Raw genomic sequence first — 57,420 nt, 5'->3', positions numbered from 1 at the left:
GGGCCCCGCGCAGCGAGCGCACGAGGTCCAGCCCGTGGCCGTCGGGCAGGTCCAGGTCGAGCAGCACGAGGTCGACGGGCGCGCCCGCCGCCGCCGCGGCCCTCAGCTGGGCCACCGCCTCGCGCACCGCGCCGGCGGTGCCGGCCAGCGCGAAGCCGGGCAGGGACTGCACGTACTGGGCGTGGGCGGCGCACACCAGCGGCTCGTCCTCCACGACCAGCACCCGGACGTCGCGGCCGGGGGCTGCCGGGCCGGGGCCCGCGCGCCCGGGTGGGGCGGTCACCGCAGCCCGGCCAGGGGCAGGCGCACCTCGAAGCGGGTGCCGGTGCGGCGGCGGACCGCCGCGCCGGCGCTCCCGCCCGGGCCGTCGGGGGAGCCGCCGGCCGGGCCGTCGTCGTCCCCGCGGGGCAGCACCTCCACGGTGCCGCCGCGCCGGCGCACCACCTGGTCGACCAGGGACAGCCCCAGGCCGCGCCCGGCCACCGAGGTGGAGACCTTGGTGGACCAGCCGCGGGTGAAGGCGGTGGCCACGAGCTCGGCCGGCAGGCCCGGACCGGTGTCGTCCACGCGCAGCAGCAGGTCCTCGCCGTCCGGGCGCAGCAGGACGTCGACCCGTCGCGGGCCGTCGGCCGGCTCCGGGCCGGCGCTGGCGTCCACGGCGTTGTCGAGCAGGTTGCCGAGCACCGTGACGAGGTCGCGCGCGGACCCCGGGGCGCCGGCCAGGTCGGCGGGCAGGTGGCTGGCCTCGTCCACGCGCACCTCCACCGCGCGCTCGGCGGCCTGCGCGGTCTTGCCCAGCAGCAGCGCGGCGACCACGGGCTCCTCCACGGCCTCCAGCACCCTGTCGGTGAGCCGCTGGGACAGCTCCAGCTGCTCCACCGCGTACTCGACGGCGCGCTCGGGGTGCCCGGTCTCGACCAGGACCACCACCGTGTGGAGGCGGTTGGCGGCCTCGTGGGCCTGCGAGCGCAGCGCCTCGGACAGGGCGCGGGTGGAGTCGAGCTCCCCGGTGAGCGCCTCGAGCTCGGTCCTGTCGCGCAGGGTCACCACGGCGCCGTGGCGGCGGCCCGTCCACTCGACCTGCGACTGGCTGACCACGAGCACCCGGTCGTCGGTGAGGTGGGTCTCGTCGGTGGCGGGGCGGCCCTCGACCAGCACGTCGCGCACCGAGGTGGCCACGGGCAGCTCGGCGACCGGCACGCCCACCGGGTCGTGGTCGAGCCCGAGCAGCCGGCGCGCCTCGTCGTTGGCCACGCCCACGCGCCCGTCGGGGTCCACCACGAGCAGCCCCTCGCGCACCGAGTGCAGCACCGCCTCGTGGGAGGAGCGCAGCCTCTCGATGTCGTCGCTGGCCATGCCGTGCGTCTGGCGGCGCAGGCGCCGCGAGACCAGGGCGCTGCCGGCCAGGGACACCCCCAGCAGCGCCGCGAGCAGCGCCACCGGCAGCGGGAGGCTGCGCAGGAACTCCTCGTTCAGCTGCGCCGTGGTCACGCCCACGGCCACGAGCCCCACGACCTCGCCGCCGCTCGCGCCGTCGCCGTCGCCGGAGCCGTCGCCGTCGCCGGAGAGCACCGGGACCACCGCGCGCACGGACGGGCCCAGGGTGCCGGTGTAGGTCTCGGTGAAGGGCCGCCCCTGCAGCGCCGGCTCGCGCGAGCCGAGGAAGGTCCCGCCGACCTGGGAGGGGTCGGGGTGGGTCCAGCGGGTGCCGTCCGGCGCCATGATCGTGATGAAGGACAGCCGCGTCTCGGCGCGCACGGCCTCGGCGAACGGCTGCAGCACCGCCGAGCGGGTCTGCACGGTGCCCGGCTGGGCGGCCACCTGCTGCACCGTGGGGCTCAGGGCGAGGGACTCCGCCACCCCCAGGACGCGCTGGGCGGCCGCCGCCTCGTCGCGCCGCACGTCCAGCACGGCGTCGACGACGGCGACGCCGAGCATCACCACGACCAGCAGCCCCACCTGCAGGACCAGCAGCTGCCGGGCGAGGGACGTCGAGCGGCCGAACGGCCCCGTCACGCGCACGCCGCCCAGCATGCAGGTCGGACGCGCCCGTGAACACAACGACCACAAGCGCGACACCCGGGCGGCACCGGCGCACCCTCTTCCACCAGGCGGGCTGTGACCCGCAGCACAGACACCCGGGGCGGAGCGGCCCCGATCACGACGACGTGGAGGTGCGCAGACCATGAGCTCTTCGGCAGCAGCGGTCGCCGGCGGCAAGGCGCCCGGCAAGCACAGGGACAGGTCCCACTGGCTGTACATCGCGGTCATCGTCGCGGTCGGCGCCGGCATCGCGCTCGGTCTGGCGGCCCCGGAGACCGCCAAGGAGATGAAGCCGATCGGCGACGCCTTCATCTCGCTGGTGAAGATGATGATCGGCCCGGTCATCTTCTGCACCATCGTGCTGGGCATCGGCTCCATCCGGAAGGCCGCGACCGTCGGCAAGGTCGGCGGCATCGCCCTCGGCTACTTCCTGGCGATGTCGACCTTCGCCCTGGTCATCGGCCTGGTCGTGGGCAACGTCATCCACCCCGGTGACGGCCTGACCATCTCCGCCTCCAGCGCCGAGGCGGCCCAGGCGGCCGCCGACAAGGCCGCCGCGGCCTCCGCCGAGCACCCCGGCGTCATCGGCTTCATCACCGGCCTCATCCCCACCACGCTGTTCTCCGCCCTCGTGCAGGAGCAGGTGCTGCAGGTCCTCGCGGTCGCGCTCGTCGTCGGGTTCGCCCTGCAGACCATGGGCGACGCCGGCAAGCCGCTGCTCGACCTCGTCGGCCACCTGCAGAAGCTCGTCTTCAAGGTCCTGGCCTGGGTGATGTGGCTGGCCCCGATCGGCGCCTTCGGCGCCATCGCCGCGGTGGTCGGAGCGACCGGCGTCGACGCCCTCAAGGCCCTCGCCGTCCTCATGGGCGCCTTCTACCTGACCTGCGCCGTCTTCGTCTTCGTCATCCTCGGGACGATCCTGCGGGTGGTCACCGGGCTGAACATCTTCAGCCTGCTGAAGTACCTGGGCCGCGAGTTCCTCCTCATCGTCTCCACCTCCTCCTCCGAGACCGCGCTGCCCCGCCTCATCGCCAAGATGGAGCACCTGGGCGTCTCCAAGCCGGTGGTCGGGATCGTCGTGCCGACCGGGTACTCCTTCAACCTCGACGGCACCGCGATCTACCTGACGATGGCCTCGATCTTCATCGCCGACGCCATGGGCACCCCGCTGTCGGTCCCGGCGCAGGTCGGCCTGCTGGCCTTCATGATCCTGGCCTCCAAGGGCGCCGCCGGCGTCACCGGCGCCGGTCTGGCCACCCTGGCCGGCGGCCTGTCGGCCCACGCCCCCGCGCTGGTCCCCGGCGTCGGCTTCATCGTGGGCATCGACAGGTTCATGTCCGAGGCCCGCGCGGTCACCAACTTCGCCGGCAACGCGGTGGCGACGGTGCTCGTGGGCACCTGGACCAAGCAGGTCGACCGCGACCGCGTCCGCTCGGTCCTCTCGGGCGAGCTGCCCTTCGACGAGGGCTCCCTGGCCGCGGACGGCGGCCACGGCGCCCCCACCGCCGGTCCGGACGCCCCCTTCGAGGCCGAGGTGCCGGCCCAGGCCGGTGAGCGCGAGCTGGTGACCAGCAAGCGCTGACGCACCACCCCTCCGACGCCCGGGCGCCGGTCTCCCCCGCGGAGGCCGGCGCCCGGTGCGTCCGCGCCCCGCTGCCCCTCCTGGGTGCAGGGTGGCCCTGGTCCCGTAGGAGTGGAGCAGGGCCACCCTGTGCTCACCCCGGAGTGGAGCAGATCCCCCCACTCAGCCTCGCCGGCCAGCTCTGGCGCGCCCCTGGCGACCGCGGCCTCCGTGAGGCGCGCTGAGACGGCTGCCGCTGGCCGCCCGCCCACAGGCTGGCCCGCCGAGCCGGCGTCCACAGGGCGGCGACGACGGCGCGACGACCGGCCACCTCGCGGCCAGGCTGCGCCCGTGCCACGCCGCGCCCCCGTCGACCAGACCGCACTCGCTGCCCTGCTGCGTCGCGGCGCCTCCGTGGCGACGCACGCAGAGCTGCGCCGTGTCGGCGTCCCCAGTTCGACCATCATGCGGCGCATCCAGCGCACGGGGCCGTGGCAGCGGGTGCTGCCCGGGGTGGTCGCCGGCCACCGCGGCGTGCTGACCACCTACGAGCGTCGCCTCGGAGCGCTCAAGTACGCGGGACCCGGCAGCGCTCTCACGGGTCTGGACGCCCTCGAGCTGCACGGGGTGCGCTTCCGGGTGGCCAGGAGCGACCGCGTTCATGTCCTGGTGCAGCACGCCAGCCAGAAGACCTCGCACGGCTTCGCGCTGGTCACGCGGAGTCGCCGCCCCGTCGGTGAGCTCGCCCGACAGGGCCTGCGGGTGGTTCCGGTCGCCCGTGCCGCCGTCGACGCCTGCCGCTGGCTCGGCGAGCGTGATGACGTCCGTGAACTGGTGGCCGCCGTCGTCCAGCAGCGCTTCTGCACCGTCGCTCAGGTCGCTGAGGAGGTGCAGCTCGCGCAGCGCCAGCGCACCGCGCTGTCACGCGAGGTCCTCGCCGAAGTGGCCGCGGGCATCCGGTCGGTGGCGGAGGCGCGGCTGCGGGAGGGCTTCGACAGGTACGGGGTCCCGCAGCCCCGGTGGAACGTGGAGGTGCGCGACGAACTCGGGACGCTGGTCGTGGTCCTGGACGCCTACTGGGAGGACCTCGATGCCGAACTCGAGATCAACTCCACGGCCTGGCACCTCAGCCCGGGGCGCTTCCGGAAGACCACGCAGCGGCAGAGGGTGGTCGTGCTGTCGGGGCGGAGCACCATCTCGGTGCTCCCGAGCGAGATCGACGACGACCTCGAGGGCATCTGCCGGGAGGTGCTGCAGTTCCTGCGCATGTGCGCCGCCAAGCAGGGACGCACCGCGTCCTGAGGCGACCTGCCCATGGCAACGACGGACTGGGGGGCTGTGGCCTGATCCACCGGTGGTGCAGGGTGGCCCCGCTCCACTCCCACGAGACCGGGGCCACCCTGCGCCCGCAGGGGGGCGGTCAGGTCGCGGACGCGCCGGCCTGCTCACGCTCGCTGGAGATCTTCCCCAGCACGGCGCGCTCGATGCGGGTGGCGTCGGCGTCCGAGAGGTCGACGAAGGTCAGGGCCACCTCCGAGCGCTCGGCGTCGACGCGCACCACGCGGGCGGCGGCCGTGACGGTCTCCTCGGCGCCGACCTCGACCACCAGCTCGAGGGTGTCGTCGGCGGAGGCGCCGAGGTTGGCCAGGGCGGCGTCGGTGGCCAGCACCACGCGGGCGCCGGTGCGGGATAGGTCGATGGTGCGGGCGGCGGCGGCCACCCTGCCGCGCAGCTGGGCGCGGCGGGCGATGTCCGCGCGCGGCTCGGCGCGCTGCTGCTCGGTCGCCAGGGCCAGCACGCCGGTCAGCAGCAGCTCCCCGCCCACGGCGGTGCCCTCGGCGACCGCCTCCAGCACCACGGCGGCACCGCCGGCGCTGTGCAGGTGGGCCCACACCGGCTGGTCAGCCAGCGCCGCGGCCGACGCGGGGTCGTCGAGGGTGACGACGGCGGTGGCGACGAGCCCGGCGGGGCTGGTGCTCCAGTCGGACAGCGTCCCGCGCTGCTCGGGCCCCCCCGTGATCGGCAGGAGGCGCACGGGACCGCCGACCGGCGGCACCTGGGAGGGGGTCAGCAACACGCCGGTCAGCCTAGGGGCGGCGGCGTGTCGCGGTCAGCGTTTCCGCAGGAGCCGTCACGGGCGCGCGCCCGTGACGGCTCCCCTGACGGCTCCCGCGACGGCTCGAGCGGCGCCGGTCAGCAGCCGACGAGGCGGCTCGCCAGGTAGCCCTGCACCTGGTCCAGGGACACCCGCTCCTGCGTCATCGTGTCGCGCGAGCGCACGGTGACGGCCTGGTCCTCGAGCGTGTCGAAGTCGACGGTGAGGCAGAACGGCGTGCCGATCTCGTCCTGGCGGCGGTAGCGGCGGCCGATGGCGCCGGCGTCGTCGAAGTCGACGTTCCAGGCCGTGCGCAGCTGGGCCGCGAGGTCGCGGGCCTTGGGCGAGAGGGCCTCCGAGCGCGACAGCGGCAGCACCGCGGCCTTGACCGGCGCGAGCCGGTGGTCCAGGCGCAGCACGGTGCGCTTGTCGACGCCGCCCTTGGCGTTGGGCGCCTCGTCCTCGGCGTAAGCCTCCACGAGGAACGCCATCAGCGAGCGGGTCAAGCCCGCGGCGGGCTCGATGACGTAGGGCACCCAGCGCTCGCCCTTGCCCTGGTCGAAGTAGCTCAGGTCCGTCCCGGAGTGCTCCGAGTGGGTCTTGAGGTCGAAGTCGGTGCGGTTGGCGATGCCCTCGAGCTCGCCCCACTCGCTGCCGGTGAATCCGAAGCGGTACTCGATGTCGACGGTGCGCGTCGAGTAGTGGCTCAGCTTCTCCTTCGGGTGCTCGTAGTGGCGCAGGTTCTCCCGCGCGATGCCCAGGTCGACGTACCAGTCGGTGCGGTTGTCGATCCAGTACTGGTGCCAGGTCTCGTCGGTGCCGGGCTCGACGAAGAACTCCATCTCCATCTGCTCGAACTCGCGGGTGCGGAAGATGAAGTTGCCCGGCGTGATCTCGTTGCGGAAGGACTTGCCGATCTGGCCGATGCCGAACGGCGGCTTCTTGCGCGCCGAGCCCATGACGTTGGCGAAGTTCACGAAGATGCCCTGGGCGGTCTCCGGGCGCAGGTAGTGCAGCCCGGACTCGTCCTCGACCGGGCCGAGGTGCGTCTTCAGCATCATGTTGAAGTCACGAGGCTCGGTCCAGCGGCCGCGGGTGCCGCAGTTCGGGCAGGTGATCTCCTCGAGGCCGCCGTTGGCGCCCTGCGGCGCGCGGCCCTTCTTCTCCTCGAACTCCTCGGCGAGGTGGTCGGCCCGGTAGCGCTTGTGGCACTGCTGGCACTCGGTGAGGGGGTCGGTGAAGACGCCGACGTGGCCGGAGGCCACCCAGGTCTGGCGCGGCAGGATGACGGAGGAGTCCAGGCCGACGACGTCGTCGCGGCTGGTGACCACCGAGCGCCACCACTGGCGCTTGATGTTCTCCTTCAGCTCCACGCCCAGGGGCCCGTAGTCCCACGCCGACCGCGTGCCTCCGTAGATCTCCCCGGAGGGGAAGACGAAGCCGCGCCGCTTGGCGAGGCTGACGACGTCGTCGAGGCTGGACTTCTTCTTGCTGGTGGGAGCGCTCACGGCGGGGACCCTCTCCGGCTGGCGTGTCGGTGGACCCCCGATCGTAGGCCGCCCGCCTCCGTCCCCCCGCGGCTCCCGCAGCCCCCGCGGCTCCCGGGAGCGCGTCCCGGCCGACCAGGTGCTGGCCCCCTGGTGCCCGTGGTCGCCCTCCCGCGAGGTTGTGGGCGCCGCGCCGCCGCCCGAGGAGCCCGCATGAGCCAGCCTGCGCCACCGCTCCCCCACCCCCTGACCAGCCAGCCCGCAGACCCCCTGGTGGGCCGCCTCACGGGCCAGCTCACGGGCCAGCTCACGGGCCGCCTGACGAGCCGCCTGACGGGCAGGCTTGCCGGACTGGGCTTCTGGGTGCGCCGCTACCTGCCCAGCGAGCTGGCGGGGACGGCCCTGCTGCTCCTGGCCGGCACCGGCGTCCTCGCGGCGACCGGGTCGCCGCTGCGCGCGGCGCTGGCCGCGACCCTGGCCGAGAACGTCGGCTTCTACAGCGTCGCGGTGGGCCAGGTGGTGCGCGAGCAGCGCCGCGCCGGCACCCGCGGCCGGTCGCTGGTGCTCCGGTCGCTGCGGCTGGCGGCCGCCGAGTACGGGCCCGCCGAGGCCGCCGACGCCCTCGTGAGACCGTCGCTGATCTGGCTGGCCGCGGCCCTCGTGCCCCAGCCCGTGGCCGCGCTGCTCCTGGGCAAGGTCGTCGCCGACGTCACCTTCTACGGCACCGCCGCGCTGGGGCACCGGGCCACCGAGGTGCTCGGGTGGCGCTCCCGGAGGCCGCAGCCCGACCCACCGGCGCCCGCGGCCACCGCGCAGGCCACCGCGCAGGCCACCGCGCAGGCCACCGCTGCGGTGGTGGCACCCGCCCGGCCGGCGCAGCCCTCGCAGCCCGCAGAGGACGACGGCGCTGGCGACGGCGGCCTGCGCGAGGCGCGCCGTCGCGAGCTGGCGGCCCGCTGGGGTGCGGACGGCCTCCAGGAGCTGGCGGCCCGCCACGGCAGCCCGCTGCTCGTCCTCGACCCGGCCGCGGCTGTGGCCGGCTACCGCGAGCTCGCCGCCCAGCTGCCGGGCGTGCGCCTCCACTACGCCGTCAAGGCCCTCGACCACCCGCGGGTGCTGGCCGCCCTCGCCGGCGCCGGCGCCTGGTTCGACGTCGCGAGCACCACGGAGACCGACCTGCTGGCCGACCTCGGGGTCGCGGGCGCCCGGATGGTGTGGACCAACCCGGTCGCCACGCCCGCCGAGCGGGCCGCCGCAGCCGCGTGGGGGGTGCAGCTGTTCGTCGTCGACAACGAGACCGAGCTGCTCAAGCTGCGGGAGCTGCCGGCGGGGTGCCGGGCGCTGGTCCGCCTGGCGCACAGCGACGCCCGTGCGGCCGTCGACCTGTCCGGCAAGTTCGGCGCCGACCGGGCGACGGCGGTGCACCTGGCGGCCCTGGCCGTCGAGCACGGCGTGCCGCTGGCCGGCTTCAGCTACCACGTGGGCAGCCAGATGGACGCCGTCGAGCCGTTCCTCGCCGCGCTGGCCTCAGCCCTGTCCCTGGTCGAGGAGGTCGAGGCCCGGCACGGCGTCCGGCTCGACGTCCTGGACATCGGCGGGGGCTTCCCGGCCTCCTACGCCTCTCGGGCCACCCCCCTCGCGGCGATCACCGCCGCGCTGCGGCCGGCCCTCGCCCCGCTCGCCGGGAGGATGACGGTGATCGCCGAGCCGGGGCGCGCCGTCGCCGCCGAGGCCGGGCTGGCGCTCACGCGGGTGGTCAGCACCGCCGAGCGCGCCGACGGCGCGTGGGCCTACCTCGACGACGGCCTCTACGGCAGCTGGTCGAACGTGCTCACCGAGCACGTGCAGCCCCTGCTGCTGGCGGCGTCGGAGCTGGGAGGGGCCCCGCTGACAGGGACCGTGACCCTCGCCGGGCCCACGTGCTGCGGCCTGGACGTCATCGCCCGCGCCTGGCCGATGCCGCGGCTGCGGGTCGGTGACGTCGTCGTGAGCCCCACCATGGGCGCCTACACCGCGGTGACGGCGAGCTGCTTCAACGGCCGGCCGCTCGCGCGGGTGGTGGTCCTGGAGGGCGCGGCAGCCGGTCAGCGGCCGAGCACGAAGTCGATGGCGGTCTCGCGGAACTGACGGGAGACGGGGGCGTTGAAGTGGTGGCGCCCGGGGATCTCGTAGAAGCGGCCGCCCGGTGTGGCCTCGGCCAGGCGCCGGGAGCCCTCGATGATGCCGTCCTCGCTGCCGGTGCAGAACAGCACCGGCACGTGCGGCGGGTCGTGCGGGTCGGGGTCGTCGTCGGGGCCGCCGCGGCGCAGGCCCTCGACCAGCGCCACGAGCGCCGTGACGTCGTTGCCCGGCACCGCGCTGGCCATGGTGAGGTAGCCGGCGGTCACGCGGTCCGAGGGCGCCTGCCCGGTGGCCAGGGACTGCCGCGCCTCCTCCGTGCGGAAGCGCGTCAGCGGCGCACCGTCGGGGATGCCGCCGAGGACGGCGCGGGTGATGCGCTCGGGCATGTCGATCGCCGCGCGCCACCCCACGCGCGCGCCCAGGGAGTACCCGACGTAGGCGACCTCGGACACGCCGTAGGTGTCCAGGACCACGCGCAGGTCCTCGACCAGGTGGTCCAGGGAGTAGGCGTCGCGGGTGTGCGGCTTCTCCGAGGCGCCGTGCCCGCGCTGGTCCACCCCCAGCACGCGCACGCCGGCGCGCTGCAGGTCGCGGGCCCAGCCGGTGCGCACGTAGTTCGCCGTGAAGCTCGAGGCGAAGCCGTGCACGGCGAGCACGACGGGCGCGTCGGCGGGGCCGTCGGAGGCGCCCAGGTCGTAGGTGGCGATGCGGCGCCGGTCCTCGGTCATCACCATGAGCGGTGCTGGCTGGTCCGGCAGGGCGTCGGTCGGCATCGGATGACCTTCCCAGGTGTGGGTCGTGGGCGGGGCTCGGGTGACCGCTCGGGCGGTGGCCGGTCGGGCGGTGGCCGGTCGGGCGGTAGCGGCTGGGGCGGCGCTCAGGAGGAGTGGCGCTCCAGGAAGGCGTAGACCTCGGCGTCGTCGACGCCGGGGAAGGAGCCCGAGGGCAGCGGCGCCAGCACGTGGGCGTGCATGGTGGCCGAGGGCCAGCTGCGCCCGGCCCAGCGCTGCGCCAGCTCGGCCGGCGGGCGGCGGCAGCAGGCCTCCTCGGGGCAGGTGGAGCGGGCGCGCACGGGGGTGTCGCGGCCGCGGAACCACTTGGCGTGCACGTAGGGCACGCCCACGGTGATGGAGAAGCGCCGGCCCGAGGCGTCCCGCCCGGTCTGGGCGCTGCACCAGAAGGTGCCGGCGGGGGTGTCGGTGTACTGGTGGAACTCCGTGGTGCGGTCGCGCTGGCCGAACACCGCGCGGGCGGCCCAGCGCCGGCAGACGTACTGGCCCTCCACGGCGCCCGCGGCGTCGGCGGGGAAGCCCACGCCGTCGTCCTCGTAGCCCTTGGTCAGCGAGCCGTCCTCGGTGACGCGCAGGAAGTGCAGCGGGATGCCCAGGTCGTGCATGCCCAGGTTGGTCAGGCGCCAGGCGGCGGTCTCGTGGGTGATGCCGAAGGCGTCGCGCAGGTCCTCCACCGCCAGGTCCTTGGCGGCCTTGGCCGCCGACAGCAGCTCCAGCGCCGGGGTGCGGGGCACGAGGCAGGCCGAGGCGTAGTAGTTGATCTGCATCCGCTGGCGCAGGAAGTCGGCGTAGTCGGCCGGGGCGGAGTGCCTGAGCAGCTGGTGGGCCATGGCCTGCAGGGCCAGCGAGCGCAGCCCGTGCCCCCCGGGGATGGAGACCGGTGGCAGGTAGATGCGCCCGTTCTCCAGGTCGGTGACCGTGCGGGTGGAGTGCGGCAGGTCGTCGACGTGGATGATCGTCAGGCCGAGGTCGGCGGCCATGCGGGCGACGGTGCGGTGGGTCAGCGGGCCGCCGGTGTGCCGGGCGGCGCGCAGCTGGCGCTCGGCCAGCTCCTCGATCTCGGGCAGGTGGTTGTGCACCGCCCGCATGGTCTGCCGCAGCTCGGTGTTGGCGCGCCGCGCCTCCTCCGGCGTCGCCGAGGCCGTCTCGTCGCGGCGGCGCAGCTCGGAGTGCAGCCCCACCAGGGCCTCCAGCGCCTCGGTGGGCACGGCCTTGGAGGGGCGCACGGCCGGCAGGCCGAGGCGGGCGTAGGCGGGGCTGGACTGCGCCCGCTCCAGGGCGATCTCCAGGGCGGCGCGGCGGGTGGGCGGCTCGGGGTCGAGCAGCGAGCCGGCCGGCACGCCCAGCGCCTCCGCGAGCGCGGACAGCAGCCCCAGCCGGGGCTCGCGGTGGCCGTTCTCCACCAGGGAGAGCTGGCTGGCCGAGACCCCGGTGCTGGCGGCCAGCTGGTCCAGCGTCAGGCCGCGCTGGGTGCGCAGGTGGCGGACCCGCCGTCCCAGGGTCAGCGGGTCGGCGGCGGCGCCGGGGCTGGACATGGCTTGACCGTAGCGCAAGAAATGCACTTCTTGATGAGTAAACCCCCTTCAAACGGTTGCGGCGGCGGGGAACTGTGGAGGCAGACGCCAGCAGGGCCCCGGCCCGCTCCCCCACCAGGAGGCACGCCATGACGCTGATCGACGACGTCCCCACCACCACCGGCTCGCAGGTCCCCGACGTCCACGCCTGGGTGGCGCGCATCGCCGACCTGACCCAGCCGGCGCGCGTCGTGTGGTGCGACGGGTCCGGCGCAGAGCGCCATCGCCTCATCGCGATGGGGGTGCGCAAGGGCACGCTGCAGCCGCTGCCCGAGCCGCACTACGGCAGCTACCTCGTGCGCTCCACCCCCGACGACGTCGCCCGCGTCGAGGACCGCACCGTCATCGCCACCACTGACCCCGAGGACGCCGGCCCGACCAACAACTGGCGCGACCCGGTGGACCTGGAGGCCGAGCTCATGGGCCTGTTCGAGGGCAGCATGCGCGGCCGCACGATGTGGGTGGTGCCGTTCTCGATGGGCCCGGTCGGCGGTCCGCTCTCCCAGCTGGGCGTGCAGGTCACCGACTCCCTGTACGCGGTGCTGTCGATGGGCACCATGACCCGCGTCGGCACGGCCGCCCGCGAGCTCGTCGAGGCCGGGGCGCCGTGGGTGCCCGCGGTGCACTCGGTGGGCCACCCCCTGGCCGACGAGTTCGGCCAGCAGGTGCGCGAGGACGTGCCGTGGCCGTCGAACCCCACCAAGCTCATCGCCCACTTCCCCGAGAGCCGGCAGATCTGGAGCTACGGCTCCGGCTACGGCGGCAACGCCCTGCTGGGCAAGAAGTGCTTCGCCCTGCGGATCGCCTCGGCGATGGGCCGGGAGGAGGGCTGGCTGGCCGAGCACATGCTCCTCGTGCGCGTCACCACGCCCGAGGGCAGGCGCTACCACGTCGCCGGGGCCTTCCCCTCGGCGTGCGGCAAGACCAACTTCGCGATGATGACGCCGAGCCTGCCCGGCTGGAAGGTCGAGACCCTCGGGGACGACATCGTGTGGATGCGCCGCGACGAGCAGGGCCGCCTGCGCGCCATCAACCCCGAGGCCGGGTTCTTCGGCGTCGCGCCGGGCACCTCCGAGGCCACCAACCCCGCCGCCCACCAGATGCTGTGGGGCGGGACGATCTTCACCAACTGCGCGCAGACCGCCGACGGCGACGTGTGGTGGGAGGGCCTGACCCCCACCCCGCCCCAGGGCCTGCTCGACTGGACCGGGCAGCCGTGGTCGCCGGAGTCCGGCAGGCCCGCCGCCCACCCCAACGCCAGGTTCACCGTGGCCGCGCAGCAGTGCCCGACGCTGGCCGACGACTGGGACGACCCGCAGGGCGTCGTGGTGGACGCGGTCCTCTTCGGGGGCCGCCGGGCCACGACGGTCCCGCTGGTGGCGCAGGCCCGCGACTGGGCGCACGGCGTCTTCCTCGGGGCCACGATGGCCTCGGAGAAGACCGCCGCCGCCGAGGGCGTGGTCGGCGAGGTGCGCCGCGACCCCTTCGCGATGCTGCCCTTCACCGGCTACAACGCCGCGGACCACTGGAGCCACTGGCTGGAGCAGGGCGAGCTGCTCGGTGACCGGGCCCCGGCCCTGTTCTCGGTCAACTGGTTCCGCAAGGGCGCCGACGGCGGCTTCCTGTGGCCGGGCTTCGGGGAGAACAGCCGCGTGCTGGAGTGGGTGGTGGGCCGCCTCGAGGGGCGCCTGGAGGCCGTCGACACCCCGGCCGGCCTGGTACCGAGGGCGGAGGACCTCGACACCGACGGGCTCGACCTGCCCGACGACGTCGTGCGCGAGCTGCTCACCGCCGACCCCGAGGACTACGCCCGGGAGGCTGACGGCGTCGAGGAGCTGTTCGCCCTCTTCGGCGACCGCCTGCCGCAGCCGATGGTCGAGCAGCTGGCCGAGCTGCGGCAGCGCACCCGCACCGCGGGTGCCGCCCGGGGGACCGCGTGAACCGCTGGTCCCTGCGAGGGGGTCGCCGGCCCGGCTCCGCGCCGGCCGGCGGCTCCCCCGCCCCCGCGGCTGGGGCCTCAGCCGGCCTGACCGCCAGCCGGGCCCGCACCCGCGGGCTCGGCGTCGGCGGGCCGGTCCAGGGCCCCGCCGTAGCGGCGGTCGCGGCGGGCGTAGTCCTCCACGGCGCGCCACAGCACCCGGCGGTCCACGTCCGGCCAGGGCGTGTCGACGAACATGAGCTCGGCGTAGGCGGACTGCCAGAGCATGAAGTTGGAGGTCCGCTGCTCCCCGCTGGTGCGCAGGAACAGGTCGACGTCCGGTAGGTCCGGCTCGTCCAGGTGGCGGGCCAGGGCGCGCTCGTCGACCTTCTCGGGGTCGAGCCGCCCGGCCGCCACCTCGCGGGCCAGCGCCCTGGCGGCGTCGGCGATCTCCGCCCGGCCCCCGTAGTTGACGCACATCGTCAGGGTGCAGGTGGAGTTGCCGGCGGTGAGCCGCTCGGCCTCCTCCAGCTCCTTGATGACGCTGCGCCACAGCCGCGGGCGGCGCCCGGCCCACCGGACCCGCACGCCCCACTCGTGCATGGTGTCGCGGCGCCGCCGGATGACGTCGCGGTTGAACCCCATGAGGAAGCGCACCTCGTCCGGGGAGCGCTTCCAGTTCTCGGTGGAGAAGGCGTACGCCGACACGTGGGTGACGCCGATCTCGATGGCCCCGGCGACCACGTCCAGCAGGGACGCCTCGCCCATCTTGTGGCCCTCCACGCGCGGCAGGCCGCGGGCGTTGGCCCACCGCCCGTTGCCGTCCATGACGATGGCCACGTGCCGCGGCACCAGCTCCGCCGGGACGGCGGGGGGCCGGGCCCCGGAGGGGTGCGGGGGCGGCGCAACGACGGGCGCGGTGCGCCGCGGCGCGGCCGGCTGCCGGCCCCTCACCGCCCGGCCGTCCGGTGGGTGCTGGGGGTCACGCGCTCACGCCCTCTCGACCAGGGGCAGCGACCGCACCGCCCGCTCCAGGTGCCACTGCAGGTAGGCGGCCACCAGCCCGCTGCCCTCGCGGCGCTGGCGCGCCTCGGAGGCGTCGGCGCGGTCCCAGTCCCCCGAGAGGAGCTGCTGCAGGAGCGCCAGGGTCCGCACGTCCGGCGCCGCGGCCCCCGGCGGGCGGCACTCGCGGCACACCACGCCCCCCGAGGCGACGGCGAAGGCCGGGTGGTCGACGGTGGCCGCGCTGGGGTCCCCGCACACCGCGCACGCGGCCAGGCTGGCGCCCCACCCGGCCACCGCCATCGCCCGCAGCAGGTAGGCGTCCAGCACGAGGGAGGCCTCGTGCTGCCCGCCGGCCAGGGTGCGCAGCGCCCCGACCACCAGCAGGAACTGCTGGGTGGCGGGCTCGCGCTCCTCGCTGGTCATCCGCTCGGCGGTCTCGGCGATCGCGGCGGCGGCCGTCCAGCGGGCGTAGTCGTCCGCGAGGAAGCGGCCGTAGGGCGCCAGCGTCTCCACCTGGGTGACGACGTCGAGGGAGCGGCCGACGTGCAGCTGGACGTCGAGCAGCATGTAGGGCTCGAGCCGAGCCCCGAACCGGCTGGAGGTGCGGCGCACGCCCTTGCCGACCGCGCGGACCCGCCCGTGGTGGCGCGTCAGCAGGGTGACGATGCGGTCGGCCTCGCCGAGCTTGTGGGTGCGCAGGACGACGGCCTCGTCCCGGTAGGTGCGCACGGTCCCATCGTGCCCCACGCCGCCGACAGCCCTACCGTGATCAGCATGTCCACCCACGCCGGTGCGCAGGGCGCGAGCCGCTCGGCGCGCTCCTCCGACACCGCCCGGGCCACCGCGGTGGCCGTCAGCGCCGTCGTCGCCCTCGTCGGCGGCTTCCTCGGCTCCGGCGCCGTGGTCGGCACCCCCATCGACCAGGCCGCCGGCGGGGCCCTGTCGGCCAGCGCCACGCTCGTGGCCCCGGCCGGCCCGGCCTTCGGCATCTGGTCGGTCATCTACGCCGGGCTGCTGGCCCTGGCGGTCTTCCAGCTGCTGCCCTCCCAGCGCCACGACGCGCGCCAGCGCGCCACGGGGTGGTGGGTGGTGGCCTCCCTGCTGCTGAACGCCGCCTGGATCCTCGTCGCCCAGGCCGGCTCGGTGACCGGGGCGCTGGTCGTCATCACCGCGCTGCTCGCCGTGCTCGTCGTCGCCTTCGCGCGGCTGCGCACCACCACCGCCACCGCCGCCGCCGGGCGCGGCCCGGGGCGCCCGGCCTCCGGGCTGCAGCTGCTGCTGCTCGACGGCACCCTCGGGCTCTACCTCGGCTGGGTCAGCATCGCCACCGTCGCCAACGCCGCGGCCGCGCTCGTCGCCGTGGGCGGGCTGCCCGTCACGGGCGCCCTGGCCACGGCGCTCGCCGTCGTCGTCCTCGTGGTGGCCGCCGGGATCGGCTGGCTGCTCGCCGTCGGCGGCCGGGGGCGCCTCGCGCCGGCGCTGTCACTGGCCTGGGGGCTGGCCTGGATCGCCGTCGGCCGCTGGTCCGGCCAGCCCGAGGCGCCGGTGGTCTCGGTGGTGGCCGTCGTGGCGGCGGTGGCGGTGCTGGCCGCCCCGCTGGTGGTCCGCGCCCGCGGCGCGGCCCCCCGCCGCCTCACCACCGCCTGAGCAGCAGCCGGCGGGGCGCGCGGCCCGAGGCGGTGGTCAGGGGGCGCTGACGACGGCGCGCCCGCGCCCGGAGCGCTTGGCGCCGAGCATGGCCGCGTCGGCCGCCGCCAGCACGGAGGCGGCCGGCTGCGGGCGGGTGACGCCGACGGACACGGTGATGGCGAGCCCGGGAGCGACCGCGTCCCACGGGTGGGCGCCCACCGCCTCCACGACGCGGCGTCCCACCGCGGCCAGGTCGCCGCCGCGCCGGCCGAGGACCACGAACTCGTCACCGCCGTAGCGGGCCACGAGGTCGCTGGCGCCGGCGCCCGGGGGCTGGGAGCGGGTGACCTCCACGAGGAGCGCCGCCACCCGCCGCAGCACCTCGTCGCCCACCTCGTGGGAGAAGCCGTCGTTGACGGCCTTGAACCTGTCGACGTCCACGAAGCAGGCGCTCACGCCGGTGCCCTCGCGGGCCGCCTCGGCCAGCGCGTCGTCCAGGCCGCGGCGGTTGGCCACCCCGGTCAGCGGGTCGGTGCGCACCGCCCGCGCGGCCGCGTCGTGCGCCCGCGCGACGCGGTGCGCCTGGCGGGTGGCCTCGACCTCGGAGACCAGGGAGCGGCTGCTCGCAGCGGTGCGGGCGAGCAGCGTGCGCGCGAGGTCGCGCCACCGGTCGGGCCGCTCGCCCGGGCGTCGGGCGGGGTCGGCGCCCTCGTCGGCGTCGCGCACCCGGGCGTCCAGCTCGGCGCGGGCAGCGAGGGCGGTGAAGGCCCACACGCCCGGCTCGGTCCGGTGGGTCTGCACCAGGGCGTCGTCGAGGTGGTCGCCGGCGCGCTGGAGGTCACCACCGCGCTCCGCCTCCTGCGCGAGGTGAAGGCGCGCCATCACCGCCTCCACCCGGCCGGTGAGGACCCCGGTGGTCGCGGCGTCCTCCAGCCGCACGCCGCGGGCGACCGCGACGGCGGTGACGGGGTCGCCCAGGCGCTGCCAGGCCAGGGCCTCGGCGGCGGCCGAGCGCAGCACGTGGAGCGGGTCGCCCGCGGCGAGACCGCTGCGCCGCCAGCGCAGCGCGAGCGCCAGCACGCGCTGCCAGTGCCGGTCCGCCCGCGCGCCGTCGCCCGACAGGTCGGCCGAGGCGGCGCGCTCGGCCACGAGGAGCACCAGCTCGGGGAGCACGTTCAGCTCGTGCACGCCGGGGGTGGCGGGCACCTCGGCCAGCACCGCGCGCAGCAGGGCCTCGCCCTCGGGGTGGGCACCGGCGGCCTGCAGCGCCAGGCCGGCGGCCATGGTGGCCGAGAGCCGGTTGAGGTGGCGCGAGGGGGTCCGGTCGAGCAGGTCGAGCGCCTCGGCGAGGTGCTCGACGGCGCGGGCGTGGCGCCCGGCGGTGAAGGCGACGCGCGCTGACAGGGCCAGCGCCTTGGCCCGCCACAGCGGGTCCTGGGCCGAGGGCACGCCCAGGAGGTCCTCGAGCAGGTCGGCGGCGCGCTCCAGCTCAGCGACCTCGACCCAGGCCATGGCGCCGACGTAGCGCACGTACCGCGCCGACGCGGTGTCCCCCAGCGCCTCCAGCCAGGGCAGCACCTCCTGGCACCGCGCCGCGCAGCCGCTGTAGTCGCAGGCGTCGAACTGGTCGGCGACCTCGTCGACGAGGTCGTGGAAGACGCCGGGCAGCCCGTGGGCCACCAGCGCGCCTGCTGCCACGTCGACCTCCCCGGGCGTGCGCCCCCGCACCCGCCCTGTGGCGCCATCGGCAGGTGGCCACCTCGCCTTGAGGTGCGGTGGCCACCTGCCGGGAGCAGCGGCTCCGCTCAGCCGCGCGCGGCCCTGTTGACCGCCGAGACGACGGCCTTGAGCGAGGCGACCGTGGTGTTCGCGTCGATGCCGACGCCCCACAGGACTCGGCCGCCGACCTCGCACTCGACGTAGGCGGCGGCGGTCGCGTCGCCGCCGGCGCCGAGGGCGTGCTCGACGTAGTCGCGCACGGCCACCGCGGTGCCCTGCTGGGCCAGCGCGGCCACGAAGGCGGAGATGGGGCCGTTGCCGGCGCCGGTGGCGGTGCGCGGCTCGCCGTCGACGAGGAGGTCCACCTCGATGCTGTCCACGCCCCCCGCACCGCCGGCACCGGTGGTCGAGGAGTCGGTGCGCAGCCCGCGCAGGGCGTAGCGGCCCCAGGCGGGGGTGCTCGCGCCGCGGGCGGAGTGGTCGGCCGCGGGCAGGTACTCGTCGGCGAAGACCTCCCACAGCTGGGCGGCGGTCACCTCACCGCCCTGGGCGTCGGTGCGGGCCTGCACCACCTGGGAGAACTCCACCTGCAGGCGGCGAGGCAGGTCCAGGGAGTGCTCGGTGCGCATGAGGTAGGCCACGCCGCCCTTGCCCGACTGGCTGTTGACGCGGATCACGGCCTCGTAGGAGCGGCCCACGTCGCGCGGGTCGATGGGCAGGTACGGGACCGCCCACTCGGCGTCGCCGACGGCGACGCCGGCGGCCGCCGACCGCTCGGCCATCTTGTCGAAGCCCTTCTTGATGGCGTCCTGGTGGGAGCCGGAGAAGGCGGTGTAGACGAGGTCGCCGGCGTAGGGGTGGCGCTCGTGCACGGCGATCTGGTTGCAGTGCTCGGCGGCGCGGCGCACCGCGTCGACGTCGCGGTAGTCGACCTGGGGGTCCACGCCCTGGACCACCAGGTTGAGGGCGAGGGTCACCAGGTCGACGTTGCCCGTGCGCTCGCCGTTGCCGAACAGGCAGCCCTCGACGCGGTCGGCGCCGGCCTTCAGCCCCAGCTCGGCGGCGGCCACGGCGGTGCCGCGGTCGTTGTGGGGGTGCAGCGAGACGATGACCTCGTCGCGGCGGCGCAGGTTGCGGATCATCCACTCGATGGAGTCGGCGTACAGGTCCGGGGTGCTCATCTCCACCGTGGAGGGCAGGTTGACGATGACCTTGCGCTCCGGTGTGGGGTCGAAGACGTCGATGACCTCGTTGCAGATGCGCGCGGCGAAGTCGAGCTCGGTGCCGGTGTAGCTCTCCGGGGAGTACTCGTAGAACACCTCGGTCTCGGCCCCCGTGCTGTGGAGGACCTCCTCGTACTTCTTGCACAGCCGCGCCCCCTGCAGGGCCAGGTCGACGATGCCGTCGCGGTCCATGCCGAACACCACGTCGCGCTGCAGCGCCGAGGTGGAGTTGTACAGGTGCACGATGGCGGTCTTCGCGCCCCGGACCGCCTCGTAGGTGCGCTCGATGAGGTGCTCGCGCGCCTGGGTGAGGACCTGGATGGTGACGTCGTCGGGGATGCGGCCGGTCTCGACGAGGAAGCGCACGAAGTCGAAGTCCGTCTGGGAGGCCGAGGGGAAGCCGACCTCGATCTCCTTGTACCCCAGGGAGACCAGCAGGTCCCACATCCGCAGCTTGCGGTCGTGGCCCATGGGGTCGATGAGGGCCTGGTTGCCGTCGCGCAGGTCGACGGCGCACCAGCGCGGGGCGGCCTCGATGCGCCGCCCGGGCCAGGTCCGGTCGGGCAGGTCGACGCCGAAGGCGAAGGGCGGGTAGCGGTGGACGGCCATCGGGGACGGCTGCTGGGTGCTGCGCATGGCTGGATCTCCTGGGGTCCGGGCTGCGACGAGCAGCCCCGTGGGGCGGCCGGCAGGACGGGACTCCGCGACGAGGGAGCCGACCTAGGGCTGCGAGACCTCGTCGCGGCAGCCGAGGAGGAGGCTCACCGCGAACATCACCGCCAACCTACCCCTCGGCGACCCCGGCGGGCCACCCGCTGCGCCGGGCGCCCGGCCCTCGGGCCCCGGGGTCCGGCTCAGAAGCCCAGGCGCGCCAGCTGCCGGGGGTCGCGCTGCCAGTCCTTGGCCACCTTGACCCGCAGGTCGAGGTGCACCCGGGTGCCCAGCAGCGCCTCGATGCCCGCGCGGGCCGTGGTGCCGACCTCCTTGAGGCGCGCCCCGCCGCGGCCGATGACGATGCCCTTCTGGCTGTCGCGCTCGACGTAGAGCAGCACGTGCACCTCGAGCAGGCCCGTGGGCTCGCCGTCCTCGCCCAGGCGCGGGGCCATCTCGTCGACGACGACGGCCAGGCTGTGGGGCAGCTCGTCGCGCACGCCCTCCAGGGCCGCCTCGCGCACCAGCTCGGCGACCATGACGGCCTCCGGCTCGTCGGTGAGCTCGCCCTCGGGGTACAGCGGCGGCCCGGGGGGCAGGTGGGAGGCGAGGACCTCGGTGACGGCGCCGACCTGGAAGTCGCCGGTCGCCGAGACCGGCACGACGTCGGCGAAGGGCCGGTGGCCCTCCTCCTCGCCGAGGGCGGCGACCTCCACGAGCCGCTCCGCCAGGCGCGCCCGGTCGACCTTGTCGGTCTTGGTGACGACGGCGACGACGGGCGTGCGGCGCACCTCGGCCAGCTGCGCGGCGATCCAGCGGTCGCCCGGGCCGGTGCGCTCGTCGGCGGGCAGGCAGAAGGCGATGACGTCGACCTCGGCGAGCGTGGCGAGCACGAGGTCGTTGAGCCGCTGGCCCAGCAGCGTGCGGGGACGGTGCAGCCCGGGGGTGTCGACCAGCACGAGCTGGGCACCCGGCCGGTGCACCACGCCGCGCACCGTGTGCCGCGTGGTCTGCGGCCGCGAGGAGGTGATCGCGACCTTCTCCCCGACCAGGGCGTTGGTCAGCGTGGACTTGCCGGCGTTCGGCCGCCCCACCAGGCACGCGAAGCCCGAGCGGTGGTCCTGCCCCGCACCCGCCGCACCGGCGCCTGCGCCGCTCTCAGGACTCACCGCTGACCAGCTCCTGCTCCTGCTGCTGCTCCGGGGCGCGCTCGCGCCCCTCCTCCTGCTGCCGGCGCTCGCGCTCCTCGCGCTCCTCGCGCTCGCGCTCCTTGCGCTCGCGCTTCTCCCGCTTGCGCTCGGCCTTGTCCTGCTGCTCCCGGGCGCGCTCGTCGCGCTCGGCGTCCTCCTCGTGGTCGGCCTCGGGCTCCTCGGCGCGGTGGACCACGACGGTGACGATGCGGTGCCCGTCGACCTCCTCGGCGAGCAGGTGCAGCCCGGCGACCTCCACCTCGTCGCCGGCCACCGGCACGGTGCCCAGGGCCTTGGCCAGCAGGCCGCCGGTGGAGTCGACCTCGTCCTCCTCGACCTCCAGGCCGAAGAGGTCTCCGAGGTCCTCCACGTGCAGGCGCGCGCTCACCAGGAAGCCGCCGTCCTCCAGGGGCACCACGTCGGGGGTCTCGGTGTCGGTCTCGTCGGTGATCTCCCCGACGATCTCCTCCAGCAGGTCCTCCAGCGTCACCAGCCCCGCCACCCCGCCGTACTCGTCGATGACGAGGGCCAGGTGCAGGGAGGCGCCCTGCATCTCGCGCAGCAGGGCGTCGACCTGCTTGGTCTCGGGCACGAAGACGGGCCGCCGGGCCAGGTCGCGGGCCCGGGCGGTCGCCCCCCGGCGCCGGACCGGCCCGGCGTGCAGCACCCTGACGACGTCCTTGAGGTGCAGCACCCCCAGCACGTCGTCGACGGTGGAGCCGACCACCGGCAGGCGCGAGTGCCCGGAGGCCAGGAAGAGGTCGAGCGCCTCCCCCGGGGCGGTGTCCTCGGCGATGGTGACCATGTCGGTGCGCGGGCTCATGACCTCGCGCACGATGGTGTCGCCCAGCTCGAAGACCGAGTGGATCATCTCGCGCTCGCCGGCCTCGATGATCGCGGACTCGCTCGCCCGGTCGACCAGCTCGCGCAGCTCGCCCTCGGTGGAGAACGGGCCGTCGCGGTAGCCGCGCCCGGGCGTCACGGCGTTGGCCAGCGCCACCAGGCCGCGGGCCAGCGGGCCGAGCACCCGGGTCAGCGCGCGCAGCTGGCCCGCGGAGCGCAGCGCGATGCGCTCGGGGGCCTGCCGCCCGACGGTGCGCGGGCTCACCCCGAGCAGGGTGAAGACCGCCGCGCCCATGACGACGGCGGTGACCAGCGCGGCCCACCACTGGGAGAAGAGGGCCGCCGAGGCCAGCGCGGCGCAGACGGTGGCCAGCGCCTCCAGCGAGACGCGCACCAGGGTGGCCACCGACAGCGCGGGCACCGGGTCGGCCACCAGCGCCACCACCGCGGGCGCACCGCGGCGGCCCTCGGCGGCCAGGCGCTGCGCCTCCGCCCGGGTCAGGCGGGAGACCGCCGCCTCGGCGGCGGCCAGGTACCCGGCCACGACGAGCCCGACCACCGCCGCCACCGCCAGCCAGGGCAGGGAGGCGTCGGGGACGGGGGTCACGGCCGCCTCACGAGCCGGTCACGAGCGCTGGGGGCGGCGCGACAGGAACGTCAGCAGCAGCCGGCGCTGCAGCGCGAACATCTCGCGCTCCTCGTCGGGCTCGGCGTGGTCGAAGCCGAGCAGGTGCAGGCAGCCGTGGGTGACGAGCAGCAGCACCTCCTCGGCGGTGGAGTGACCGGACTCGCGCGCCTGCCGCGCGGCGACCTCGGGGCACACCACGACGTCGCCGAGCAGCCCGGGCGGGCTGGGCTCGTCCTCGCTGCCCGGGCGCAGCTCGTCCATGGGGAAGCTCAGGACGTCGGTGGGCCCCGGCTCGTCCATCCACTGCTCGTGCAGCGCGGTCATCGCGGTGGTGTCGACGAGGATCACGGACAGGTCCGCCGCGGGGTGCACGTGCATCTCGGACAGCACGAAGCGGGCGAGCTCGGAGACCTCGTCGACCGACACCCCCGGACTGCCGGCGCCGGCGGGGTCGGTGAAGCCGGACTCGTCGACGACCTCCACGCTCACCGGGCGCTCACCGCCGCCGCCCCTGCTGGCCGCGCGGCGCGGCCGCGGGCTGCTGGTGGGCCTCGTCCCAGCGCCCGTAGGCGTCGACGATCTCCCCGACCAGCCGGTGGCGGACCACGTCGAGGCTGGTCAGGCGGGAGAAGTGGATGTCCTCGATGCCCGACAGGATCGACTCGACCACCCGCAGGCCGGACTGGGTGCCCGCGGGCAGGTCGACCTGGGTGGAGTCACCGGTGATGACCATCTTGGAGTCGAAGCCCAGGCGGGTGAGGAACATCTTCATCTGCTCGGGGGAGGTGTTCTGCGCCTCGTCGAGGACGACGAAGGAGTCGTTGAGCGACCTGCCGCGCATGAACGCCAGCGGCGCCACCTCGATGGTCCCGGCGGCCATGAGCCGCGGGATGGAGTCGGGGTCGAGCATGTCGTGCAGGGCGTCGTACAGCGGCCGCAGGTACGGGTCGATCTTGTCCGTGAGCGACCCGGGCAGGAACCCCAGCCGCTCCCCCGCCTCCACGGCGGGGCGGGTCAGGATGATCCGGTTGACCTGCTTGGCCTGCAGCGCCTGCACCGCCTTGGCCATGGCCAGGTACGTCTTGCCGGTGCCGGCGGGGCCGATGCCGAAGACGATGGTGTGGCTGTCGATGGCGTCGACGTAGCGCTTCTGCCCGAGGGTCTTGGGGCGGATGGAGCGCCCCCGCCCGGACAGGATGTTCATGGTCAGCACGTCGGCGGGGCGCTCGGCGGTCTGGGCGCGCAGCATCCCCAGCGAGCGCTCCACGGCGTCGCCGGTGAGCTGCTGGCCGGTGCGGACGACGGCGGTCATCTCGTCGAGCAGCCGCTCGACCAGGGCGACGTCGGCGGAGCCGCCGGTGACGGTGACCTCGTTGCCGCGGACGTGGACGTCGGCGCGGGGGAAGGCCCGCTCGACGGTCCGCAGCAGCTCGTCTCGGGTGCCGAGCAGGGCCACCATCGGCACCTCCGGGGGCACGACGATGGTGTGGACGACGGCGGGCTGGCTGCTCGCGGGGCGCGCGCCCGGGGCGGACGCGGGGCCGGCGGGCGGTGTGGAGTCGGGCATGGGAGGGGCGGGGCGCCCCGGTCTCCTGCGGGCCGGGCCCCTGACCGGGGCCGATCGGGGTCAAGACTACCGCCGGGGGCCGACAGCGCCGGGTGCGCGCGCCCGGCGACGCCGGTGCCCGGCGCCCGCGAGGCGCGTCGGGCGCGACGCACCTAGCGTCGGGGCATCGACACCGACGGCACCCCCGAGTCCCCCCGCCGCCCCGACGGGCCGGTCCGCCGGCCGTCCCTGCTCACGGCGGCCGCACCGACCGCGGCACCCGCCCTGCGCTGGACCGGGGGCTCGGCTCCCGGCCCCGCCGGTGTGGCCGAGCGCGACGGCGGCGGCTGGGCCGACCTGCGCACCTACGCCGCCGTCGGGGACGGCCGGACGGTGGCGCTGGTGGCCCGCGACGGCCGCATCGACTGGCTGCCCCTGCCCGACCTGGACTCCACCCCGCCCTTCGCGGCCCTCCTCGACCCGGACGACGGCGGGTGCGTGGAGCTGGCGCCGGTGGAGCCGTTCGAGCTCGAGCGCGAGCACGTCCCGCACACCAACGTGCTGGCCACCACCTACCGCACCGCCAGCGGCGCGGTGCGGGTCACCGACGCCCTCAGCACCGGCGTCGCCGGTCGCCTGCCCTGGGCCGAGCTCGGCCGCCGCGTGGAGGGCCTGGAGGGCCGGGTGCGCCTGCGCGCGGTGGTGCGCCCCGGCACCTGCCTGGGGACCGCGGGCCCCTGGGTGGAGCGCTCGGCCGCCGGGACGCTGCTGCGCGTGGACGGGCTGACCATGGCCGTGGTCTGCGAGGTGCTCGACCCCGGTCCGGCCGGCACCGCCGCCGCGCGCGCGGAGCGCACCGACACCGAGCGGGAGGTGCGCGTGGAGCTCGACGTGCCCGCCGGCTCCCGGGTGGTGCTGGGGCTGGTGGCCACCTCGGCGGAGCCGCTGTGGATGCCCTCGGGCTCCGCGGTGGACGCCGGCATCGACAGGACGGCCGACAACTGGCGCACCTACTCCGCCAGCTTCGGCTGGGACGGCCCGTGGGAGGCGGCCGTGCGCCGCAGCGTGATGGTGCTCAAGCTGCTGCTGCACGCCCCCAGCGGCGCGGTGGCCGCGGCGGCGACCACCTCCCTGCCGGAGGACCCGGCGGGCGGCAAGTGCTGGGACTACCGCTTCGCGTGGGTGCGCGACTCCGCGTACGCCCTGGAGGCGATGATGCGCTTCGGGCTGCGGGAGGAGCCGCACGCCGCGGTGAGCTGGCTGCTGCGCACGATCCGCGAGCGCGGCACCGCCCCCGACGTCTTCTACGCCCTGTCCGGGCGCGTCCCCGACGACGGCGTGGAGGAGCTCGAGGCGCCCGGCTGGCGCGGCTCGGGCCCCGTGGTGCGCGGCAACGCCGCCTCCTCCCAGCTGCAGCTGGGCGTCTACGGCGACCTGTTCAGCATCCTGCGGCTCTACGTCGACGGGGGCGGGGCGCTGGACGCCGAGACCGGCCGGCTGCTGGCCTCCACCGCCGACGCGGCCTGCGACAGGTGGCGCCAGCCCGACGCCGGCATGTGGGAGCTGCACACCGCGCGGCACTACACGAGCAGCAAGATGGGCTGCTGGCAGGCCCTCACCCACGCCGTGCACCTCGCCGAGCTGGGCATGGTCCCCGGCGACCCGGCGCGCTGGCGCTCGGAGGCCGAGCTCATCCGCGACTGGGTGGCCGAGCGCTGCTGGTCGCAGGAGCTGGGGGCCTACACCTGGTACCCCGGCACGCAGGAGCTGGACGCGTCGGTGCTGCTGCACGCCGTCAGCGGCTTCGACAGGGGCCCGCGGATGAGCTCGACCCTGGACGCGCTGCGCCGGCAGCTGGGCAGCGGGCCGCACCTGCACCGCTACACCGGGGCGCAGCGGGAGGAGGGCGCCTTCGTGGCGTGCTCGTTCTGGATGGTCTCGGCGCTGCAGCTGTGCGGGCGCGGCGCCGAGGCGCGAGAGCTCATGGACGCCCTGGTCGAGGGCCCGGACACCGTGCTCAACGACGTCGGGGTGCTCGCCGAGATGGTCGACCCGGCCACCGGCCACTGGCTGGGCAACCTGCCGCAGGCGCTGAGCCACCTGGCGCTGGTCAACGCGGCCGTGACGGTGCACGAGCACCGCGACCGGCAGGACGGTGACCGGCAGGACGGCGACCGGCAGGACGACGGCGACCGGCGCGGCGGCGGCGACCGCTGACCCGGCGGGCGGCCCCGGCCGGCCTCAGCCGGGCGGCCAGCTCATCGGCCGCCCGGCGAGCACGTGCCCGTGCACGTGGAAGACGCTCTGGCCGACGCCGGCGCCGGTGTTGAAGACCAGGCGGAACTGGCCGTCGCCCAGCTCGGCGGCCACCCGCCCGCCCGTGGCGACCAGCTCGGCGAGCAGCGGTGGGTCGGCCGCCGCCAGCGCGGGGGCGTCGCGGTGGTGGTCGACCGGCACCACGAGCACGTGCAGCGGCGCCTGCGGGTCGAGGTCGCGGAAGGCGACGACGCGGTCCGTGCGCGCGACCACGGTGGCCGGCACGTCGCCGGCGGCGATGCGGCAGAAGACGCAGTCGGGGTCCTGGGGCACGCCGCGACGGTACCCACCGCGCCGCCGCCGGGGCGAGCGCTCGGCCGACGGCCCGGCGGACGGCTCGGCGCGTTCGCCCCCGCCGGCACCGCCGGGGGCGGTATCAACGAGGCATGCCAGCCCAGCCCCGACCCCGGCGTGCGCGCCGCACCACCGCCGGCGCGGCCGCCCCCTCCGCTGCCCTGGTCCTGCTGCTGCTGACCGGGTGCGGCCAGCAGGCGTCGCCGCAGACGGAGCCCGTCGGCGGCGAGGCCAGCGGCTCGTCCTCCGCGTCGGCCCCGCCGTCGTCGTCCTCCGCCACCTCCGCGGGCAGCGCGGCGTCCACGGCCGGCACCACCGCCGCCGCCGCGCCCGGCCCGGCGGCCACGGGCACCGGCCTGTCCTCGTCCGTGGTCATCACCGCCCCCGTCGAGGGCGAGCGGCTCCCGGCGGGGCCGATGGGGGTGGTGGGGCGCGGCACCGCCTTCGAGGGCACCCTGCTGTTCCGCATCACCCAGGCCGACGGCACGGTCCTCACCGACGGCTACACCGACGCCGGCGCGAACGGCGAGGTCGGGGAGTTCACCATCCCGCAGACCGTGCAGGCGGGCACCTGCACCCCGTGCACCGCCGAGGTGTGGGCGCCCGACGAGTCCGGGGGCGAGGGGCAGCTCGAGGAGGGTCCCGCCAGGGTCACCTTCTACGTCGACTGACCCCGCAGGTGACCTGCCCGAGCCGGGGGCCCGGCCGGTGGCCCGGCCGGGCGGCGCGCCTCAGCGGCCGGAGAAGCCCCGCTTGAGGCGGGAGAAGACCCCTCCGGAGGCCGGTGAGAGCCGGCCCTCGGGCCGCTCCTCGCCGCGCAGGCGGGCCAGCTGGCGCAGCAGGTCGGCCTGCTCCTCGTCGAGGCCGCGGGGCACCTGCACGTCGATGTGGACGTGAAGGTCACCGCGGCCGCCGGAGCGCAGCCGCGCGGCGCCCAGGCCGCGCAGGGTGACCACCTCGGCCGGCTGCGTGCCGGGGCGCACCTCCACCTCGCGCGGGCCGTCGAGGGTCTCCATCTCCAGCACCGTGCCCAGGGCGGCGGCGGTCACCGGCACCGGCAGGGTGGCGTGCAGGTCCTCCCCGCGGCGGGTGAACAGGTCGTGGGGGCGCTGGACCACCTCGACGTAGAGGTCGCCGGCCGGACCACCGCCGGGGCCGACCTCGCCCTGCCCGGAGAGCTGGATGCGGGTGCCGGTGTCCACCCCGGCGGGCACGCGGATGGTCAGGGTGCGCCGGCGGCGCACCCGGCCGTCGCCGGCGCACTCGTTGCAGGGGTCGGGGATGGTGGTGCCGTAGCCGCCGCACGCGGGGCACGGGGAGGTGGTGAGCACCTGGCCGAGCAGCGAGCGGGCGGCGCGCTGCACCTGGCCCTGCCCGTGGCAGACGTCGCAGGTGCGCACCTGGGTGCCCGGCTGCGCGCAGTTCCCGTCGCAGGTGGGGCAGACCACGGCGGTGTCCACGGTGATCTCCCGCTCGGCGCCGAACACGGCCTCGGCCAGGTCGACCTCGAGGCGGATCAGCGCGTCCTGGCCGGGCTGGGCCCTCGAGACCGGGCCGCGCGCCGCGCCGCCGCCCCCGCCGAAGAAGGTGCCGAACAGGTCGCCGAGGTCGAAGGGCTGGCCCTGGGCGCCGAACCCGCCGCCGCCGAAGCCGCCGGGCCCGCCGGAGCTGCCCGTCGCGTCGTACACCCGCCGCTTGTCGGGGTTGCTCAGCACCTCGTACGCGGCCGAGACCTCCTTGAACCGCTCGCCGGCGTCGGGGTTGACGTCGGGGTGCAGCTGGCGGGCGAGCTTGCGGTAGGCCTTCTTGACGTCCTCGGTGCTCGCGTCGCGGGGCACGCCGAGGGCGGCGTAGTGGTCGGTCGGCACGGTCAGACGCTCCTGAGGAGTCGGGGGGTCCGTCGGGGCGGGCCCGCGGACGGAGGTGCGGACGGGAGGGCGCGGGCAGCCGGGCGGCTCACCGCGCCAGGACCTTGCTGAGGTAGCGGGCGACGGCGCGGACGGCGGCGATCGAGGTGGGGTAGTCCATGCGCGTCGGACCCAGGATGCCCAGGCGGGCCACCACCTCGCCGCCCGAGCCGTAGCCGGAGGCGACCACGGCCGCGTCGGACAGGCCGCTGTGCACGATCTCCCGCCCGATCCGCACCGAGACGCCGCTGGCTGGGTCGTCCGCCATCTCGGCGAGCAGGCGCAGCACCACCACCTGCTCCTCGATCGCCTCCAGGACCGGGGCGACCGAGGCCGAGAAGCCGCCCGCGCCGCGCACGAGGTTGGCGGTGCCGGCCAGCACCATGCGCTCGTCGCGGGTGGCGTCCAGGGCGGAGCGCAGCGCAGCCGCCACCGCGGCCGCCGCGGCGGCGTCCTCGGGCCGGGCCGCGGACACGGTGGCGACCACGCCGTCCAGGGCGGCCACCGCCTCGTCGGCGCGGCGGCTGGCGGTGGCCGCGCCGAAGCGGCCCCGCAGCTCGCTGACCAGGTCCGCGGCCACCTCGGGGGCCTCCGGCGGCACCTCCACCGAGCGCTGCTCCACCCGTCCGCTGTCGGTGATGAGCACCAGCACCAGCCGTCGCGGCGCCAGCTGCACCAGCTCGACGTGGCGCACGCGGGCGCGCGCCAGGGAGGGGTACTGGATGACGGCGACCTGGTGGGTCAGCTGCGCCAGGGCGCGCACGGTGCGCTCGAGCACGTCGTCGAGGTCGACCGGCTGGCCGCCCTCGCCGAGGAGCCTGTCGATGGCCCGCCGCTCCGCCGGTGAGAGCGGGCGCACGGCCGGCAGCCCGTCGACGAAGGCGCGGTAGCCCTTGTCGGTGGGCACCCGGCCGGCGCTGGTGTGGGGCTGGGCGATCAGCCCCTCCTCCTCCAGCGCTGCCATGTCGTTGCGGATGGTGGCCGGCGAGACGCCCAGGGCGTGCCGCTCGACCAGGGCCTTGGAGCCGACCGGCTCCCGCGTGGCGACGTAGTCCTCCACGATCGCGCGCAGGACGGCGAGGCGCCGGGGCTCGGTCACGGTGCGTCCTCCCTGCTCGTCGGTGGTGCGTCGTGGCGCGAGGCGGCGCGGCGGCCTGGTGCGCCTGGCACTCACGGGTGCGGAGTGCCAATCCTACGCCGTCGGGCAGCGGCCGCAGGTAGCGTCGCGCGGGTGCCGACCCCCCCGACGCCCCCGCGCCGGCGCGCCCCGTCCCCCGCTCCCTCCCCGGGCGCGCCGGCGAGCTCCGGGCCGCTGTACGGCGGGTGGGGTGCCCGCGAGCCGCTGCGCCGCGGCGACACCGTCACCGACCCGGCCAGCGGGCGTCGCCGCGCCCGCACCGCCAGCCGCGAGGTCCCCGCAGCCCCGGGCCTGGTGGTGGAGGACGTCGAGACCGGGTGGAGCGGGGCCGTCGTGCGGGTGGAGAAGGCCGGCGGCGTGCGCGTCGTCGTCCTGGAGGACTGGAAGGGCCGCACCCGCAGCTTCCCCCTCGGCGCCGGGTTCCTCGAGGAGGGCCGGCCGGTGGTGCTGGTGCCGCCGGTGGCCCCGCCCCCGGCCGCCCGCACCGCCTCGGGGGCCGCGCCGCTGCGCCCGGGCCGCACCGCCAGCGGCTCCTTCGCCGTCGAGGGCGCCCGCGCTCGCGTGGCGCGGGGGTCGCGGATCTGGGTGGAGGGCAAGCACGACGCCGAGCTGGTCGAGAAGGTCTGGGGCGACGACCTGCGCGTCGAGGGCGTGGTGGTGGAGGGCCTGCAGGGCGTGGACCACCTGGCCGCCGCCGTCGCGGAGTTCCGTCCCGGGCCCGGCCGGCGGGTCGGGGTGCTCGTGGACCACCTCGTGACGGGGTCCAAGGAGACGCGGCTCGTGGCCGAGGCGCTGCGCGCCGCCCCGGGCGCCGCCGAGCACGTGCTGGTGGTCGGGCACCCCTACGTCGACGTCTGGCAGGCCGTGCGGCCCGCGCGCCTGGGCCTGGGCGCGTGGCCGGTGGTCCCCCGCGGGCGGCCGTGGAAGGAGGGCGTCCTGGAGGCCCTGGGCTGGCCGCGCGAGACCCCCGCCGACCTCGCCCGCGGCTGGCAGCGGGTGCTGGCCAGCGTCCGCACGATCGCCGACCTGGAGCCGACGCTGTCGGGCCGGGTGGAGGAGCTCATCGACTTCGTCACCGGCGACCAGCTCGACCGCTGAGCGCCCGTGGGGCGACGACGGCGGGGAGCGGGTCCGTCCGGGCGTGTGGCGCTGGTGCGGGGGGCTCGTTTCCGAGACGCTGGTGGCGGGCCCCCGGACCCGCCCCGGGCCCCGAGGAGGAGAAGTGTCCGAGCAGCCCGGTCGGCCGTCCGACCAGACCGACCCGCAGTCCGGGGAGGTGCCCCCGCCCCAGTACGGCCAGTACGGCCGCGGTTACGGCGAGCAGGCCTCCGGGAGCGAGCAGGCGCCGCACCAGCAGGGCAGCGGCCAGCAGGGGTACGCCCAGCAGCCGCCGTACCAGCAGGGGTACGCCCAGCAGCCGCCGTACCAGCAGGGGTACGCCCAGCAGCCGCCGTACCAGCAGGGCTACGGCCAGCAGGGCTACGGCCAGCAGCCGTACCAGCAGGGCTACCAGCCCGCCTACCAGCAGGGCGCGGAGATGACCCCGCAGGACCAGCGCCTGTGGGCCTGCCTGTCCCACGTCTCCGCCATCGCCAGCTCCCTCATCGGGCTGACCTTCGTCGGGCCGCTGGTGATCTACCTGGTCCTGCGCGAGCGCGGCCAGTTCGTCCGCAGCCAGTCGGCGGAGGCGCTGAACTTCCAGATCCTGGTGAACATCGTCGCGCTCGCCCTCGGCGTGGTGACCGTCGTCACGCTCGGCCTCGGGGCGCTGCTCTACGTGCCGCTGGGGCTGGTCGCGCTGGTCTTCGTCATCATCGCGGCCGTCAGGGCCAACCAGGGCGTCGACTACCGCTACCCGCTCAACTGGCGGCTCGTGAAGTGACCTCGGCGACGCCGTCGTCCTGGCCCTCCCAGCCGAGGAGGGCGCGGACGACGGCGTCGGCCAGCAGGCGCCCCCGCAGCGTCAGCCGCAGCCGCGGCTGGTCGCGGTCGGGGGTGCCGCCGCGTCCGGGGCGCACCGGGTCGGCCGGGTCGCCCGGGGGCGGCTCGAGCAGACCGTCGGCGACCAGGCGCGGCACCTGCGCGAGCCCCGCCGGCGGCACCAGGGAGGCGGGCAGCCCCTCGGCCAGGCGGACGCCGAGCAGCACCGCCTCCACGGAGCGCGCGTCGTCGTCGAGGACCTCCCGGCCCACCGCGGGGCTGGTGCCGGCGGCCAGGCGGCGCGCCCAGGCGGCGGGGTGCTTGGCGTTCCACCAGCGCACCCCGCCCACGTGGCTGTGGGCGCCGGGGCCGGCGCCCCACCAGTCCTGCCCGCGCCAGTAGGCGAGGTTGTGGCGGCAGGCGTCGGCGGGCGTGCGCGCCCAGTTGCTCACCTCGTACCAGCCGTAGCCGGCCTCGCGCAGCACGGCGTCGGCCAGCTCGTACTGGGCGGCCTCGTCGTCGGGGTCGGGCAGGGGGAGCTCCCCGCGGCGCACCCGCGCGGCCATCGCCGTCCCCTCCTCCACCACCAGGGCGTAGGCGGACAGGTGGTCCGGCTCGCAGGCCAGCGCCGCCTCCAGGCTGGTGCGCCAGTCGGCCAGGGACTCCCCCGGTGCGCCGTAGATGAGGTCCAGGCTGACGGCCAGGCCGGCCTCGCGCGCCCAGCGGACGGCCTGCGGCACGCGGGACGGGTCGTGGGTGCGCTCCAGGACGGCGAGCACGTGCGGCACCGCCGACTGCATCCCGAAGCTGACGCGCGTGTAGCCAGCGGCGGCGAGCTGCTCCAGGGAGGCGGGGGTGACCGAGTCGGGGTTGGCCTCGGTGGTGACCTCGGCGCCGGCGGCCAGGCCGAGGTGCTCGCGCACGGCGTCCAGGCCCCTGGCCAGGTCGGCGGCGGGCAGCAGCGTGGGGGTGCCGCCGCCGACGAAGACCGTGGACACCTCCCGGCGGGGCAGGCCGGAGGCCTCCAGCACGCGGGCCGCGAGCGCGACCTCCTCGACCAGCGCACCGGCGTAGCCGGCCTGGGAGGCGCCGGGCAGCTCCGGCGGGCCGAGCTCGGCGGCGGTGTAGGTGTTGAAGTCGCAGTAGCCGCAGCGGACGCGGCAGAACGGGACGTGCAGGTAGACGCCGAGGTCGCGGGCGCCGGCGCCGGCCTGCGCCGACGGTGGCAGGAGCCCGTCGGCGGGGGCGGGGTCGCCGTCGGGCAGGGCGGGGCTCATCGCCGTCCATGGTCGCACCCCCGCCGCGGGTGGGCGGAGCGCGAGCGGGCGGGTGGCGGTGCTGGGATGGGGACGTGGCTGGACGACGCGGTGCTGGACGACGCGGTGGGGCGCAGACCGGCGGGCCGCTGCCGCGCGTGAGGCTGGAGCCGCTGTCGGCGGCGAGCGACCCGCGGCTGCTCGCGGAGGTCCTGGCGCTGCGGCCCGGACCGGGCCAGGACCGGTACTGCCTGCCGGCCTCGCGCACCTACCCCCCGGCCAGCGCGGACGCGCTGCGGGTCCCCTTCGCCGTGCTCGCGGACCCGGACCCGGACCCGGGGACGGGCGGGGGTGGGCGGGTGGTCGGCTTCGGCACCCTGGACCGCCACGGCCAGCTCGAGCACCTGCTGGACGACCCCGGTCGGGGCCTGCTGCTGCGGGCCTTCTACGTCGGCCACGACCACCAGGGCCGGGGGTACGGGACGGCGGCGGCCCGCCAGGCGCGGGCGCTGGCGCACGCGCTGGAGCCGGAGGCCGAGCTGCTGGTGCTGTGCGTGCACGAGTCGAACGCCGCGGCGCGCACGGCGTACGCCCGGGCCGGCTTCGCGGACAGCGGCGCCCGGTGGCTGGCGCAGGCCGCCGACCCGCAGGTGGTCATGGTCGCGGCGCTGCAGCCGCGCTGACCGGGCGGGGCCGTCAGCGCCGGGCGACGACGACCAGGAGGTCGAGCAGGTCCGGGGCGAGGTCGAGCTCCCCGTCGGCCGCGCAGGCCAGCAGCGTGCGGGCGTCGGCGGGGTCGGCCTCGACCAGCCAGCGGGCCACGCCCACGCCGTGCCCGGGGCGCGACAGGACCTCCACGGCGTCTCCGGCGGCGACCGTGCCGGGCCGGACGACCCGCAGGTAGGCGCCCGGGGCGCCGGCGCGGGCGAACCGCCTGACCCACCGCTGCTCCCCCATGCGCCGCGCGAACGTCGCGCAGGGGGTGCGGGGCATCGTCACCTCCACCTCCAGGGCTGCCTCCCCGGAGCCGATGCGCCACCGCTCGCCGACCTCGGCGCCGTCGACGTCGACCCCGGCCGTGCGCAGGTTCTCCCCGAACAGCCCCGGCGGCACCTCGCGCCCCAGCTCGGTGGCCCACCGGTCGGCGGCCTCCTGGGCGTAGGCGTACAGCGCCTTGTCGCGTCCGCCGTGGTCGTACCTGTCGGCCTGGACGTCGCCGTGGGCGCCGAGCGCCAGCACCTTGACCGGACCCTGCACGGGGCGCTTGTCGATGGCCGTGACGCCCACGGTGCCGTCGTCGGGCAGCAGCTGGTGCACGCGGCAGACGGCGAGGAGGGTGCCCACAGGACCCGATCCTCCCCGGGCGGTGCGGCGAGCGGGCCCGACTTGTCGGAACTGCGCCACCACCCGTCGGAACCCGGGCCCGGTTCCGACACCTCGCGGCAGCGTTCCGACACCGCGGGGCAGGATGGCGGCGTGGCAGTGCGCCTCGTGGTGGTGGCACCCGACGACGGCGCGCTGCTGGCCGCGGCGTCCGGCCTGCAGACCAGCCCCGAGCAGCGCCGGTTCGCCCTCCCGCCGGCGGAGTCCTTCCCGCTGGCCCTCGCCGACCCGGCGCGCACGCCGTTCGTCGTGGTCGACGACGACGTCGTGGTCGGCGCCGGGGTGCTCCACGCCGGCGCGGCGGCCCGCGACGCCGACGCCGAGCTCGCCGGGCTGCTCACCGCCGCCGGCGAGGACCCGGCCGCCGCGGTGCTGCTGCGGTCCTTCGTCATCGGCGCGGGCCAGCAGGGCCGCGGCCTCGGGACCGCCGCTGCGCGCGCGGTCGTGGCGCTGGCGCCGGCCGTGGCGCCGGAGGCGCGCATCGTCGTCCTGACGGTCAACGAGCGCAACCACGCCGGCCTGCGCGCCTACGCGCGCGCCGGGTTCGCCGACGTCGGGAGGTACCTGGGCGGCGACGCCGGACCGCAGCGCGCGATGACCGCGCGCTGCGGCTGACTCACTTCTTGGCGGCGTCCTTGCCCGTCGGCGCGTCGGTGGAGAGCGCGGCGATGAACGCCTCCTGGGGGACCTCGACGCGGCCGACCATCTTCATGCGCTTCTTGCCCTCCTTCTGCTTCTCCAGCAGCTTGCGCTTGCGGGTGATGTCACCGCCGTAGCACTTGGCCAGGACGTCCTTGCGGATGGCGCGGACGGTCTCGCGGGCGATGACGCGCGCGCCGATCGCGGCCTGCACGGGCACCTCGAACTGCTGGCGCGGGATGAGCTCGCGCAGCTTGCCGGCCATCATCACGCCGTAGGCGTACGCCTTGTCCTTGTGGACGATGGCGCTGAAGGCGTCGACCTGCTCGCCCTGCAGGAGGATGTCGACCTTGACGAGGTCGGCGGCCTGGTCGCCGTCGACGTCGTAGTCGAAGCTCGCGTAGCCGCGGGTGCGCGACTTCAGGGCGTCGAAGAAGTCGAAGACGATCTCCGCCATCGGGAGGCGGTAGCGCATCTCCACGCGGTCCTCGGAGAGGTAGTCCATCCCCTGCAGCTCGCCGCGGCGCTGCTGGCACAGCTCCATGACCGTGCCGATGTAGTCGCTCGGCGTGAGCACGGTGGCCTTGACCACCGGCTCGCGGACCTCGGAGACCTTGCCCGCGGGGTACTCGCTGGGGTTGGTGACGGTGACCTCGCGGCCGTCGTCGAGGGTGACCTCGTAGACCACCGACGGCGCGGTGGAGATGAGGTCGAGCCCGAACTCGCGCTCGAGGCGGTCGCGGGTGATCTCCAGGTGCAGCAGCCCCAGGAAGCCGCAGCGGAACCCGAAGCCGAGGGCCACCGACGTCTCGGGCTCGTAGGCCAGGGCGGCGTCGTTGAGCTTGAGCTTGTCCAGGGCGTCGCGCAGCAGCGGGTAGTCCGAGCCGTCGATGGGGAACAGGCCCGAGAACACCATCGGCTTGGGGTCCTCGTAGGCGCCGACCGGCTCGGCGGCCTGGCGCGCGGCGGAGGTGACGGTGTCGCCGACGCGGCTCTGGCGGACGTCCTTCACGCCGGTGATGAGGTAGCCCACCTCGCCGACGCCGAGGCCCTCGGACGGGGTCGGCTCGGGGCTGGAGACGCCGATCTCCAGCAGGTCGTGCTGGGCGCGGGTCGACATCATCGCGATGCGCTCGCGGGGGCGCAGCACGCCGTCGACGACGCGGACGTAGGTGACCACGCCGCGGTAGGTGTCGTAGACGGAGTCGAAGATCATGGCGCGCGCCGGGGCGGCGGGGTCTCCCACCGGGGCGGGGACGACGTCGACGATCCTGTCGAGCAGCGCCTCCACGCCCACGCCCGTCTTGCCGGAGACCCGCAGGACGTCGGCGGGGTCACCGCCGACCAGGCCCGCGAGCTCCTCGGCGTAGCGCTCCGGCTGCGCCGCCGGCAGGTCGATCTTGTTGAGGACCGGGACGATGGCGAGGTCGTTCTCCATCGCCAGGTAGAGGTTGGCCAGCGTCTGGGCCTCGATGCCCTGGGCGGCGTCGACCAGCAGCACGGCGCCCTCGCAGGCGGCCAGCGAGCGGGAGACCTCGTAGGTGAAGTCGACGTGGCCCGGGGTGTCGATCATGTTGAGGGCGTGCGCCTGGCCCGCGAGCGCGCCGGTGCGGGGCGCCCACGGCATGCGCACGGCCTGGCTCTTGATGGTGATGCCGCGCTCGCGCTCGATGTCCATGCGGTCGAGGTACTGCGCGCGCATGGCGCGGTCGTCGACGATGCCGGTGATCTGCAGCATGCGGTCGGCCAGGGTCGACTTGCCGTGGTCGATGTGGGCGATGATGCAGAAATTGCGGAGGCGCTCCGGCGCCGTGGACGCGGGCTGGATGCCCGCCAGCCCGGCGGACGACGACGTGGGGGACGCTGGCACCGGCCCATGCTCCCACGCAGCGGGGTCCGCGCCGGTGCGCCCGCCGGCCTCCGGCGGCGGCAGCCCTCCCTGCGCGGCTCGCGCGGCCCTGCGGACGCCGGGGTGCGTCGTGCGCCATGCGCCGTGCTCGGAGGATCGGCCCCTTGCGCGTGACCGGGTCGTCACGCGCAAGGGGCCGGTCCTCCGAGCACCCGGCGGACGCAGGAGGCACCGGGAGCCACGGGGAGGCACAGGGAGACACCGGGACGGACCACCCGTACGGTGACGAACCACCCGAGGCGCCCGGCTGCGCACCAGCCGGCGCACAGCACCCTGGGAGGCTCCCGTGCCCCGTCCCGTCCGCCGAGCACCGCGCGCCGCCGCCTCCGCCCTGGCCGCCGCGCTGGTCCTGCCCGCGGGGGCGCTGTCCGCCTCGGCCGCGGACCTCGACCCCACCGCGCCCCCGGCGGCCGACGCGGCAGCCGCTGACCTGGCGGGGGCCGGCGGTCCCACCGCCGCCGAGCCCGCCCGGACCGGCACCGCGGCCCCCGCCCGCGCGGGGGAGCTGCTCGCCGCGGCGCAGGCCGCGGGGCTGCAGGTGCCCCGGCTGGACCTCGACCCGCTCACGGTCCCGGAGCTGCAGCGGCGCATCGAGGCCGGCGAGCTCACCGCCGAGGGCCTGACCGCCGCCTACCTGCAGCGCATCCGCGACGTCGACCCGCAGGTCGGTGCCGTGCTGGCGCTCGACCCCACGGCGCTGGAGCAGGCGCGCGCCAGCGACGCCCACCGCGCCGCCCACGGCGCCCGCAGCCCGCTGGAGGGCGTGCCGGTGCTCCTCAAGGACAACATCGGCTCCGCCGGGCTGCCGACCACGGCGGGCTCGCGGGCGCTGGCGGGCAACCTCGCGCCCGACGCCTCGCTCACCGCGCAGCTGCGGGCCGCGGGCGCCGTGGTCATCGGCAAGGCGAACCTGTCGGAGTGGGCCAACTTCCGCTCCACGTCCGCCACCAGCGGCTGGAGCGGCGTCGGCGGGCAGACGCGCAACCCCCACGCGCTCGACCGGGACCCCTGCGGCTCCTCCTCCGGGTCCGGAGCGGGCGTGGCCGCCTCCCTGGCGCAGATCGCGATCGGCACCGAGACCGACGGCTCCATCGTCTGCCCCGCCGCCACCAACGGGGTGGTGGGCGTCAAGCCGACCCTGGGCGTGGTCAGCCGCACCGGCGTCGTGCCGCTGTCGCTGGAGCAGGACACCGCCGGGCTCCTGGCCCGCCACGCCGTCGACGCGGCGCTGGCCATGGAGGCCCTCGACGACGTCGACCCGGCCGACGCCGCGACCACCGCGCGCCCCGACGGCGTGGACACCTCCTTCGGCCGCCTGGTGGAGGGCAACGGGCCCTCCCTGGCCGGAGCGCGCCTGGGGTACTGGACGCTGACCGAGGAGGAGTCCGCCGCCGTCGACGACGCCACCGAGGCCGTCTACGCCTCCGCCGTCGCCGCGCTGCAGGCGGCGGGCGCGACGCTGGTGCCCGTCCAGCTGCCCGACACCGAGGCGGTCGGGGCCGGCGAGGGCCTGGCCCTGGCGCCGGAGTTCGCCCGCGACGTCGACGCCTACCTGGCCGGCCTCGCGCCGGGGCAGCCGAGGACCCTCGGCGACCTCATCGCGATCAACGCCGCCGACCCCGTGGAGCTGTCGCTGTTCGGTCAGGAGACCTTCGAGGACGCCGCCTCCGGGCCGGGGGCGGACTCCCCGCAGGTCGCCAGCGCCCGCGCGGACGCCCGGCGGCTGGCGCGCGCGTCGATCGACACCACGCTCGCCCAGGGACCCGGTGACCAGGACGACCTCGCGGCGGTCGTCTCGCTGACCGGCACGCCGCCGGACCTGCTCAGCTACCAGAACACCGACGGCGAGCCGCCGGCCTTCGTCTACGCCACCTCCACGCCGGCCGCCGTGGCCGGGTACCCGGCCGTGACCGTGCCCGCGGGCTTCGCGGGCCCCGGCGACGTGCTCCCGGTGGGCGTCACGTTCACCGGCGCGCAGTGGGACGACGTCGACGTGCTCGGCTACGCCGCCGCGTTCGAGGCCGTCGTCGACGCCCGCAGGGCCCCGCGCCTGCTCCCCACCGCCGGCTGAGCCGGCGCGGGTCAGGCCAGGCGCGTGATGTCGACCTTGACGACCATCTCCGAGGGCGCGGTCCCGGCGTAGACGCCCTTGAGCGGCGGCACGTCGGAGTACTCGCGCCCGCGGGCGACGACCACGTGGCGGTCGCCGGGCGGCACGTCGTTGGTGGGGTCCCACCCGAACCAGTCCCCGGTCCACCACTCCACCCAGGCGTGGGACTCCCCCGAGACGGTGGCGCCCACCGGCGCCGAGGGGTCGGGGTGCAGGTACCCGGAGACGTAGCGGGCCGGCACGCCCGCGAGCCGCAGCGCGCCCAGCGCGAGGTGGGCGAGGTCCTGGCAGACGCCGGCGCGCTCGCGCCAGGCGTCGGCGGCGTGGGAGGCCACCCCGGTGGCGCCCGGCACGTAGCGGACCTCCCGGTGCAGCAGGGAGCAGACCTCAGCGGCCAGGTCGTCCGGCGCGGCGCCGGAGGCGGCCAGCCGCTGCACGCGCTCGGCGAGCTCCGCGGGGGGCTGGGTGGCCGGGGAGGCGGCCAGCAGCTCCACCATCTCGTCGACGGCGCGCGGGTCGCGGAGCACCTCCCAGCCGCCGCCGGGCACGGGCGCTGTCGGCCTGTCGACCTCCACGGTGGAGGTCGCGGTGACCGCCAGCTCCGAGTGCGGCTCGTGCACCTCGAAGACGGTCACCTGCGAGCCCCAGTAGTCGTGGTAGACGTGCTGCCAGGGCGCCGGGCGCACCTCCAGCCGCGTGCGCAGCGCGGTCTGCTCCGGGGTGGTCATCGGGGTGACCCGCACCTCGTTGTAGGAGCTGGTCACCGGTGCGCCGTAGCGGTAGCCGGTGTGGTGCGCGATGCGCAGGCGCGCGCTCATGCGGTCCCCCCCACCCAGGTCAGCGCCTCGGCGCTGGAGAAGTACCGGCGGGCCACCGCGTCGGAGGCGGCCGAGCAGGTGCGCTGCACCCGCTCCATCTCGTCGGGCAGGTGCGCCAGGACGTCCGTCAGCGGGCGGTACTCCAGCTCCGCGCGCGCCCGGCCGAGGCGGCGCTGCGCCTCGTCGAAGACCCCCGCCCGCTGCCCGCTGGACTCCAGCTCGGCCAGGCACCGCTCCGCCTGGGCGAGGGCGTGCACGACCGAGCGCGGGAAGAGCCTGTCGAGCAGGAGGAACTCCGCCGCCTCGGTCTCGTCCTCCAGGCCCCGGTAGGTGCGCAGGAAGGTCTCGTGCGCGCCGCACGCGCGCAGCAGGGACGGCCAGCGGCTCGCCGGCCCGCCCAGGCTGGCGGTGGAGGTGATGAGCCGGGCCGTCATGTCGGCGCGCTCGATGCTGCGGCCCAGCACGAGGAACAGCCAGCCGTCGTCGCGGCTCATCGTGGAGTCGGCGATGCCGGTGACGGTGGAGGTCCTGTCGCGCACCCACGCGAAGAACGTGTGGGCGCTCACCGCGCGCCACCGGCCCGAGGGCACGGCGTTGTAGGCGGTGTTGAGCACCTCCCACATCTCCGTGGAGACCGTCTCGCGGGCCCGGCGGGCGTTCTCGCGGGCACCGCCGATCGAGGCCACGATCGAGGCGGAGGAGTACGGGTCGTAGCCGAGCCTGTCGAGCACGGTGCGGCGGTCCGCCGCCGGGACGGTGCCGTCCTCGCCGGCCTCCAGGGGCGCGCCCATGACGGCGAGGAGGTTGGCGCACGCCGTCGCCTCGTCCAGCCACGGGTCCTCGACCAGGAGCTGCAGCTGGACGTCGAGCAGGCGGGCGGTGTCCTCGGCGCGCTCCACGTAGCGCCCGATCCAGAACAGCGCCTCGGCGATGCGGCTCAGCACGGCTGCCCCTGCTCCCCCGGCGCCCGCTGCGCCTGCTGCTGCTGCTGCTGCTGCTGGTCGCGCACGTCGGCGGTGCCGGCCACGCCCGGCCCGCGGTCCGGCGGGGCCCCCGGGGGCGCCGGGACGGCGCTGGAGCGGGCGCGCGCGGGAGCGGCCTCCTCCGGGCGGTCGTCGGCGAGCACCCACGTGTCCTTGCTGCCGCCGCCCTGGGAGGAGTTGACCACCAGCTCCCCCTCGGGCAGCGCCACGCGCGTCAGGCCCCCCGGCAGCACCCACACGTTCGAGCCGTCGTTGACGGCGAAGGGGCGCAGGTCGACGTGGCGCGGCGCCACCCTGTCCCCCACCAGCGTCGGCACCGTCGAGAGGCGCACCACCGGCTGGGCGATCCACCCGCGGGGGTCGGCGCTGACGCGGGCCCGCAGCTGCTCCAGCTCCTGCGGGCTCGCGGCCGGGCCGATGACGATGCCCTTGCCGCCGGAGCCGTCGACCGGCTTGACCACCAGCTCGGCGAGCCTGTCGAAGACCTCCTCGCGGGCCGCCGGCTCCTCCAGCCGCCACGTGGGGACGTTGGGCAGCACGGGCTCCTCGCCGAGGTAGTAGCGCACCAGGTCGGGCACGTAGGTGTAGAGGAGCTTGTCGTCCGCGACGCCGTTGCCGATGCCGTTGGCGATGGTCACGTTGCCGGCGCGCGCGGCGTTGAGCAGGCCGGGGCACCCCAGCATGGAGTCGGAGCGGAAGTGCACCGGGTCGAGGTACTCGTCGTCGACGCGCCGGTAGACCACGTGCACCGGGCGCAGGCCGGCGGTGGTGCGCATGTGCAGCCGCCCGCCGCGGCAGACGAGGTCGCGGCCCTCCACCAGCTCGATGCCCATGCTGCGGGCCAGCAGCGCGTGCTCGAAGTAGGCGCTGTTGTAGACCCCGGGGGTCAGGACGACGACCGTCGGGTCCTCCACGCCCACCGGCGCCGCTGCGCGCAGCGCGGCCAGGAGCCGGCGGGGGTAGGCCGAGACCGGGCGGATGCGCTGGTCGCTGAAGGCCTCGGGCATCGCGCCCGCCATCGCCGTGCGGTTGGTGAGCACGTAGCTGACGCCCGAGGGCACCCGGACGTTGTCCTCCAGCACCCGGAAGACGCCCTCGGCGTCGCGCACGAGGTCGACCCCGGCCACGTGGACGCGCACCCCGTTGGGCGGCTCGATGCCGGCGACCACGCGGTGGAAGTGGGAGGAGGAGGTGATGACCGCGCGGGGCACCACGCCGTCCTCGACGGCGCGCAGCGGCCCGTAGGCGTCGGCCAGGAAGGCCTCCAGCGCCCGCACGCGCTGGGCGACACCGGCCTCGACCACCGACCACTCCTGGGCGCTGACCACGCGGGGCACGACGTCGAGGGGGAAGGGGCGCTCCTCCCCGCCGACGGCGAAGGTGATGCCCTTGTCGGTGTAGGAGGAGGCCAGGGCGTCAGCGCGGCCGCGCAGGTCGCGCACCGCGGTGCCCGCCAGCGCCGCGTGGACGGGGGCGCTGGCCTCGCGCACGGACAGGTCCGGGGTGAACATCTCGTCCCAGGCGCCGCTGGCCGCCGCGGCGGCGGCGTACCCGTCGAAGAGCCCGCCGGGGAGCTCGTCCACCCCGCTGCCGGCGCCGCCGGTCGACGACCTCACGTCCATGGTCGCGACCGTATCGAGGCCAGGGCCCCGCGGGCAGCGGGACGGGCGAGTCCGCGGCGGGTCCGTCCGCGCTGGGCCGCCCAGCGCTGTCCGGTGCTGTCCAGTGCTGCGTCGCGGCGCTGGTAGCCTTGGTGGTTGCGCGCGCACCTCCCACCGGGGACGGGGCCGCACGAAGGCTCCGGGGGCCGGGGCAGCTGCTGCCACCGGCCACCGCCTGAACAGACAGACACCCCAGACGCGACGGAGAGACCGGCCCGTGGCCAACATCAAGTCCCAGATCAAGCGCATCCGCACCAACGAGGCTGCGCGCCTGCGCAACAAGGCCGTGAAGTCCGAGCTGCGCACCGCCGTGCGCCACGTCCGCGAGGCCGTCGCCGCCGGTGACGCCGAGAAGGCCAGCACCGCGCTGCGCGTGGCCGGGCGCAAGCTCGACAAGGCCGTCTCCAAGGGCGTCATCCACTCCAACCAGGCCGCCAACCGCAAGTCGGCCCTGGCCAAGGCCGTGTCCGCCGCCTCCTGAGGCAGCGGCCGACCGCCACAGCACTCCGCAGGGCGGGGACGGACGAGGTCCGTCCCCGCCCTGCGTCGTCCCCGGTGTCCCCGGCGCCCCGGGGGCGGCCTCAGCCGGCGCGGGCGGCGGTGATGGCGATGACGGCCTTCTCCACCGCGTAGCGGGGGTCGCGCCCGGCGCCCTTCACCTGCTCGTCGGCCTCGGCCAGGGCGGTGATGCCGGCGGCGATGCCCTCGGGCGTCCAGCCGCGCAGGGCGTCGCGGGTGGTGCGCACCTGCCAGGGCGCCATGCCCAGCCCCCTGGCGAGGGCGTCGGGCGAGCCCCGCCCGGCGGAGGCGACCTTGGCCATCCCCCGCAGCTTCAGCGCGAGGGCGGCCACCAGCGGCACCGGGTCGAGGCCGGCGTCGAGGGCCTGGCGCAGCAGGCGCAGGGCCTCGGCGCGCTGCCCGGCCACCGCGGCATCGGCCACCTTGAAGCCGGTGACCTCGGCGCGCCCGCCGTAGTAGCGCTCCACGTCCTCACCGCTCAGCCGGGCGGGCCGGCCCCCCGGGCCCCGGGGCACGTCCGCGGCCAGCTGCGAGCAGGCCGCGGCCAGGGAGCGCAGGTCCGAGCCGACGGCCAGCAGCAGCGCGTCCAGCGCGTCGTCGTCGATGCTGCGCCCGTGGGAGCGCAGCTCGGTCTGGGCGAACGCGCGCTGCTCGGCGGCTCCCTTGACCGCGGGGCACTCCACCAGCACCGCGCCGGGCACCTGCCTGGCCGCCTGCAGCAGCGCACCCGCCCGCGCACCGCCGGCGTGGCGCAGCAGCAGCACCACGTCCTGCGGGAGGGCGCCCAGCGCGGCGGTGACGTCGGTGACCAGCGCGTCGGGCGCGGCCTCCAGCCCGACGACGACCACCAGCCGCGCCTCCTCGAACAGGGAGGGGCTGGTCCACTGGGCCAGCTCCCCGGAGCGGTAGGCACCGGCCTCCACGGTGACCACCTCGAGGTCGGGGGAATCCTGCCGGCAGGCGTCGCGGACGCGCTCCACCGCGCGCTCGGCGAGCAGCTGCTCCGGGCCCGTCACGAGGACCACGGGCCCGGGGTGGGCCTGGTGCCAGGGCAGGGCCGGGGCACCGCCCTGGCCGCGCGCCGGGGTGGGGCGGCTGCGGGCGGTGGAGCGGGCTGCGGGCACCGGCACACCCTGCCACGCCGGCCCGACGGCGATCATGCGCGCCGGCGCGCGCGCCGCCCCGGCCGGAGCAGCCGCGGGAGCACCGCGACCAGCACGGTCAGCGCTCCCAGCGCCGCCGCAGCGGCGGGACCCTGCGGCCAGGGCAGCACCGCCACCGGCGAGGCCGCCCCGGTGCGGGCGACCAGGGCCACCCACTGCGCCGCGAGGCCCCCGGCGCGCGCCGCCGCGCCGGCCAGCGCTGCTCCCGGTGACCCCAGCGGCTCGGCGGCGGTGGCCACCAGCCCGAGCAGCGTCGCGGGCACCACGGCCGGGCCCGCCAGGGCGTTGGCGGGCACCGCGAGCAGCGGCACCCCGGGCGCCAGCAGGAGCACCACGGGGGCGCACACCACCTGGGCCGCCAGCGGCACGGCCACCGCGGCGGCCGCGGCGCCGACCAGGGCGTCGCGGACGGGCGCCGCCCGGCGCCCCGGCACCGCGCCGCGCAGCAGCGGGCGCGCCAGCGCCTCCGCCCAGACGGGCGCGAGCAGGACCAGGGCCGCGGTGGCCAGCACCGACAGGGCGAAGCCCGCCTGCCGCGCCAGCCACGGGTCGGCCACCACGAGGGCGGCGACCGCCGTCGACAGCGCGGGCAGCCCTCCCCCGCCGCGGGCCAGCAGCCCGCCGACCACGGCGGCGAGCCCCATCACCGCCGCGCGCAGCACGCTGGGGTCGGCGCCCGCCAGGGCGCCGTAGGCCACCAGGGCGGCCCCCGCCAGCACCAGGCGGGCCCGGCGGGGGACGCCGACGGCCGCGCCGAGCACCAGCACCGCTCCGGCCACCAGCGCCGTGTTGCCCCCCGAGACCGACGTGAGGTGCGTCAGGCCGGTGGCCCGCATCGCCTCGGCGAGGTCCGCGGGAACGGCGGTGGTGTCACCGACCACGAGGCCGGGCAGCAGCCCCCGCGCGTCCACCGGCAGCGGTGAGCACGCGCTGACCAGGCCCGCCCGCAGGCGCTGGGCGGTCGCTGCGGCCCACCCGCCGGCCGGCCGTGCGTCGGGCGCGCCGATCGCGAGGAGCAGCGCGGCCGCCGGGTCGGCGGGCCCGGTCGGCTGCAGCCGCCCCGTGGCGCGGACGCGGTCACCGCGGCGGACCGCGTCCCAGCCCGCCCCGCCGACGACCACGACCTCCGCGCGCACCGCGGAGGCGCTCCCCCGCCCGCTGACCGCCGTGGCGGACAGTCGGACCACCCACCGCGGGCTCGCGCCCGCCCACGCGCGGTCCGGGTCGTGACGGACGGCGACCGGGTCGGAGGCGGCCGTGCCGGTGACCTCCGCCGTCGCCTGCTGGGCCGCCAGCGGCTGCAGCAGCCCGGTGGAGCGCTGCACGAGCCCGGCGCCGGCGGAGACCGCGACGGCCGCCACGAGCGCCAGCACCAGCGCCGCCCCCGCCGCGCGCCGGCGCAGCACGCAGCCGGCGGCCGCCACGGCGGCGCCCGCGGCCGCGGCCGCCAGCACCGGCACCGGCAGCACGGGCGCCAGTGCCGCCGACCCCCAGGCAGCGACCGCCGCGGGCAGCAGCCGGGCGTCCAGGCGAGCCCTGGTGCGGGCGCCGCCGGGGCCGCGCAGCCCGTCGGAGGCGGCTGGCAGCAGCAGGCCCAGCACCGGTGGCACGTCCGTCACGGCCCCGCCCCGCTCACGGGTCCACCGCGAGCAGCGGCGTCAGCCGCTCCAGGGCTGCGGGCCCGAAGCCCGGCACCTCCCCGATCTCCTCCACGCTGGAGAAGCGGCCGTGCTCGGCCCTCCAGTCCAGGAGCCGCTGCGCGAGCACGGGACCGACGCCCGGCAGGGCGTCGAGGTCGGCCAGGGTCGCGCTGTTGAGGTCCACGGCGCCGCCCGGACCGCCGCCCGCCGCGTCAGCGGCGGCCGCCGGCGGCACGGGCCCGGCAGCGGCGGCCGGGCCGCTCACCGGCGGTGCGGGCAGCTCCTCCCCCGGTGCCGGCAGCACCACCTGCTCGCCGTCGAGCAGCACCCGGGCCAGGTTCACGCGGCGCACGTCGGCCCCGGGCAGGGCCCCGCCCGCCGCGCGCACGGCGTCGTCGACGCGGGCCCCGGCGGGCAGGCGCACCAGGCCCGGCGCCGCCACCTGGCCGGCGACGTCGACGACCACCTCGGCGGGCGCCGGCGCGGCCGCCGCGAGCGGTGCGCCGACCGCGGCGACCGACGGCTCCGGCGGGACCGAGGACGGCCCGGAGGGCTCCGGAGCGGGCGTGCGCGCGGGCACGGCCACCGCCGGGGTCGGGGTGGGCACGGCGGAGGGCGCCGAGCCCGCTGAGAGCACCAGCAGCACCGCGGCCGCGGCGAGGACCAGCAGGGCACCGGCGGCCGCCGACGGGCCGAGGGACCAGCGCGCCTCCCGCAGCCGCTCGGCCACCGACGGCTGCCACGGCGGGGCAGCCGCCCGCAGGTCGCGGCGCGAGGCCGCCCGCACGGCGCTCCTGTTCCGCAGGGCCGCCGCGGCCGGTGGCGCGCTCGCGCCGTCCGGTGGCGCGCTCGCACCCTCCGGCGGACGCGCACCGGCCGACGAGCCGGTGCCGCCGTCGTCCTCCCAGCCCGGGCCGGGCGCCCCGTCCAGCACCCGACCAGGCTGTCGCCGTCGCCACCGCACCGGCCTCCCCGGCGGGGCACCTGTGGAGGCGCCACCGGCGACGGGGCGCGCCGCCCGCCCTGTGGGCGGACGGCGGGCCCCGTCAGCAGGAGGTCGGCGCGAGCCTCAGGCGGGTACGACGTTGACGAGCTTGGGGGCCCTGACGACCACGGTGCGCACCCCGCGCCCCTCCAGCGCCCGCTGCACGGCCGAGGAGGCCAGGGCCAGCTCGCGCAGCGCGTCCTCGGTGGCGTCGGCGGGCACCTCGAGGCGGTCGCGCACCTTGCCGGAGACCTGCACCACGCACGTCACCGTCTGCTGCACCAGCAGCGCGGGGTCGGCGCGGGGGAACGCCTCGAAGGCCAGCGAGCGCTCGTGGCCCAGGCGGGACCACAGCTCCTCGGCCACGTGCGGCGCCAGCGGCGCCACCATGAGCACGAGGGCCTCGGCGGCCTCGCGCGGCACCGAGGACAGCTTGGTGAGCTCGTTGTTCAGCTCGATGAGCTTGGAGACGGCGGTGTTGAAGCGCAGCCCCTCGTAGTCCGCTGCCACGCCCGCGGCGGTGCGGGCCACCAGCGCGCGGGTGGCCGGGTCGGCGTCGGCGTCGCTGACCAGCACCTCACCGGTGGCCTCGTCGACGACGTTGCGCCACAGCCGCTGCAGGAAGCGCTGCGAGCCGACGACCGCGCGGGTCTCCCAGGGGCGGGAGTCGTCCAGCGGTCCCATCGACATCTCGTAGACGCGGAACGTGTCGGCGCCGTAGGCCTCGTACATGTCGTCGGGGGTGACGACGTTCTTCAGCGACTTGCCCATCTTCCCGTACTCGCGGGTGACGGGCTCGCCCTGCCAGGTGAACTCCCGCGCCCCGGTGGGGCTGGTGGTCTCGACCACCTCGGCGGCGGGCACGTAGCTGCCGCGGACGTCGGTGAAGGCGTCGGCCTGGATGTAGCCCTGGTTGAACAGGCGGCGGAACGGCTCCTCGGAGGAGACGTGACCCAGGTCGAACAGCACCTTGTGCCAGAAGCGGGAGTACAGCAGGTGCAGCACGGCGTGCTCGACGCCGCCGACGTACAGGTCGACCCCTCCGGGGTCGCGCACGGCGGACCCGTCGGCGGCCCGCACCGCCCGCTCCGGGCGGGGGCCCATCCAGTACCGCTCGACCTCGGGGTCGACCAGGGCCTGGCCGTTCTGGGGGTCCAGGTAGCGCAGCTCGTACCAGCACGAGCCCGCCCAGTTGGGCATGGTGTTGGTCTCGCGGCGGTACTGCTTCGGGCCGTCACCCAGGTCCAGGGTGACGTCGACCCACTCCGGCACGCGCGACAGCGGCGGGGAGGGCTCGCTGGTGGTGTCGTCGGGCTCGAAGGTGCGCGGGGAGTAGTCCGGCACGTCCGGCAGCAGCACGGGCAGCTGGTCGGCGGGGACGGCGACCGGCAGGCCGTGCTCGTCGTAGACGACGGGGAACGGCTCGCCCCAGTAGCGCTGGCGGCTGAACAGCCAGTCGCGCAGGCGGTAGGTGGTCACCGGGCGGCCGGCGCCGGTGCGCTCCAGCCAGGCGGTGATGCGCTCCTTCGCCTCGGGCACGTCCAGGCCGTCCAGGTCGACGTCGTCGTTGGAGGAGTTGATGGCCGGACCGGCGCCGGTGTAGGCGCCGCCCTCGAAGCCCTCCGGCGGCTGCACCGTGCGCACGACGGGCAGCTCGAAGCGCTCGGCGAAGGCGTGGTCGCGCTCGTCCTGGCCGGGCACGGCCATGATCGCGCCGGTGCCGTACCCGATGAGCACGTAGTCGGCCGTGAAGACCGGCACGGCGGTGCCGGTGACGGGGTTGACCGCGTGCAGCCCCGTGAAGACGCCGGTCTTGGTGCGGCCCTCGTCGGTGCGCTCGGCCTCGGTGCGGGCGGCGGCCTGGGCGCGGTAGGCGGCCACGGCCTGCGCGGGCGTGGCGGCGCCGCCGGTCCAGCCCTCGGGGGTGCCCGCAGGCCACGCGGCGGGCAGGTCGTCCAGCGAGCCGTGCTCGGGCGCGACGACCATGAACGTCACCCCGAACAGCGTGTCCGGTCGGGTGGTGAAGACCTCCAGGTGCCCGCCGTCGACGCCGTCGCCGGACAGGGCGAAGCGCACCTGCGCGCCGGTGGAGCGCCCGATCCAGTGCCGCTGCATCGCCTTGACGGCCTCGGGCCAGTCCAGCCGGTCCAGGTCGTCCACCAGGCGGTCGGCGTAGGCGGTGATCCGCATCATCCACTGGCGCAGCGGACGCTTCACCACGGGGAAGTTGCCGCGCTCGCTGCGGCCGTCGGCGGTGACCTCCTCGTTGGCCAGCACCGTGCCCAGGCCCGGGCACCAGTTCACCGGCGCCTCGGAGATGTAGGCCAGGCGCTGGTCGTCCACCAGGCGGCGGCGGGCGACGTCGTCCAGGTCGGCCCAGGAGGAGCCGTCCTCGGGCCGACGGGCGCCGGAGGAGTAGGCCTCGCGCAGCTCGGCGATGGGCCGCGCCGCGCCGCGGCCGCCGTCGGGGCGGACGGCCTGCGGGTCGTACCAGCTCTCGAAGACCTCGCGGAAGATCCACTGGGTCCAGCGGTAGTAGTCGGGGTCGATGGTGGAGATGGAGCGGCGCGCGTCGTGGGCCAGGCCCAGGCGTCGCAGCTGGCGGCGCATCGTGGCGATGTTCGCCTCGGTGGTGACCCGCGGGTGCTGGCCGGTCTGCACCGCGTACTGCTCGGCGGGCAGGCCGAACGCGTCGTAGCCCAGCGTGTGCAGCACGTTGCGGCCGCTCATGCGCTGGTAGCGGGCCCACACGTCGGTGGCGATGTAGCCCAGGGGGTGCCCGACGTGCAGCCCGGCTCCCGAGGGGTAGGGGAACATGTCCATGACGAACAGCGGCTCGCGCCCGGCCACCGCCGCCGCGTCACCCCACGGGCCGCTGGGGTTGGGCGCCTCGAAGGTGCCCTCCTCGGCCCAGCGCTGCTGCCACGCGAGCTCCAGCTGCGCCGCGAGCGCGGCGGTGTACCGCTGGGGCGGCGCGTCGCTGGGCGCGGGGGCTGGCTGGTCCGTGGTGGTCACGCTGGGGGCTCCTCTCGGTGCCCGGGCGAAGGCCCCGGGCGTGCCCACCAGGGTAGTCGCGGGGTCCCGCCCGGATCCGGCGTGCGGCCGGCGAGCGCCTCAGCGCAGCAGCGCGGCGCGGCCGCCGGCGGCGTCGGCGAGCACCCCGGCCACGCTGAGCGCTGCGGCGCCCATCACGGCGCGGAAGCCGGTGCGCCCGTCCGCGGCCGCGCCGAGGGCTCCGGCGGCACCGGCGGCCAGCAGCAGCCCGGTGGGCGCCGGTCCCAGCTCCCGCCGGCGCCCGGCCAGCAGCACGGCGTCGGCCAGCGCGACCCCGAGCGCCGCGCCCACGCGGCTGGCCCGCGGACCGAGCCGCTGGGGCAGGCCGCGCACGCCGGTGGCGGCGTCGGCAGCGGCGTCCGGGACCGTGTTGGCCAGGTGCGCCGCCAGGCCGAGCAGGCCGGCGGCGGTGCACAGCAGGCGCGGGGCGCTGCGGCCGGCCGCCCCCACGGCCACCGAGGGCAGCGACCCGAAGAACAGCAGGTACGGCAGGGGGCTGGCCGGGGTGCCCTTCAGGCCGAGGTCGTAGCCGAGGGCGCCGGCCAGGCCCACCAGGTGCAGGCGCCCGGTCCCGGCGCGGCCGGCCTCCAGGGCCAGCGAGGCCGGCACGGCGGCCGCGGCGGCGAGCACGGCCCCGGCGCCGACGGCGGCGCGCGGCAGCCTGCCGGCCGCCACGGGCTTCTCGGTGCGCCCGGCGGCGGCGTCCAGGGGCGCGTCGAGGGCGTCGTTGGCCCAGCCCACCGCCACCTGCCCCAGGCCCACGGCAGCGGCCACCCGGCCCGCCGTCGACGCGCGCCGTCCCGGGGGCGCGGCCGCGGCGGCCAGGGCCGCGGCGAAGGAGGTCACCGCGACCGTCGGCGCCGGGTGGCAGGCGCGCGCGAGGTCGGCGACGACGGCGACCGCGCGGCCGAGCCCCTGCTGCGCGCCGCGTGCCACCCCGCCGAGGCTAGGCGGCGGGCGCAGCGGCGCGCGCGGCCGCCCTCGCCGTCGTCATGAGCGGTGCCGGTCAGCGCCCGGGTGGAGCCGTGCCCGTCCCCCACTGGCGCAGGGTGGCCCTGCTCCACTCCCACGGGACCAGGGCCACCCTGCGCCCACGGAGAGGGGCGCGGGGCGTCAGCCGAGGGGGCCGGGGTGGTCCTGGGACCGGCGCGAGGGCCGGGAGCGGACCGGCTCGACGGCGCTGGGCGCGCGCAGGGCGCGGCGCAGCGCGAGGTCCTGCTCGGCGCGGCCGACCAGCTCGGCCAGGCCGCCGGAGTCCCACGGCTCGAGCAGGCCGGAGCCGACGGTGAGGGAGCAGGCCCAGCGCACCAGCGGTGCCTCGGGGCTGCCGAGCAGGCGCACGCGCAGGCGGCGCTCCAGCTCGGCGGGGGTGGTACCGGTGCCGGGGCCGAGCACCACGAACAGGTCGTCGGCCCAGCGGCCCACCACGTCGGCGCCGCGGGTGCTGGCGCGCAGCGCGTCGGCCACCCCGCCGACGACCTCCGCCACGGCCTCCGGACCGCCGAGGTCGCGCACGGGCTCGAGGTCGCCGAGCTGCACCAGCGAGGCGTGCATGGCCCCGCTGGAGCGGCGTGCGGCGCCGAGCACGTGGCGGGCGAGCAGGTCGAGCCCGTTGGCGTTGTAGCAGCCCGTGGCCTCGTCCACCACGGAGACCGCGTCGGCCAGCTGCAGCGCGGCCTCGAGCTCGGACGCCGCGCGGCGACGGGTCATGAGCACGGCGAGCGCCACCAGCGCCCCGACGACGAGGGCGGCCGCCAGGCCGGCCGCCGCCCCCAGGTCTCCCCGCCCGACCGACGAGAGGGCGACGGCGGTGGTCGCCGCCGCCAGCGGCGCCGCGGCCACCGCCGTGGCCGCGCCGCTGAGGGGCACCACGGCCAGGGCGCCGCCCAGCACGGGCAGCGCCGCCGCGGGCCACGGGGACCCGGTGACCGCGCACAGCGCGAGGCCGGCCCCGGCGGCAGCCGCCGAGCCTCCCCACGTGCCCACCACGAACCCCGCGGTCGCCCGCGTGCTCGTGCGCCGCTGCGCCGTCTCAGCCACCTCCACACCCGTCCCCTCGGCGCGGACCGCGCCTGAGGTGAGCGCGCCGCGACCACGACCACCCGTGAGGGCGAGCGCCGGTGCAGCTCCGCACGGGACGAGGGTGCCACACGAGGCGCCCGGACCGCCCGCCCCCGCGGGAGCGGGTGGTCCGGCGACGGCGGGCGCGCCGCAGGCCCCGCGGCGCCGCCCGAGTTGCCGAGGTGGCCCGCCCCCTCGACCGTGGCGGGCATGGCATCCACCCCTCGCCCGCGCGGATCGGCGCTCGGCCGCGGCCTGGCCGCCGGCGCCGTGGGCACCGCGGTCCTCGGCGCCGTCACCCACGCCGACATGGCCTGGCGCGGGCGGCCCGCCAGCAGCGCGCCCGCGGACGTGGTCGAGGCCGCGGTGCGCGCCACCGGCCGCGACGTGCCGGGGCGGGGCGAGCAGCGCAGCAACCGCCTCACCGCGCTCGGCGCGTTGTCGGGCACCGCGGCCGGCCTGGCGACGGGGGTCCTCGTGAGCGCGGCGCGCACCGCCGGGCTGCGCTTCTCCGGGCCGGGGGGGGCGGCCGTCACCGGCGCCGTGGCGATGGCCGCGACCGACCTGCCGATGGGGGCGCTGGGCGTCTCGGACCCCCGGACGTGGACGCGGCGGGACTGGGTGGCCGACGCGGTGCCCCACCTGGCCTTCGGGATGGCGGCCCACGGGGTGCTCCGGGCGCTGGAGCCGGCCAGCGCGCGGCGGCGCCGCGCCAGCGCCGGGCTGGTGCTCAGGTCGGCGCTGCTGGGCGCGGCGGCGGGCAGCCGCAGCAGCCTGGGGCTGGTGGCCCCCGCGCTGACGTCGGGGGCCTCGGCCGGCGCCAAGGTGCTCGCGGTGCTGCCGGCGGTGGGTGAGCTGGTGGCCGACAAGTCGCCCGCGGCCCCCGCGCGCACCTCGGCGCAGGGGCTGCCGGCGCGCCTGGTGTCCGCCACCGGCGGGGCCGCGGCCCTGGCCGCCCGGGAGGGCGCCAACGCCGTCGTCCCCTCGGTCGCGGCGGCGGCGGGCGCCACGGGCGGCGCCTTCGGGGGCCTGGCCTGGCGGCGGTGGGCCTCGCGGCGGGTGCCGGACTGGCAGGCGGCGCTGGTCGAGGACGGCGTCGCCGTCGGGCTCGCCGCCGCGGCGTGCCTGACGGGCCGGCGCTCGCGGCGCGCGTCTACCCTGGACGGCCCCGCGCCCGTCGGGCTGTGACCCCCGCGGGCGTCGCGCCAGCAGGCCCGGCGCACGCCCCCCGCACCCCTGGAGGACCGCATGACGCAGACCACCGCCACCACCGCCCCGGCCGAGCCGCAGGCGGCCGCCGAGGACGACGACTGGCTCACCGGCGCCACCGCCTGCTCGATCGAGAACGGCGAGGACTGCGAGGCCTGCCAGTGAGCTGACCGCGCGGCGCGGCCGACGGCCGCAGCGCGCAGGAGCCCGGCACCCCCGGTCCTTCGGCGGGGGGTGCCGGGCTCCTGCGCGCCCGGCGGCGGCGCCCGGGGCGGCCGCGCACCGCGCGGGGAGCGCTCCTCAGCTGCTCGGTGCCTGCTGCTGCACCTGGTCGCGGACGTCGAGGACGGCCTGCTGGGCGTCGCGCGCGGTCTCGGTGGGCAGCGGGGCCGGGGCCTCCCGCAGCAGCCGCGCCCCGGCGATGCCGGCAGCGCCCGCGAGCGCACCGTCCAGGAGCAGGCCGGCGAACGCCGCGCTCGCCGGCGGCAGGGCCTTCTCGAGCAGGGCCGCACCCCACCGGTACGCGCTCGCGAGGGCGAACACGCCGAAGACCCCCGCCGTGCCGAGCAGGGCTGCGGCGGGCAGGTTGGCCTTGAGCTTGTCGACCAGCTCGCCCTGGGCGCTGGCGACCTCCTGCTGGACCAGGCCGCTGGCCTGCTGGGCCAGCTCCGTCACCGCGCGGGCGACCCCCTCGGTGCTCGGGGGCGGGGTCTGGCCGCCGGTCGGGGCTCCTGCGGAAGCGGGTGTCTGCGTCATGGCAGGCCCCTACCCCCGTCGGGCCCGCGGCACACCGGAGCGGACCGCCGTGGCCGCCCGGACCGCTCCTCAGGAGCGGGCGCGGCGCGTCTGCGCGTCGTTGGCCCTCTGCAGCGCCTGCACCAGCTCGTCCTTGCTCATCCGGGACCGGCCGCGCACGTCCAGGCGCCTGGCGAGCTCGAGCAGGTGCTCCTTGGTGGCCCCCGCGTCCACGCCGCCGGCGGTGGGGCGGTCGGTGTCGGCGCCACCTGCGGCCTGGGGGTCGGAGGGGCCCTTGCGCCCGCCCTCCTTGGGCTCCCAGTGGTCGCCGACCTTCTCGTGGGTGTGCTTCAGCGCGGAGAAGGCGGTGCGCCGGGCCCGCTCCTCGGTGTCCGGAGCGTCCGCGTAGCTCTCCTGCGCGGAGTCGTGGGCCTTGGCGAAGGTCGCCTGCGCCTTCGCCCCCGAGCGCTGCAGCGTGCTGGGCAGCTCGCCCTCGCGGACCTCGCCCCTCGTGGTCGTCATGGCCATGACCGGTCCCTACCCGCGCAGCAGGTGCCCCAACCCGGCCCGCCCCCGTGCCACCCGTCAGGCGGCGGGCGCGACCCGGGCGGTGCAGAAGGCGCAGCGGGTGGCCCGCACCGGGATCTTGGACAGGCACTCGGGGCACTCGTGCACGGGCGCCGAGGGCTCCGGCTCGGTGCGGTAGCGCGCCACCAGGGCGTTGACCGGCCTCACCACGAGGAAGTACAGGACCGCCGCGGTGATGAGGAAGGTGATGACGGCGTTGATGAAGGCGCCGACGCCGAACCTGCTGCCGCCGACGGTGAGCACCAGGGCCGAGAAGTCGCGCACTCCGCCGAAGGCTCCCAGGAGCGGGGTGAGCAGGTTCTCGGTGAAGGAGCTCACCAGGGCGCTGAAGGCGGCTCCGATGAGGACGGCGACGGCGAGGTCGACGACGTTGCCGCGCAGGATGAACTCGCGGAAGCCCTTCACGGCTCCTCCAGGTCTGTGGGGACGACGGCGGTGGGCGCGGCTCCTCGCCGGCGCCCGGGCAGCATGCCAGCGACCGCCCCGGGGCGGTGACCCACGGGTGGACCGGTCGCAGCCGACCGGACACGATGTCCGCAGGCGCCGCCGCCGGTGACGGCGCCGGAGGGAGGACGCCCCGTGACCACCGCACCCGCCGCGCCGACCACCAGCGCCGAGGGCTCACCGCGGGCGGCGTGGCCGGACCCGCGCGCCGACGCCCTCACCGGGCCGGGCCTGGGCTCGCTGTCGGTCGCCTCGCTGCTGGCCTCCTCCGCGGGGCGCCACGGCGGGCGCACCGCCGTGGTGTGCGGCTCCGAGCGCGTGACGTACGCGCAGCTGTGGGAGCAGGCCCGCGCGTGCGCCGGCGCCTTCCGCGCCCGCGGCGTGGGGCCCGGGGACCGCGTGGCGGTGCTCGTGCCCAACGTGCCGGACTTCCCCCGCGTGTACTTCGGCCTGCTGGCGCTGGGCGCCGTCGTCGTCCCGGTGCACCTGCTGTTCACCGCCGAGGAGGTCGAGCACGTGCTGCGCGACTCCGGCGCCACCCTCGTGGTGGCCGCCGCCCCGGTGCTGGCGGCGGCGCTGCCGGCCGCGGCGGCCGCCGGGGTCCCCGTGGTCACCGTGCTCGTGCCGGACGAGCAGCGCGAGAAGGTGCCCGCCCCGCGCCTGGAGGACGAGGCGGCCGCGGCCGAGCCCCTGGAGCAGCTGGTCGCCGTCCCGCCGCTGGCGCCGGCCACCGTGCTCTACACCTCCGGGACCACCGGCAGGCCGAAGGGCGCCGTCGGCAGCCACCTGGCCATCGTCGAGAACGTCAACACGGTGCTCATCGACTGCTTCGACATGCGCACCGGCGACGTCGTCTTCGGCGGGCTGCCGCTGTTCCACACCTTCGGGCAGGTGTGCGTCATGAACACCGCCTTCCGCATCGGGGCCACCGTGCTGCTGCTCCCGAAGTTCGACCCGGCGACGGCGCTGCGGGTCATGGAGGCCGAGCAGGCCACCGTCTTCATCGGCGTGCCGACCATGTACGGGGCGCTGCTGCAGGCCGCCGGCCCGCACCGCGAGGGCGGTGGCCAGCTGCCGCCGCTGCGCTACGCCGTCTCCGGGGGCGCGGCCCTGCCCGAGGCGGTGCTCGAGCGCTTCCAGCAGGTCTTCGCAGCCCCGGTGCACGAGGGCTACGGCCTCACCGAGACCTCGCCGGTGGCCTCCTTCAACAGGGTCGGCGAACCGGCGGTGGCGGGGTCGGTGGGCTTCGCGGTGTGGGGCGTGGAGGCGGAGGTGAGCGACCCCTCCCAGCCCGAGCGGATCGTCGTGCTGCCGGCCGGGGAGCGCGGCGAGCTGGTCATCCGCGGGCACAACCTCTTCAAGGGCTACCTGGGCGACCCCGACGCCACCGAGGAGGCGGTGGTGGAGGGCTGGCTGCGCACCGGGGACATCGCCACGAAGGACGAGCAGGGGCGCATCCGCATCGTCGACCGCGCCAAGGACATGATCATCCGCAACGGCTACAACGTGTACTGCCGCGAGGTGGAGGAGGTCCTGGTCCGCTACCCCGGCGTCGCGTCGGTGGCCGTCTTCGGCGTGGCCGACCCCGAGCACGGCCAGGAGGTGCACGCCGCGGTGGTGCTGGAGGACTCCGAGGCCGGGCGCGCCTTCGACCCCGACGCGATGGTGGCCGAGGCCCGCCAGCACCTGGCCGCCTACAAGCACCCGCGCGTGGTGCACGTGCGGCCCGCACTGCCGCAGGGACCCTCCGGGAAGGTCCTCAAGCGGGAGCTCGTCGCGGAGTACGAGGGCTGACCGGCGTGGCGGCCCCGGACACCGGCAGCGGTGGCGCCGACGGCGCCCTGAGCACCGTGGTCGTCTCCGGCGGTGGCACGGGCATCGGCCGGGCGACGGCGCTGGCGCTCGCCGCCCGGGGGCGCCACGCCACCCTGGTGGGGCGACGGCGGGACAAGCTCGAGGAGGTGGCCGCCCACGCCCCCGGCAGCTTCCTCGTCGTCGACGCCGACGTCTCCACCCCGGACGGCGCGCGCCGCGTCGCCGGGGCCGTCGCGGCAGCAGGACTGGGCTGCGCCGGCGTCGTCGCGTCGGCGGGCGGCAAAGCCCCACCGGCCGCCGACGGCTCGCTGGAGGCCGTCCGGGACCACTGGCGCGCCGGCTTCGACCTCAACGTCATGACGGCGGTGCTGCTGGTCGAGGCGCTGCGGCCGGCGCTGGAGCGCGAGGGGGGCCGGGTGGTGCTGCTGTCCTCGGTGGCGGCGCTGCGCGGCTCGCGCACCGGCTCCTACGGCGCCAGCAAGGCGGCCCTGCACTCCTGGGCCTTCGACCTCGCCGCCCAGCTGGGCCGCTCGGGAGGGACCGCCAACGTCGTGGCGCCCGGCTTCGTGCCGGGCACGGAGTTCTGGGCCGGCGTGTCGCAGGAGGTGGTGCAGGCCCGGGTCGCCCAGACCCTCGTGGGCAGGGTCGGGGACGCCGACGAGATCGCCTCGCTGGTCTGCTGGCTGCTCGGTCCCGACGCCGGCTGGGTCACCGCCCAGGTCATCTCCCCCAACGGCGGGATGGTCCTGGGGAGGTAGGGCCCCTGGACGCGGGGGGGGGGGGGGCCCCCCCGGGGGGCCCCCCCCCCCCGGCCCGCGGGGGGCGGGGGGGGGGGCCACACCCCACCCC

The 57,420-nt window shown here is 76.8% G+C and carries 49 protein-coding genes (1 of these 49 only partly in view); 17 read left to right on the top strand and 32 right to left on the bottom strand.

Going from position 1 to position 57,420, the window contains the following annotated elements; translation table 11 throughout:
- Together ACUN9U_RS10750 and ACUN9U_RS10745 are read right to left on the bottom strand one after the other, a co-directional pair.
- On the bottom strand, positions 1–283 hold the beginning of the coding sequence (locus ACUN9U_RS10750; RefSeq protein ID WP_445484964.1) for a response regulator. The gene continues 467 nt to the left of window position 1, outside the view; 283 of the gene's 750 nt are visible here — the first part of the coding sequence; the start codon lies at positions 281–283; its stop codon lies off the left edge, out of view.
- Positions 280–2,022 carry an ATP-binding protein gene (locus tag ACUN9U_RS10745; RefSeq protein WP_445484963.1) on the bottom strand — a complete coding sequence of 581 codons (1,743 nt, stop codon included), beginning with the start codon at positions 2,020–2,022 and terminating at the stop codon, positions 280–282. Before ACUN9U_RS10745 ends, ACUN9U_RS10750 begins: the two co-directional genes overlap by 4 nt.
- Before the next feature lie 163 nt (positions 2,023–2,185).
- Between ACUN9U_RS10745 and ACUN9U_RS10740 the strand changes: the two genes are divergently transcribed.
- Both ACUN9U_RS10740 and ACUN9U_RS10735 read left to right on the top strand, forming a co-directional pair.
- The gene (locus ACUN9U_RS10740; protein WP_445484962.1) at positions 2,186–3,625 is read left to right on the top strand and encodes a cation:dicarboxylate symporter family transporter; all 1,440 of its coding nucleotides are present in this window, start codon (positions 2,186–2,188) and stop codon (positions 3,623–3,625) included.
- Between the two features lie 330 nt (positions 3,626–3,955).
- Positions 3,956–4,906 carry a hypothetical protein gene (locus ACUN9U_RS10735; RefSeq protein ID WP_445484961.1) on the top strand — a complete coding sequence of 317 codons (951 nt, stop codon included), beginning with the start codon at positions 3,956–3,958 and terminating at the stop codon, positions 4,904–4,906.
- Positions 4,907–5,024: 118 nt separating this feature from the next.
- Here the strand turns inward: ACUN9U_RS10735 and ACUN9U_RS10730 are convergent, their stop codons facing one another.
- A complete protein-coding gene (locus tag ACUN9U_RS10730) occupies positions 5,025–5,681 on the bottom strand; it encodes a PilZ domain-containing protein (RefSeq protein WP_445484960.1) in 657 nt (218 codons plus the stop codon).
- A 116-nt stretch (positions 5,682–5,797) separates the two neighbouring features.
- Positions 5,798–7,207, bottom strand: coding sequence for a glycine--tRNA ligase (locus ACUN9U_RS10725; RefSeq protein WP_445484959.1), 1,410 nt, complete (start codon positions 7,205–7,207; stop codon positions 5,798–5,800).
- A gap of 192 nt (positions 7,208–7,399) precedes the next feature.
- On the opposite strand from ACUN9U_RS10725, the gene ACUN9U_RS10720 reads away from it, so the two are divergent.
- Positions 7,400–9,313 carry a hypothetical protein gene (locus ACUN9U_RS10720; protein WP_445484958.1) on the top strand — a complete coding sequence of 638 codons (1,914 nt, stop codon included), beginning with the start codon at positions 7,400–7,402 and terminating at the stop codon, positions 9,311–9,313.
- Here the strand turns inward: ACUN9U_RS10720 and ACUN9U_RS10715 are convergent.
- Together ACUN9U_RS10715 and ACUN9U_RS10710 are read right to left on the bottom strand one after the other, a co-directional pair.
- Positions 9,271–10,080 (bottom strand): alpha/beta fold hydrolase, encoded by an 810-nt coding sequence (locus ACUN9U_RS10715; protein ID WP_445484957.1) that lies wholly within the window; start codon positions 10,078–10,080, stop codon positions 9,271–9,273. The two genes, ACUN9U_RS10720 and ACUN9U_RS10715, sit on opposite strands and share 43 nt — an antisense overlap.
- 104 nt (positions 10,081–10,184) lie before the next feature.
- The gene (locus tag ACUN9U_RS10710; RefSeq protein ID WP_445484956.1) at positions 10,185–11,633 is read right to left on the bottom strand and encodes a helix-turn-helix domain-containing protein; all 1,449 of its coding nucleotides are present in this window, start codon (positions 11,631–11,633) and stop codon (positions 10,185–10,187) included.
- A 128-nt stretch (positions 11,634–11,761) separates the two neighbouring features.
- Between ACUN9U_RS10710 and ACUN9U_RS10705 the strand changes: the two genes are divergently transcribed.
- Positions 11,762–13,612, top strand: coding sequence for a phosphoenolpyruvate carboxykinase (GTP) (locus ACUN9U_RS10705; RefSeq protein ID WP_445484955.1), 1,851 nt, complete (start codon positions 11,762–11,764; stop codon positions 13,610–13,612).
- A 77-nt stretch (positions 13,613–13,689) separates the two neighbouring features.
- Here ACUN9U_RS10705 and ACUN9U_RS10700 read toward each other — a convergent pair whose 3' ends face one another.
- Both ACUN9U_RS10700 and recO read right to left on the bottom strand, forming a co-directional pair.
- On the bottom strand, positions 13,690–14,544 hold the full coding sequence (locus ACUN9U_RS10700; protein ID WP_445484954.1) for an isoprenyl transferase: 855 nt from the start codon (positions 14,542–14,544) through the stop codon (positions 13,690–13,692).
- Between the two features lie 36 nt (positions 14,545–14,580).
- The gene (gene recO / locus ACUN9U_RS10695; RefSeq protein WP_445484953.1) at positions 14,581–15,324 is read right to left on the bottom strand and encodes a DNA repair protein RecO; all 744 of its coding nucleotides are present in this window, start codon (positions 15,322–15,324) and stop codon (positions 14,581–14,583) included.
- A gap of 45 nt (positions 15,325–15,369) precedes the next feature.
- On the opposite strand from recO, the gene ACUN9U_RS10690 reads away from it, so the two are divergent.
- The gene (locus ACUN9U_RS10690; protein ID WP_445484952.1) at positions 15,370–16,242 is read left to right on the top strand and encodes a tryptophan-rich sensory protein; all 873 of its coding nucleotides are present in this window, start codon (positions 15,370–15,372) and stop codon (positions 16,240–16,242) included.
- 36 nt (positions 16,243–16,278) lie between these two features.
- Here the strand turns inward: ACUN9U_RS10690 and ACUN9U_RS10685 are convergent, their stop codons facing one another.
- The 6 genes from ACUN9U_RS10685 to ACUN9U_RS10660 all read right to left on the bottom strand — a co-directional run bounded on the left by ACUN9U_RS10685 (position 16,279) and on the right by ACUN9U_RS10660 (position 24,045).
- Positions 16,279–17,922: a diguanylate cyclase gene (locus ACUN9U_RS10685; RefSeq protein WP_445484951.1), complete on the bottom strand. Its 1,644-nt coding sequence runs from the start codon at positions 17,920–17,922 to the stop codon at positions 16,279–16,281.
- 107 nt (positions 17,923–18,029) lie between these two features.
- On the bottom strand, positions 18,030–19,802 hold the full coding sequence (gene leuA / locus ACUN9U_RS10680; protein ID WP_445484950.1) for a 2-isopropylmalate synthase: 1,773 nt from the start codon (positions 19,800–19,802) through the stop codon (positions 18,030–18,032).
- A 218-nt stretch (positions 19,803–20,020) separates the two neighbouring features.
- Positions 20,021–20,986: a GTPase Era gene (gene era / locus ACUN9U_RS10675; protein ID WP_445484949.1), complete on the bottom strand. Its 966-nt coding sequence runs from the start codon at positions 20,984–20,986 to the stop codon at positions 20,021–20,023.
- On the bottom strand, positions 20,976–22,457 hold the full coding sequence (locus tag ACUN9U_RS10670) for a hemolysin family protein (protein ID WP_445484948.1): 1,482 nt from the start codon (positions 22,455–22,457) through the stop codon (positions 20,976–20,978). Before ACUN9U_RS10670 ends, era begins: the two co-directional genes overlap by 11 nt.
- A gap of 18 nt (positions 22,458–22,475) precedes the next feature.
- A complete protein-coding gene (gene ybeY / locus ACUN9U_RS10665) occupies positions 22,476–22,967 on the bottom strand; it encodes an rRNA maturation RNase YbeY (protein ID WP_445484947.1) in 492 nt (163 codons plus the stop codon).
- A gap of 7 nt (positions 22,968–22,974) precedes the next feature.
- Complete coding sequence (locus tag ACUN9U_RS10660; RefSeq protein ID WP_445484946.1) at positions 22,975–24,045, bottom strand: PhoH family protein; 1,071 nt, start codon at positions 24,043–24,045, stop codon at positions 22,975–22,977.
- Between the two features lie 303 nt (positions 24,046–24,348).
- Between ACUN9U_RS10660 and ACUN9U_RS10655 the strand changes: the two genes are divergently transcribed.
- On the top strand, positions 24,349–26,241 hold the full coding sequence (locus ACUN9U_RS10655; protein ID WP_445484945.1) for a glycoside hydrolase family 15 protein: 1,893 nt from the start codon (positions 24,349–24,351) through the stop codon (positions 26,239–26,241).
- A 24-nt stretch (positions 26,242–26,265) separates the two neighbouring features.
- Here the strand turns inward: ACUN9U_RS10655 and ACUN9U_RS10650 are convergent, their stop codons facing one another.
- Positions 26,266–26,613 (bottom strand): HIT domain-containing protein, encoded by a 348-nt coding sequence (locus ACUN9U_RS10650; RefSeq protein ID WP_445484944.1) that lies wholly within the window; start codon positions 26,611–26,613, stop codon positions 26,266–26,268.
- A gap of 113 nt (positions 26,614–26,726) precedes the next feature.
- Here ACUN9U_RS10650 and ACUN9U_RS10645 point away from each other — a divergent pair, with 113 nt between their 5' ends.
- A complete protein-coding gene (locus ACUN9U_RS10645) occupies positions 26,727–27,305 on the top strand; it encodes a Gmad2 immunoglobulin-like domain-containing protein (RefSeq protein ID WP_445484943.1) in 579 nt (192 codons plus the stop codon).
- Positions 27,306–27,365: 60 nt separating this feature from the next.
- Here ACUN9U_RS10645 and dnaJ read toward each other — a convergent pair whose 3' ends face one another.
- Both dnaJ and hrcA read right to left on the bottom strand, forming a co-directional pair.
- On the bottom strand, positions 27,366–28,502 hold the full coding sequence (gene dnaJ, locus ACUN9U_RS10640; RefSeq protein ID WP_445484941.1) for a molecular chaperone DnaJ: 1,137 nt from the start codon (positions 28,500–28,502) through the stop codon (positions 27,366–27,368).
- 88 nt (positions 28,503–28,590) lie between these two features.
- Positions 28,591–29,640: a heat-inducible transcriptional repressor HrcA gene (gene hrcA, locus ACUN9U_RS10635; RefSeq protein WP_445484940.1), complete on the bottom strand. Its 1,050-nt coding sequence runs from the start codon at positions 29,638–29,640 to the stop codon at positions 28,591–28,593.
- 243 nt (positions 29,641–29,883) lie between these two features.
- On the opposite strand from hrcA, the gene ACUN9U_RS10630 reads away from it, so the two are divergent.
- Together ACUN9U_RS10630 and ACUN9U_RS10625 are read left to right on the top strand one after the other, a co-directional pair.
- Positions 29,884–30,777 carry a DUF3097 family protein gene (locus ACUN9U_RS10630; protein ID WP_445485054.1) on the top strand — a complete coding sequence of 298 codons (894 nt, stop codon included), beginning with the start codon at positions 29,884–29,886 and terminating at the stop codon, positions 30,775–30,777.
- A 124-nt stretch (positions 30,778–30,901) separates the two neighbouring features.
- Positions 30,902–31,561: a DUF4870 domain-containing protein gene (locus ACUN9U_RS10625; RefSeq protein WP_445484939.1), complete on the top strand. Its 660-nt coding sequence runs from the start codon at positions 30,902–30,904 to the stop codon at positions 31,559–31,561.
- Here the strand turns inward: ACUN9U_RS10625 and hemW are convergent.
- Complete coding sequence (gene hemW / locus ACUN9U_RS10620; RefSeq protein ID WP_445484938.1) at positions 31,539–32,876, bottom strand: radical SAM family heme chaperone HemW; 1,338 nt, start codon at positions 32,874–32,876, stop codon at positions 31,539–31,541. The two genes, ACUN9U_RS10625 and hemW, sit on opposite strands and share 23 nt — an antisense overlap.
- Positions 32,877–32,950: 74 nt before the next feature.
- Here hemW and ACUN9U_RS10615 point away from each other — a divergent pair, with 74 nt between their 5' ends.
- Positions 32,951–33,538 (top strand): GNAT family N-acetyltransferase, encoded by a 588-nt coding sequence (locus ACUN9U_RS10615; protein WP_445484937.1) that lies wholly within the window; start codon positions 32,951–32,953, stop codon positions 33,536–33,538.
- Positions 33,539–33,551: 13 nt separating this feature from the next.
- On the opposite strand, the gene ACUN9U_RS10610 is transcribed toward ACUN9U_RS10615, so the two are convergent.
- Positions 33,552–34,199, bottom strand: a complete 648-nt coding sequence (locus ACUN9U_RS10610; protein ID WP_445484936.1) for an MOSC domain-containing protein — start codon at positions 34,197–34,199, stop codon at positions 33,552–33,554.
- Between the two features lie 132 nt (positions 34,200–34,331).
- On the opposite strand from ACUN9U_RS10610, the gene ACUN9U_RS10605 reads away from it, so the two are divergent.
- Positions 34,332–34,853 carry a GNAT family N-acetyltransferase gene (locus tag ACUN9U_RS10605; RefSeq protein WP_445484935.1) on the top strand — a complete coding sequence of 174 codons (522 nt, stop codon included), beginning with the start codon at positions 34,332–34,334 and terminating at the stop codon, positions 34,851–34,853.
- A 1-nt stretch (position 34,854) separates the two neighbouring features.
- Here ACUN9U_RS10605 and lepA read toward each other — a convergent pair whose 3' ends face one another.
- A complete protein-coding gene (lepA, locus tag ACUN9U_RS10600; RefSeq protein WP_445484934.1) occupies positions 34,855–36,747 on the bottom strand; it encodes a translation elongation factor 4 in 1,893 nt (630 codons plus the stop codon).
- Between the two features lie 325 nt (positions 36,748–37,072).
- On the opposite strand from lepA, the gene ACUN9U_RS10595 reads away from it, so the two are divergent.
- Positions 37,073–38,857 carry an amidase family protein gene (locus ACUN9U_RS10595; RefSeq protein WP_445484933.1) on the top strand — a complete coding sequence of 595 codons (1,785 nt, stop codon included), beginning with the start codon at positions 37,073–37,075 and terminating at the stop codon, positions 38,855–38,857.
- 11 nt (positions 38,858–38,868) lie between these two features.
- Here the strand turns inward: ACUN9U_RS10595 and ACUN9U_RS10590 are convergent, their stop codons facing one another.
- The 3 genes from ACUN9U_RS10590 to ACUN9U_RS10580 are packed head-to-tail and all read right to left on the bottom strand — an operon-like array spanning position 38,869 to position 42,319.
- Positions 38,869–39,714 (bottom strand): transglutaminase family protein, encoded by an 846-nt coding sequence (locus ACUN9U_RS10590; protein WP_445484932.1) that lies wholly within the window; start codon positions 39,712–39,714, stop codon positions 38,869–38,871.
- Positions 39,711–40,658: an alpha-E domain-containing protein gene (locus ACUN9U_RS10585; protein ID WP_445484931.1), complete on the bottom strand. Its 948-nt coding sequence runs from the start codon at positions 40,656–40,658 to the stop codon at positions 39,711–39,713. Before ACUN9U_RS10585 ends, ACUN9U_RS10590 begins: the two co-directional genes overlap by 4 nt.
- Positions 40,652–42,319, bottom strand: a complete 1,668-nt coding sequence (locus ACUN9U_RS10580) for a circularly permuted type 2 ATP-grasp protein (protein WP_445484930.1) — start codon at positions 42,317–42,319, stop codon at positions 40,652–40,654. Before ACUN9U_RS10580 ends, ACUN9U_RS10585 begins: the two co-directional genes overlap by 7 nt.
- Before the next feature lie 256 nt (positions 42,320–42,575).
- Here ACUN9U_RS10580 and rpsT point away from each other — a divergent pair, with 256 nt between their 5' ends.
- On the top strand, positions 42,576–42,839 hold the full coding sequence (rpsT, locus tag ACUN9U_RS10575) for a 30S ribosomal protein S20 (protein ID WP_445484929.1): 264 nt from the start codon (positions 42,576–42,578) through the stop codon (positions 42,837–42,839).
- A 100-nt stretch (positions 42,840–42,939) separates the two neighbouring features.
- Here rpsT and holA read toward each other — a convergent pair whose 3' ends face one another.
- The 6 genes from holA to ACUN9U_RS10545 form a co-directional block, all read right to left on the bottom strand.
- Positions 42,940–44,001, bottom strand: a complete 1,062-nt coding sequence (gene holA / locus ACUN9U_RS10570; RefSeq protein WP_445484928.1) for a DNA polymerase III subunit delta — start codon at positions 43,999–44,001, stop codon at positions 42,940–42,942.
- A gap of 32 nt (positions 44,002–44,033) precedes the next feature.
- Entirely contained in the window at positions 44,034–45,659 is a 1,626-nt protein-coding gene (locus tag ACUN9U_RS10565; RefSeq protein ID WP_445484927.1) for a ComEC/Rec2 family competence protein, read from the bottom strand.
- A 13-nt stretch (positions 45,660–45,672) separates the two neighbouring features.
- Positions 45,673–46,614 (bottom strand): helix-hairpin-helix domain-containing protein, encoded by a 942-nt coding sequence (locus ACUN9U_RS10560; RefSeq protein WP_445484926.1) that lies wholly within the window; start codon positions 46,612–46,614, stop codon positions 45,673–45,675.
- 135 nt (positions 46,615–46,749) lie between these two features.
- Entirely contained in the window at positions 46,750–49,680 is a 2,931-nt protein-coding gene (leuS, locus tag ACUN9U_RS10555) for a leucine--tRNA ligase (RefSeq protein ID WP_445484925.1), read from the bottom strand.
- 99 nt (positions 49,681–49,779) lie between these two features.
- Positions 49,780–50,655, bottom strand: a complete 876-nt coding sequence (locus ACUN9U_RS10550) for a UbiA family prenyltransferase (protein WP_445484924.1) — start codon at positions 50,653–50,655, stop codon at positions 49,780–49,782.
- 177 nt (positions 50,656–50,832) lie between these two features.
- On the bottom strand, positions 50,833–51,759 hold the full coding sequence (locus ACUN9U_RS10545) for a GGDEF domain-containing protein (RefSeq protein ID WP_445484923.1): 927 nt from the start codon (positions 51,757–51,759) through the stop codon (positions 50,833–50,835).
- A gap of 231 nt (positions 51,760–51,990) precedes the next feature.
- Here ACUN9U_RS10545 and ACUN9U_RS10540 point away from each other — a divergent pair, with 231 nt between their 5' ends.
- Both ACUN9U_RS10540 and ACUN9U_RS10535 read left to right on the top strand, forming a co-directional pair.
- On the top strand, positions 51,991–52,968 hold the full coding sequence (locus tag ACUN9U_RS10540) for a hypothetical protein (RefSeq protein WP_445484922.1): 978 nt from the start codon (positions 51,991–51,993) through the stop codon (positions 52,966–52,968).
- 60 nt (positions 52,969–53,028) lie between these two features.
- Positions 53,029–53,154 carry a hypothetical protein gene (locus ACUN9U_RS10535; protein WP_255472122.1) on the top strand — a complete coding sequence of 42 codons (126 nt, stop codon included), beginning with the start codon at positions 53,029–53,031 and terminating at the stop codon, positions 53,152–53,154.
- A gap of 135 nt (positions 53,155–53,289) precedes the next feature.
- Here the strand turns inward: ACUN9U_RS10535 and ACUN9U_RS10530 are convergent, their stop codons facing one another.
- From ACUN9U_RS10530 to mscL, 3 genes are all read right to left on the bottom strand, one after another.
- Positions 53,290–53,745: a phage holin family protein gene (locus ACUN9U_RS10530; protein WP_445484921.1), complete on the bottom strand. Its 456-nt coding sequence runs from the start codon at positions 53,743–53,745 to the stop codon at positions 53,290–53,292.
- Positions 53,746–53,814: 69 nt separating this feature from the next.
- Positions 53,815–54,252 (bottom strand): ChaB family protein, encoded by a 438-nt coding sequence (locus tag ACUN9U_RS10525; RefSeq protein ID WP_445484920.1) that lies wholly within the window; start codon positions 54,250–54,252, stop codon positions 53,815–53,817.
- 57 nt (positions 54,253–54,309) lie between these two features.
- Positions 54,310–54,717, bottom strand: a complete 408-nt coding sequence (gene mscL, locus ACUN9U_RS10520) for a large conductance mechanosensitive channel protein MscL (RefSeq protein WP_445484919.1) — start codon at positions 54,715–54,717, stop codon at positions 54,310–54,312.
- 174 nt (positions 54,718–54,891) lie between these two features.
- Between mscL and ACUN9U_RS10515 the strand changes: the two genes are divergently transcribed.
- Together ACUN9U_RS10515 and ACUN9U_RS10510 are read left to right on the top strand one after the other, a co-directional pair.
- The gene (locus ACUN9U_RS10515) at positions 54,892–56,550 is read left to right on the top strand and encodes a long-chain-fatty-acid--CoA ligase (protein WP_445484918.1); all 1,659 of its coding nucleotides are present in this window, start codon (positions 54,892–54,894) and stop codon (positions 56,548–56,550) included.
- Positions 56,551–56,555: 5 nt separating this feature from the next.
- A complete protein-coding gene (locus ACUN9U_RS10510; protein WP_445484917.1) occupies positions 56,556–57,329 on the top strand; it encodes an SDR family NAD(P)-dependent oxidoreductase in 774 nt (257 codons plus the stop codon).
- Positions 57,330–57,420: the final 91 nt, after the last annotated feature.

The organism is Quadrisphaera sp. KR29 (assembly GCF_052644995.1).
This window is presented reverse-complemented; position numbering and strand designations above follow the sequence as displayed.

Coding starts and splice junctions, on each gene's coding strand:
- ACUN9U_RS10740 (WP_445484962.1), top strand. CDS start 2,186: ATGAGCTCTTCGGCAGCAGCGGTCGCCGGCGGCAAGGCGCCCGGCAAG.
- ACUN9U_RS10720 (WP_445484958.1), top strand. CDS start 7,400: ATGAGCCAGCCTGCGCCACCGCTCCCCCACCCCCTGACCAGCCAGCCC.
- ACUN9U_RS10715 (WP_445484957.1), bottom strand. CDS start 10,080: ATGCCGACCGACGCCCTGCCGGACCAGCCAGCACCGCTCATGGTGATG.
- ACUN9U_RS10710 (WP_445484956.1), bottom strand. CDS start 11,633: ATGTCCAGCCCCGGCGCCGCCGCCGACCCGCTGACCCTGGGACGGCGG.
- ACUN9U_RS10705 (WP_445484955.1), top strand. CDS start 11,762: ATGACGCTGATCGACGACGTCCCCACCACCACCGGCTCGCAGGTCCCC.
- ACUN9U_RS10690 (WP_445484952.1), top strand. CDS start 15,370: ATGTCCACCCACGCCGGTGCGCAGGGCGCGAGCCGCTCGGCGCGCTCC.
- leuA (WP_445484950.1), bottom strand. CDS start 19,802: ATGCGCAGCACCCAGCAGCCGTCCCCGATGGCCGTCCACCGCTACCCG.
- ACUN9U_RS10660 (WP_445484946.1), bottom strand. CDS start 24,045: ATGCCCGACTCCACACCGCCCGCCGGCCCCGCGTCCGCCCCGGGCGCG.
- ACUN9U_RS10645 (WP_445484943.1), top strand. CDS start 26,727: ATGCCAGCCCAGCCCCGACCCCGGCGTGCGCGCCGCACCACCGCCGGC.
- hemW (WP_445484938.1), bottom strand. CDS start 32,876: ATGAGCCCCGCCCTGCCCGACGGCGACCCCGCCCCCGCCGACGGGCTC.
- ACUN9U_RS10590 (WP_445484932.1), bottom strand. CDS start 39,714: ATGAGCGCGCGCCTGCGCATCGCGCACCACACCGGCTACCGCTACGGC.
- ACUN9U_RS10580 (WP_445484930.1), bottom strand. CDS start 42,319: ATGGACGTGAGGTCGTCGACCGGCGGCGCCGGCAGCGGGGTGGACGAG.
- ACUN9U_RS10540 (WP_445484922.1), top strand. CDS start 51,991: ATGGCATCCACCCCTCGCCCGCGCGGATCGGCGCTCGGCCGCGGCCTG.
- ACUN9U_RS10535 (WP_255472122.1), top strand. CDS start 53,029: ATGACGCAGACCACCGCCACCACCGCCCCGGCCGAGCCGCAGGCGGCC.
- ACUN9U_RS10530 (WP_445484921.1), bottom strand. CDS start 53,745: ATGACGCAGACACCCGCTTCCGCAGGAGCCCCGACCGGCGGCCAGACC.
- ACUN9U_RS10525 (WP_445484920.1), bottom strand. CDS start 54,252: ATGGCCATGACGACCACGAGGGGCGAGGTCCGCGAGGGCGAGCTGCCC.